The organism is Pseudomonas sp. TWR1-1-4, from assembly GCF_049897165.1.
In the GTDB taxonomy this organism is placed as follows: domain Bacteria; phylum Pseudomonadota; class Gammaproteobacteria; order Pseudomonadales; family Pseudomonadaceae; genus Aquipseudomonas; species Aquipseudomonas canadensis.
In genome coordinates, this window is record NZ_JAFCVS010000003.1 from 395,015 (window position 1) to 450,555 (window position 55,541).

The window sequence follows — 55,541 nt, forward strand, 5'->3', positions numbered from 1 at the left end:
CTGAAGGAAAATGGCGTGCAAGGCACTGGCCTTGAGCTGAACGTGACCAGCGATGAGTCCGTGGCTGCCGTATTGGCCGAGATCACCGCACAATTCGGTGCGCCGGCGATTCTGGTTAACAACGCCGGTATCACCCGCGATAACCTGATGATGCGCATGAAAGACGACGAGTGGTACGACGTGGTCGACACCAACTTGAACAGTCTGTTTCGCCTGTCCAAGGGCGTTTTGCGCGGCATGACCAAGGCGCGTTGGGGCCGAATTATCAATATTGGCTCCGTAGTGGGTGCCATGGGCAACGCAGGCCAAGTAAACTACGCCTCCGCCAAAGCCGGTCTGGAAGGTTTCAGCCGTGCCTTGGCACGTGAAGTCGGCTCGCGGTCGATTACGGTCAACTCGGTGGCCCCAGGGTTCATCGACACCGATATGACCCGCGAACTGCCGGAAGCACAGCGTGAAGCCTTGCTGACGCAGATTCCGCTGGGCCGTCTGGGCCAGGCTCAAGAGATCGCGAATGTGGTCACTTTCCTGGCATCCGACGGTGCGGCATACGTGACTGGGGCTACAATCCCGGTGAACGGCGGGATGTACATGAGTTAAATTGTGACGGATCGCTTCAAAAAAATGTCATACGAGCTGTCTAAAATCCGTTATAAAGCTGCAACTTAATTTATAGGCAGGTGGCCGACCGGGTACAGGGTGAAGCTTTCAGTTGAAAAGCTGAAATGGCTTTCTATACACTTACCCACTGGCCAGCTGCCTGAATTTGTCCATTAGGAGTTAAACAAGGTATGAGCACCATCGAAGAGCGCGTCAAGAAAATCGTCGCCGAGCAACTGGGCGTTAAAGAAGAAGAAGTGGTCAACACTGCTTCCTTCGTAGAAGACCTGGGTGCCGATTCCCTTGACACCGTTGAGCTGGTGATGGCTCTGGAAGAGGAATTCGAGACCGAAATCCCGGACGAAGAAGCTGAAAAAATCACTACTGTTCAAGCTGCTATCGACTACGTTACTAGCCACCAGGCGTAATAGTTTGTAGTCGTCGCTTGCTGTCAGGGAAAAACCGCACTGCTGTAACGGCGTGCGGTTTTTTCTTTAGCCCTGATGAAAAACAAGCGCTGAAGCAAAAGTGTCGTCATTAGAAAAAGGAGAGTGCTGTGTCGCGTAGACGCGTCGTAGTCACCGGTATGGGTATGTTGTCGCCACTGGGCACGGATGTGCCGAGCAGTTGGCAGGGCATTCTGGCTGGCCACAGTGGTATTGGTCTGATCGAACACACGGACCTTTCTGCCTATTCCACCCGTTTTGGCGGCTCGGTAAAGGGTTTCAATGTCGAGGAATATCTCTCGGTCAAAGAATCCCGCAAACTCGACCTGTTCATTCAATACGGCTTGGCAGCCGGTTTTCAGGCAGTGCGTAACGCTGGCCTGGAAGTCACCGACGCCAACCGTGATCGCATCGGCGTGGCCATGGGTTCGGGTATTGGCGGTTTGACCAATATCGAAGAAACCAGCCGCACGTTGCACGATTCCGGCCCCCGTCGAATTTCACCGTTCTTCGTTCCGGGCTCGATCATCAACATGATTTCCGGTTTCCTGTCGATCCACTTGGGCGCACAGGGGCCTAACTACGCTATCGCCACGGCGTGCACCACCGGCACGCACTGCATCGGCATGGCTGCACGCAACATCGCTTATGACGAAGCCGACGTGATGATCGCTGGTGGCGCCGAGATGGCGGCCTGCGGTCTCGGCATGGGCGGCTTCGGCGCGTCCCGTGCGCTGTCGACCCGCAACGACGAGCCGACCCGCGCCAGCCGTCCATGGGACAAAGGCCGTGACGGTTTCGTCCTGTCAGACGGTGCCGGTGCCCTGGTGCTGGAAGAGTTGGAACACGCCAAGGCGCGTGGCGCCACCATCTACGCCGAGCTGATCGGCTTCGGCATGAGCGGCGATGCTTACCACATGACTTCGCCACCGTCCGACGGTGCCGGTGCTGCGCGTTGCATCACCAACGCCTTGCGTGACGCGAAGGTCAATGCGGACCAGGTGCAGTACATCAACGCCCACGGCACGTCGACTCCGACTGGCGACTTGGCGGAAGCCGAAGCCATCAAGTCGGTGTTCGGCGAGCATGCCTACAAGCTGGCGGTCAGCTCCACCAAGTCCATGACCGGCCACTTGCTGGGTGCGGCGGGCGCGGTCGAAGCGATCTTCAGCGTCATGGCCATCAAGGACCAGGTCGCTCCGCCGACCATCAACCTGGATGAGCCGGACGAAGGCTGCGACCTGAACTTCGTGCCCCACGAAGCGCAACCGATGCCGATCGACGTGGTGATCTCCAACTCGTTCGGTTTTGGCGGCACCAACGGTTCCCTGGTGTTCCGCCGGTTCGCCGAGTGATGCACAGCTGGGTCGACGGTCAGCCAGCGGACAGCGTGCCCCTGAAAGATCGTGGCCTGGCGTATGGCGATGGGCTGTTCGAGACCATCGCCGTCAGAGCCGGGCAGCCGGTGCTGCTCGACCGTCACCTGCAACGCCTCGCTGAGGGTTGCAGGCGCCTCGCCTTGGTTGCGGATCATGGGTTGATTCGCAGCGAAGTGCTGGCCTATGCCGCCGCCCTCGGCGACGGTGTCCTCAAGTTGATCCTCACCCGTGGCGACAGCCTGCGCGGTTATGGCATCAACCCTGGCGCGCCGGTGCGCCGTATTTTGCAGGGCAATCCGCCCGCTACCTATCCTCACGCCCATGCAGTCGACGGCATCCGTCTGTTTGCGTGTGCGACCCGCTTGGCCGAGCAGCCGTTGCTGGCCGGTCTCAAGCACCTCAATCGCCTCGAACAGGTAATCGCCCGTGCCGAGTGGCAAGACGCCGAGCACGCTGAAGGCTTGATGCTGGATGTGTCCGGGCGTGTCATCGAGGGCGTGTTCAGCAACCTGTTCCTCGTGCGCAACGGCTTGTTACTAACCGCTGATCTGACCCGTTGCGGCGTCGCCGGCGTGATGCGTGCCGAGATTCTGGCCCAGGCAGATCGACTGGGCCTCCCGGTGGCCGTGGCCCACATCGATCTTGAGCAGTTGCAGCAGGCCGACGAAGTCTTCGTGTGCAACAGCGTTTATGGCATTTGGCCGGTGCGCGGTTGTGCTGGGATGAGCTGGCCGGTTGGGCCGCTCACCCGTAAACTGCAAGGCATTGTTCGCGCGCTATTGGAAATTTGAGTTGATACGAAAACTGGTTGTACTGCTGCTGATCGGTCTGTTCTCGGCGGCTTTGCTGTTGGGCTATGGCGCCTGGAAATACGACGCGGCCCTGAAGCAGCCCTTGAACGTGACTCAGGAGCAATTGCTCGACGTGCCGGCCGGGGCGACCCCCACCGGCACCTTCAATCGCCTGGAAGCCGAGGGTGTGCTGGATGGCGCCTTCTGGTTGCGCCTGTACTGGCGCTTCAACCTTGACGGCCAGCCTCTGCACAGCGGCGAATACCGCATGACCCCTGGCATGACGGCGCAAGGCCTGATAGGCCTGTGGCAGCGTGGCGAAGTGGTGCAATACAGCCTGACGCTAGTGGAAGGCTGGAACTTCCGTCAGGTGCGCTCGGCGTTGGCCAAGCATGAAAAGATCGTGCAGACCCTCGCAGGCCTTAGTGACAGCGAAGTCATGGACAAGCTCGGCCACCCCGGCGTGTTTCCCGAAGGGCGGTTCTTCCCCGATACCTATCGCTTTGTGCGTGGCATGACCGACGTCGAACTCCTGAAAAAAGCCTACAACCGCCTGGATGATGTCCTCGCCCAGGAGTGGAGCAAGCGCGCTCCCGATGCGCCGTACACCGACCCTTATCAAGCGCTGATCATGGCCTCCCTGGTGGAAAAAGAGACTGGCGTACCCGAAGAACGTGGGCAGATCGCCGGGGTATTTGTGCGTCGCCTGAAGATCGGCATGCTGTTGCAGACCGACCCAACAGTGATCTACGGCCTGGGCGAGCGCTACAACGGCAAGTTGACCCGCGCCCACCTCAAGGAAGCCAACCCTTACAACACCTATATGGTCGCCGGCCTGCCGCCGACGCCCATCGCCATGGTCGGCCGCGAGGCGATTCATGCCGCGCTGAACCCGGTGCCGGGCAGCAGCCTGTATTTCGTTGCCCGAGGTGATGGCAGCCATATTTTCTCTGATGATCTGGATGCGCATAATGCCGCCGTGCGGGAGTTCCAGCTCAAGCGCCGCGCCGATTATCGCTCCAGCCCGGCGCCAGTCGTGAAGCCAGCGGAAGATGCAACGCCGCCGGCCGATGTGCCCGTTGAAAAGCCGGCCGAGTCTGCGCCAGATGTTGAAGCGCCGCAAAACCCGCAATAATTCTGACTAAGGACTGCCTGTGACTGGCTTGTTTATAACCCTGGAAGGCCCCGAAGGCGCCGGCAAAAGCACCAACCGTGATTACCTGGCTGAGCGTCTGCGCAGCGAAGGCATTGAGGTGGTGTTGACCCGCGAGCCCGGCGGCACGCCACTGGCCGAGCGTATCCGCGAAGTGCTGCTGGCGCCGGGTGAAGAGCAGATGAACCCGGACACCGAGCTGCTGTTGGTGTTCGCCGCCCGTGCCCAGCACCTGGCCGAAGTGATTCGTCCGGCCCTGGCACGCGGTGCCGTGGTGATCTGCGACCGGTTCACCGATTCCACCTATGCCTACCAGGGCGGTGGTCGGGGCCTGTCCCTGGAACGCATCGCCACCCTGGAAACCTTCGTTCAAGGCAACCTGCGCCCTGACCTGACCCTGGTCTTCGACCTGCCGGTGGAAGTGGGCCTGGCTCGCGCCAGCGCCCGGGGTCGCCTGGATCGCTTCGAGCTGGAAGGTCAGGCCTTCTTTGACGCCGTACGCACCGCGTTCCTCAAGCGTGCCGCGGCCGAACCTGCACGCTACTACCTGCTGGACGCCGCCCAACCGCTGGCCCAGGTGCAGCACGCCATCGACGCGCTGTTGCCGACACTGCTGGAGCGCGCCCGTGGCTGAAGCCTATCCGTGGCAGGACAGCCTGTGGCAACAACTGGCCGGCCGCGCGCAGCACGCCCACGCCTACCTGTTGCATGGGCCGGTCGGGATCGGCAAGCGTGACCTGGCCGAGCGCCTCATGGCCAGCCTGCTGTGCCAGCGCCCGGTCAACCTGGAAGCCTGCGGCGAGTGCAAGTCGTGCCTGTTGCTCAAGGCCGGCAGTCACCCGGACAACTACCTGCTGGAGCCCGAGGAAGCCGACAAGGCGATCAAGGTCGACCAGGTGCGTGACCTCGTCAGCTTCGTGGTGCAGACCGCGCAGATGGGCGGGCGCAAGGTCGTGTTGATCGAGCCGGTGGAGGCGATGAACATCAACGCCGCCAACGCCTTGCTCAAGAGCCTGGAGGAGCCGTCCGGCGATACCGTGTTGCTGCTGGTGAGCCACCAGTCCAGCCGTCTGTTGCCGACCATCCGCAGCCGCTGTGTGCAGCAGGCATGCCCGCTGCCGAGCGAGGCCATGAGCCTCGAATGGCTCGCGCAGGCGTTGCCGGACTGCGGTCAGGACGAGCGGGTCGAACTACTGACCCTGGCGGCCGGTTCGCCATTGGCGGCGGTCAAGCTGCAAGCCCAGGGCGTGCGTGAGCAACGCGCGCTGGTGGTGGAAGGCGTGAAGAAACTCATCAAGCAGGAAGTGTCCGCCACTCAACTGGCCGAAAGCGCCTGGAAGGACATTCCCCTGCTGCTGCTGTTTGACTGGTTCTGCGACTGGTCGAGCCTGATCCTGCGCTACCAACTGACCCAGGATGAAAACGGCCTGGGCCTGCCGGACATGCGCAAAGTGGTGCAATACCTGGCGCAGAAAAGTGCCCAGGACAAGGTGCTGACGATCCAGGACTGGATCCTCGCGCAGCGCCAGAAGGTACTCGGCAAGGCCAACCTTAACCGCGTGCTGTTGCTTGAGGCGCTGCTGGTGCAGTGGGTTGGCTTGCTCGGCCGCCGTTAAATTCTGTGGCCGACAGGTGTATCGTCGGCCAGACACTTTTCGTGACTGAAGTTGTAGATCCCTATGCTCGTAGATTCCCATTGCCACCTCGATCGCCTTGACCTGACCCAGCACGGCGGTTCCCTTGATGCTGCCCTCGAAGCCGCGCGCCAGCGCGGAGTAGGGCACTTCCTGTGCATCGGCGTCAGCGCGGAAAACGCGGCCGACGTCAAAGCCCTGGCCGAGCGTTATGCCGATGTGGATTGCTCGGTGGGCATTCACCCGCTGGACCTGAAGCCTGGCGAAGCACCTGCCCTCGACTGGCTGCTGAATGAGCTCAATCACCCGCGCGTAGTGGCCATCGGCGAAACCGGCCTGGATTACCACTACGAGCCCGAAGCCGCCGAGTTGCAGCAGGCTTCGTTTCGCCTGCACCTGCAAGCCGCCCAGCAGACCGGCAAACCGGTGATCGTCCACACCCGTGGCGCCCGTGCCGACACCCTGACCCTGCTGCGCGAAGCCGCGCTGCCCCAAGCCGGCGTGTTGCATTGCTTCACCGAGGACTGGGACATGGCCAGGGCGGCCCTGGACCTGGGGTTCTACATTTCCCTGTCGGGCATCGTCACCTTCCGCAACGCCGACGCCCTGCGCGACGTTGCGCGCCAAGTGCCGGCCGACCGCTTGCTGGTGGAAACCGACTCACCGTACCTGGCGCCCATTCCTCATCGCGGCAAGCCGAACCTGCCGGAATACGTGCGTGATGTGGCGGATTACCTGGCAATGCTGCGTGGCGAGTCCTACGAGCGTTTTGCCGAGCAGACCACCGAGAACTTCAAGCGCCTGTTCCCGCTGGCTCACGTCGCCGGCTGACGCGGCCAAATCGCAGGCAAAAAAAACCCGGGTTCTGGGGGGTGAATCCGGGCTAAGACCATTAGGAGTAAAACAAGGGCACACGGTCCGTTGGTACCCAGGTCGGCGCTTCACTTGGGGGAGATGTCACGCCGACAGTTCAAGTATTGATCAGTATCCGATTCAGTCCAGTCGCGACTGGTCGTTTTTTAAACAGATTTGGAATACGAGCGCTTCGCTTGAGTTCTCATTGGGCAGGTGCACGGCGGCGGTTGTTGCGTATTATTTCTGACTGAGATCCATGAAAACGTTGGCGCGCTGAAAGTAAAGTGCGTTTGCGGTTCACATAGGCATTGCCCAGCGACCGTTCAGTCGGGATAATCCCTCGCACCGGGTAAATCGTATCGCCGCGTATCCGTGGCCGTGCGTAACCCTCCCTATTTTGACCTTTGCAGACCTCTTCCTCATGCACAAAGAACCCCGTAAGGTCCGTGAGTTTCGCCGCCGTGAGCAGGAAATTCTCGACACCGCCCTCAAGCTGTTCCTCGAACAGGGTGAAGACAGCGTCACCGTCGAGATGATCGCGGATGCCGTGGGTATCGGCAAAGGCACGATCTACAAGCACTTCAAGTCCAAGGCGGAAATCTACCTGCGCCTGATGCTCGACTACGAGCGCGACTTGAACGAGTTGCTGCATTCGGCCGACGTCGACAAGGACAAGGAAGCCCTGTCCCGCGCCTACTTCGAGTTCCGTATGCGCGACCCGCAGCGCTACCGCCTGTTCGACCGCCTGGAAGAGAAGGTGGTCAAGGGCCATCAGGTGCCGGAGATGGTCGAGGAGCTGCACAAGATCCGTGCTTCCAACTTCGAACGCCTGACCCTGCTGATCAAGGGCCGCATCAGTGAAGGCAAGCTGGAAGATGTGCCGCCGTACTTCCACTACTGCGCCGCCTGGGCCTTGGTGCACGGCGCCGTGGCGCTGTACCACTCGCCGTTCTGGAGCAATGTGCTGGAAGACCAGGAAGGTTTCTTCCAGTTCCTGATGGACATCGGCGTGCGCATGGGCAACAAGCGCAAGCACAGTACCGAGCATCCACCGCTGGAATCGCCTTCCACGTAATGATTTGCTGCCACGCGTAGTACCCCAGGAATATACTCAGGCAAGGACTCTTGCTAAAAGCTGATTTATCAGTCAGCTTTTAGCGCGCCCGAATCATCCTCTGCCGGAGTGATCCATGATCGTTGATCGTCAAGGCAGGCGTTTTCGCAATTTGCGGATCAGCCTGACCTCAGCCTGCAATTACGCGTGTACCTACTGCGTGCCGAATGGCAAGCGGCTGGTGGCTGCCCAGGACGAGCTCTCGGCCGAGGCCATGGCCCGTGGTGTGGAATACCTGATCGAAGCGGCGGGCATCGACCGCCTGCGCATCACCGGCGGCGAACCGCTGGTCAGCCCCAAGCTGGAAGCCTTCATGGGCGCCGTCGGGCAGATGGGCCTCAGTGACATCAGCCTGACCACCAATGGCCAACTGCTGGCGCGCAAACTGCCGCTGCTGGTGGACGCCGGGATCAAGCGCATCAACGTCTCCCTCGATACCCTGGATGCGGATGCCTTCCGCAGCATCGCGCGTGGCGGCGACTTGGCCACCGTGCTCGACGGCATGGACCAGGCCCGCGCTGCCGGAATCAAGATCAAGGTCAACATGGTGCCGTTGCGCGGCCAGAACCTCGACCAAGTGATGCCGCTGCTCGATTACTGCCTGGAGCGTGGTTATGAACTGCGCTTTATCGAGCTGATGCGCATGGGCCATCTGGCAAAGGACTCCAACGCGTTCCTGCAGCAGTTTGTCAGCCTGCAACAGCTGCTGGGTTTGATCGGTGAGCAGCATGAATACCTGCAAGCCAATGCGCCTGTGGATGCCACTGCCGTACGCTACGAAATCCCCGGTAAAGGCTTCTTTGGTGTGATTGCCAACGAAAGCGTGCCGTTCTGCCGGACCTGTTCGCGGTTGCGGTTGTCGTCCACCGGCTGGTTGCATGGCTGCCTGTCGTCGAGCAACCGTCATTATGTCGGTGACCTGCTGGACAAACCCCGCCATCAAGCGCTGCCAGCGCTGCAGGGCCTGTTGATGAAGGCCTTGGGCGACAAGCAGGAAGTTGCCTTCTCCGGCGGCGCGACCATCATGAAGATTATTGGCGGCTGACGCCGAGCTTGACGCTTGTAGCTGCTCCCCTGGCCCAGAACCTGCATCTCACGCCCATTCGCCGGTTTTCCGTCACCGGCTTCTGGAGGATTAGGATGCGTAGTCTGGTTTTGTTGCTGGCGTCGTTGACGCTGAGTGGTTGCATGACCGTCAGCGATATGGCCGAAGGCACCCGCTATCAGATGAGCGATGCCGGTTTGCTGGACCACAGCGATACCCGTCGCACCGCCTCGGTTCGCATACAGCCGGACTCTTTCGTGTTTATCGCCCAAGGTGCCTTTGTGCCGCCGGGCAGCGCTTATCCGCGTCCAAACGTGGTGGCCGAGGAAGCCTTCAACGGTTTCATCGAATATTTCCCCATGGTGCGTCGCGCCCGTCAACCGGAAGGTCTGGAGCAGGCAATGTCCGAAGCCCGTGCGGCCGGCGCTCACTACCTGCTGTACTGCCGTTTTGCCAAGGCGGATGACCGTATCGGCAATGCCGATGAGTGGGCCGACCAGGAAGCCCTCGACCGCGTCGGGTTGGACAGCGGGGTCATCCAGATCATGTTGATCGAGACCAGCACCCAGTATTTGATCGATACTGCACGTATTCGCAGTCGTGGTGGTTTACTGACGTTCCACGACAACAAGCCACAAGATCTGATTGCCCGTCCACTGCGCCAGTACGCCCGCAGCCTGCTGGGCATGAGTGATCAATAAGCACCAGGAGAGCCCCATGACCGATTCCGCCAAGGCTAACGATCTGTTGGCCCAACTGCCCAAGGGCAAGGGACCGGCGCCGGTACACCTGTGGAACCCGGACTTCTGCGGCAACATCGACATGCGCATCGCCCGCGACGGCACCTGGTTCTATCAGGGTACGCCGATCGGGCGCAAGCCAATGGTCAAGCTGTTCTCCAACATCATCCGCCGCGATGGCGATGACTACTTCCTGGTCACTCCCGTGGAAAAGGTCGGCATCAGCGTCGATGATGCGCCGTTCGTGGCGGTAACGCTGGAGGTCGAAGGGCAGGGCGAAGGCCAGGTTCTACGTTTTACCACCAACGTGGACGATCAGGTCGAAGCGGGCCTTGAACACCCCTTGCGGGTGGTGATCGACCCGGTCACCCAGGAACCTGCGCCCTATCTGCGGGTGCGCACCAACCTCGAAGCCCTGGTGCACCGCAACGCGTTCTACCAATTGGTGGAGTTGGCGGTGAGCCGTCCGATCAACGGTCAGAACTGGCTGGGCGTCTGGAGCGGCGGGGAGTTTTTCCGTATCGGCCTGGAGCCTTGAAGCCGGTTTTTTCATCTCCCTGAAATAATTCGCTTGCTGCAAACGGCCGCTTTCGGTTATCAATTTGTACATGATTAGACATGTTCGATTTGATAAGAAAAAACGCGTCGTCGACGAGCTCATCCGCCGTATCGAGGGTGGAGTGATGGCCGACGGTTTCCTGCTGCCGGGCGAGCACCAACTGGCCGAAGAGTTTGCAGTCAGCCGTGGCACTTTGCGCGAAGCTCTCGCCGAGCTGAAGCGACGCAACTACATCGCGACCCAGAGCGGCGTCGGCTCCATCGTCACGTTTGACGGTATGGTGCTCGACCAACGCAGCGGTTGGGCTCAGGCCCTGGCCGACACAGGCGCGCGGGTGAACACCGACATCCTGCGCCTGGAAGCGGTCACCCGCCCGGACCTGTTCAGCCGTTTCGGCACCGATCAGTTCATCGCCCTTGATCGCCGCCGCCGCACCACCGATGGCACGGCGGTGTCCCTGGAACGTTCGCTGATGCCTGCGTCTGGCGGCCTGGAGAGCCTGCCTAAAGTCGGCCTGATCGATGACTCCCTGACCATCACCCTGGCCGCCTACGGTTACGTCGGCGCCGAAGGGGACCAATGGATCGGCGCCGAACCCCTCAGCGATGAAGATGCAGAATTGCTCGGTCGCCCCGCAGGCACGGTGTTCCTCAAGGCGTCGCGTACCACCTATGACCGTCGCGAGCGCTTCATGGAGTACGTCGAAAGCTTGCTCGATCCACTGCACTTTCGCCTGCACCTCCAGTTTGGAAACTCGAAATGACCCCGCACAACCGCGCCCTCGGCGCCTTCTACGGCTTGGCCTTGGGCGATGCCCTGGGTATGCCGACCCAGTCCTTGAGCCGCGAGCAGGTCCGGGCGCGCTTCGGCGCCATCACTGGCCTGGAAGATGCCGACGCCGACCAGCCGATTGCGCCGAACATGCCCGCCGGCTCCATCACCGATGACACCGAGCAGGCGATCCTGGTGGGGGAATTGCTGGTGGAAGGGCAGGGCGTCATCGAACCGACGGTGCTCGCCCAGCGTTTGATCGATTGGGAAGCAGTGATGCGCGCCAAGGGCTCGCAGGATTTGCTCGGCCCCTCCACCAAGCGCGCGATCGACATGATCCTCGCCGGTCACACGCCGGAAGAGTCCGGCCGCTACGGCACCACCAACGGCGCTGCGATGCGCATCACCCCGGTGGGGATCGCCGCCGACGTCAGCGACGCGGCGCGGTTTATCCAGGCGGTGATCCAGGCCTGTCAGGTCACCCATAACACCACCCTGGGGATTTCCAGTGCGGCGGCGGTGGCTGCGGTGGTGTCGGCCGGCATCAACGGTGTGGACCTGGGCGAAGCACTGAACATAGGCACCCAGATTGCCCAGCAGGCTGAAGGCTATGGTCACTGGATTGCCGGCGGGCGTATTTCCACGCGCATCAGTTGGGCACGCACTTTGAGCGTCGGCAGTGGCGACAAGGCCCTGTTCGCCGACCTGCTGTATGAATTGATCGGTACTTCCGTCGCGTCCCAGGAGTCGGTGGTGGTGTCGTTTGCCCTGGCCCAGCAAGTGGCGGTGGGTGAGATGAGTGCGTTGGAGGCCTTGTGCCTGGCCGCCAGCCTTGGCGGTGATACAGACACGATTGCCGCCATTCTCGGCGCCATGCTGGGTGCGTGCCTGGGCATGCAGTGCTGGCCTGACGCGATGATCGAACAGGTCAAAGAGGTCAATGGCCTGGAGTTGCAGCCGCTGGTTCAAGAGCTGTTGAAAATGCGCTGAGTCAGGACGACCGGAAACACGATTCGCTTTGTACCCCTGCCACAACCACAACAATACAGGCACCAGGAGCACCCCCTCATGAGCAGCACCTCTTCCGGCCAAAGTGCCGGGCAATTGGAAACACGCGGCATCGAACCGGTCCCTGAAGGCGAGTGCAACGGGCACCCGCTGCAACTGTTCTGGGTGTGGTTCGCCGCCAACATCAGCATCCTCGGTTTGCCGCTCGGCGCCACGTTGGTGGCGTTTCGCGGCCTGGCGATCTGGCAGGCGATTATCGTGGCGATCCTCGGCGCTGCCGGTTCGTTCGCGGTGGTGGGCATCATCTCCATCGCCGGCCGCCGTGGGCGTGCGCCGAGCCTGACGCTGTCCCGCGCCATCTTCGGTGTGCGCGGCAATATCGGGCCGACGCTGGTGTCATTGATGTCACGCCTGGGTTGGGAGACCGTCAACACCACCACGGCCGCCTTTGTGCTGCTGTCGTTATGCTCGATCCTCTTTGGTTCGCCGGTCGAGGCGAAAAGTGCGCCGGTGCTGACCCTGATCTTCATCGCCATCTTCGTCTTGCTGACCCTGTCGGTTTCCGGCCTGGGCCATGCCACGTTGCTGGTGATCCAGAAGTGGGCCACGTATGTGTTTGGCGCCCTGAACATTCTGGTCGGCGGCTTCCTCTGCGCGACCATCGATTGGAGCGCGGTGTTCAACGCCACCCCGGCGCCGCTGAGCGCGATGATCATCGGCGTCGGCACCATGGCTGCCGGTACCGGTATTGGCTGGGCGAATGCCGGTGCCGACATGTCGCGCTATCAGCACCGCAGCGTCACCGCCGTGCGCCTGGTGGCATCGGCCGCGTTTGGCGCGGGTATTCCGCTGGTGTTGCTGATCACCCTTGGCGGCTTGTTGTCGGTGGGCAACAACGACCTGGCCTCGGCCACTGACCCGATCGTCGCGATCCGCGACATGCTGCCGACCTGGATGGCGGTGCCGTACCTGATCACCGCGTTTGGCGGGCTGCTGCTGTCCAACAACCTGTCGGTGTACTCGGCGGGCCTCACCACCCTGACCCTCGGCTTGAAGGTCAAGCGCGTGCATGCGGTGATCGTCGACATCGTGGCGATCTTTGCCGGCTCGATCTACTTCATGTTGATCGCCGACAGCTTCTACGGCCCGTTCATCACCTTCATCTCGTTGCTGGCCGTGCCGATCACGGCGTGGGTCGGCATCTTCGTGGTTGACCTGATCCACCGTCACTACTACAGCCCCAAGGACCTGCTGGACGTGAGCCCAAGCAGCGCCTACTGGTATCGCAGCGGTGTGGAGTGGCGTGCGTTCGGCGCCTGGGCGGTGGCGATTGCGCTGGGCTTCAGCTTCACCACCATCGGCACCACCGCCGAAAACATCTGGTTCGCCGGGCCTTTGTCCGACTCCTGGCTGGGCCACAACGGCCTCGGCTGGATCGTCACCTTCCTGGTGGCCGGCGGGATTTATGCAGTACTGGGTGGCGCGGCTGACCGTCGCCCGGCTTTGGTAGAGCGTCCTAATGTCTAGATTGCTGCACACCGGCCAGGTCATCGTCGACCTGGTGATGGCCCTCGATACCTTGCCCGCCACCGGCGGCGACGTGCTGGCGCAATCGGCCAGCTTTGAGGCCGGAGGAGGCTTCAATGTGATGGCGGCCGCGCGGCGCAATGGGTTGCCGGTGGTTTACCTCGGCCGTCATGGCAGTGGGCGCTTTGGTGACCTGGCGCGCGCGGCGATGCAGGCTGAAGGGGTGGAAATGGCCCAGACGGCCAGCACCGATAAAGACACCGGTTTGTGTGTATCGCTGACCGAGGCTACTACTGAGCGCACCTTCATTTCCCATATCGGCGCTGAAGGTGACTTGAGTGCCGATGACTTGGCGCGAATGGTCCCGCAAGCGGACGATTACGTGTATGTCAGCGGCTACAGCCTTTTATTGGAAGGCAAGGCGCAGGCCTTGCTCGATTGGCTGCTGGCGCTGCCGCGAGCGATCACCGTGGTGTTCGATCCGGGCCCGTTGGTCAAGGCGCCGGATTCGGCGCTGATGATGGCGTTGTTGCCGCGCATCGATATCTGGACCAGTAACGGCCCGGAAGCCCTGGCATTTACCGGAGCGGGTACGTTGGCGGATGCGCTGGTCGATCTCAATCGTCACCTGCCCGTTGATGCCTTGCTAGTGGTGCGGGATGGACCGAATGGTTGCTGGGTCAGCCGCAATGGCCAGGCGGAGCATGTGCCGGGTTTCAAGGTAAAAGCGGTGGACAGCAATGGAGCAGGGGATGCCCATGCGGGGGTGTTTATGGCTGGGTTGGCGGACGGCCTGACGCCGTCTCAAGCGGCACGTCGTGCAAATGCGGCAGCTGCGCTCGCCGTAACGCGCTGGGGCCCGGCGACCTCCCCAGGCACCGCCGAAGTGGATGCTTTATTAGCTGGCTGAACGCGGACAAAACTGTGGGAGCGGGCTTGCTCGCGAAAGCGCAGTGTCAGGTAAAAATCTGGCACTGATACTCCGCCTTCGCGAACAAACCCGCTCCCACATCGTTGGGTTTTGCATTTAGGCTGCTAGTTAGTCTCAGATTCCAACTTACGCGCCTCATCCACACCCGACGCCGTCAGCTTGATCGGCAGATTCAACGCATACTCGCCGGCAGCGTCAGTGGTCACATGCCCATCCTTGATCAACCCACGGTCCTGCAGGAAAGCCAAGACACTGGCCACCTCTTTTTCGCCGCGGTAGTTATCCAGCACCTCCTTGCCCAGGCCTTGCGGATGGGCGTGCAGCAGGCGGGTGAGGACTTCTTTTTCAAGGTTTCTATCGACGTTCATGCGTACCTCTTCACTGGGAAATGATCGGGTGTTCGTCTTGCGTTCGATGGGTCAAGGCGCAGGTTGTTTCGGCGCACCTGGGACGTTGGAGTCATCGCCCTTGTTGATGTTGGGCTGGTTGATCGCCGGGCCCATTTTGCCGTTACCGACGGCAGCAGGCGCTTGACGCTGGGTATCGTTGCCTTGGGTGCGCGGGTCAGCGCCGGGCTCAATGACCGCTCCACCATTGGTGTCCATGCCAGTACCCATGGATTTCTGCGACTCGGTGGTGGCATCCGGCGTTGGATCGGTTGGCCCGGTGGTCGAGCTGGCGGCAAAGGCGCTCAGCGACGCAGCAGACAACAGGCCTGTGAGGGCGAGGGCAGCAAACTTGGAATTTTTCATGAGGGTGTCTCCATATGATTAATGTCCTTACCCTCTATTGGTCAGCCCGGCTTTGGCGTTCGTGCCTTGATGGCGACGAACGGTCTTAGCTCACCTGTAAGATTTTGTGTGCCGAGGCCCGCCGCCAGATCAGTCTCGCGAGGCTGATCAACCAATTGAGCAACGCCACTGCGGTCACACTCAGCAGCAGCGATTGCAGGCCATACTCGACGATGATCCGCCCCGCCAGCATCGGGAACCCGAACACCCCGACGAAGTACCCGAGGCTGAACAGCAGCAACGCTTGGGACGTGGTGCCAGCGGGGGCTTCATTCGCCACCAGCCCGTTGATCACCGAGTACGTCAGCCCATAACCCACGCCCAGGGTGATGGCGGCGAGCAGGTAGCTGAAGGTCCCCGATACCGTGAAGCCAAACATCAACACCGACACCAGCATCAGCCCCGACAGTACGCACGCCGAGCGATAGGCATCACGCTTGACGACAAGCCCGGCAATCAACAAGCGGCTGGTAATCGCCGCGCTCAGGAAACCCACGAAAAACAGCGAATAGTCCAGGGAATGCGCCGCTGCGTAGCTGGTCTGGAATGAGGACAACCCGCCGAACACACAACCGCCCAGGCCGACCATGATGATCGCGAACACGGCCCTCGATGACAGCACCTGGCGGGTGGCACGCCAGGAAATTTTTGCCACAACCGCGTCTTGTTTGAGATGGGCACCCAGTCGCCAGAACATCACCACGCCCACCAGGCTGGCGAAGGCGGCGATGTAAAACGCGCTGGTCAGCGGCAGCTCCAATGCGCTCGCCGCACGCCCGAGCAAGGGGCCGGCCCCGATCCCGCTCATCATGCTGCCGGACAATAACGCAAAGTACTTGGCCCGCTGCTGCGGTTCTACCAGCATGGCCACGATGATCGGTCCCAAGGTATAGAACACCCCCCAACCGAGCCCCAGGGCCAGGCCAAACCCCATCAAGCCCAGGCCGAAACCTGGCATCAGGGCAAAACCCAGGCATGCCACCACCAACAGCAGGCCCAATCCCGCAATCGCCCGCGCCGCGCCCAGCACATCAGCCAAATGCCCGGAGACCAACACCGCCACAAAGGTGCTGAGCATCGCCATGGAGATCACACTGCCTGCATCGTGCTCGTTACCGCCGCGCGTATGAATCAGCAACGACAACAGAAAGGTCGAGCCGTAAGACAGCGACAACAGAAAACTGGCAAGGCAAAACAGGGCGAACAACGGCGTGCTCACCGCAGACTTGGAATGCATAAGATGGCCTGGAAGTCATTGGAGTTATGCCGGACTTTTTACCATGCACCGCTTTGCCGATTGTTGCGTGGTTGGTGGTGCCAGCGTTAGCCGTGGACGGAGTAAGGGGGGTGCAGTGAAATTGCACTGCAATCCGTCACGAAAGCGTCTTAGTATGTGTGCTTTGAAATTGCCAAGGCTCGCCCATGACCATCGAGATTCGCCCCGCCGTGCCCAGCGATGCTGCGCAGATCCTGACGTTTATTACCGAGCTGGCCGAGTACGAGAAGGCCCGGCACGAAGTGATCGCCAGTGTGGTGGACATCGAGCGTAGCCTGTTCAGCGAAGGCGCCACCGCCCATGGCCTGATCTGCCTGCGCGACGGCTTGCCGATTGGCTTTGCGGTGTTCTTTTTCAGCTATTCCACCTGGCTGGGCAGCAATTGCCTGTACCTGGAAGACCTCTACATCAACCCGGAACAACGCGGCGGCGGGGCGGGCAAGAAGCTGCTGCGCCACCTGGCGAAGATCGCCTTTGACAACGGTTGCGGGCGCTTTGAGTGGAGCGTGCTGGACTGGAACGAACCGGCGATTGCCTTCTACAAATCCATTGGCGCCCAGCCGCAGGAAGAGTGGGTGCGCTATCGCATGGAAGGCGATGCGCTGCGCGATTTCGCCCTGGGCTGAAGCGCTCCTTTCAAAAACACTGAAGATCAAAATGTGGGAGCGGGCTTGCTCGCGAATGCGGTGGATCAGTCAACTCATATATGGCTGACACACCGTATTCGCGAGCAAGCCCGCTCCCACATTCGATTTTGTTCGCCTTGAAGACCATGATTTGCTCACTATATGGGATGCAAATTTATATATTGAGATATTTCAAATGATAGGTTTATAGTCGGCTGCATCAGCACTCACTACCAAAAATAAAACAGGTGAAGCGATGCAGGCACAACCGTTGTCACTCCCCGCCGTGCCCGAGCCAACCTATGGCGAACGGCTCAAAGGCAAAGTGGTGATCATCACCGGTGCCGCCCAAGGCATTGGCGAGGCAATCGTCGCGTGTTTTCAGGCCCAGCAGGCGCGCTTGATCATTGCGGATATCCAGGGCGAAAAAGTCGAGAAGGTCGCCGCCCACTGGCGCGAACGCGGCGCCGACATCTATGCACAAGCCGTCGACATCACGTCCAAAGATCAATGGCAGGCGCTGGTCAACCTGGCTATCGAGCGCTTTGGCCGCGTGGATGTGCTGGTCAACTGCGCCGGCGTCAACGTGTTCCGCGACCCGCTGGAGATGACCGACGAAGACTGGCGCCGCTGCTTCGCCATCGACCTCGACGGCGCCTGGTTCGGCTGCCGCACGGTGTTGCCGCACATGATCGAGCAGGGCATTGGCAACATCATCAATATTGCCTCCACCCATTCCAGCCACATCATTCCCGGCTGCTTCCCGTATCCCGTGGCCAAGCACGGCCTGCTCGGACTGACCCGCGCCCTCGGCATCGAATACGCGCCCAAAGGCATCCGCGTGAATGCCATCGCGCCGGGTTACATCGAAACCCAGCTCAACGTCGACTACTGGAACGGTTTTCCCGACCCCCACGCCGAGCGCCAGCGCGCCTTCGACCTGCACCCGCCCAAGCGCATTGGCCAGCCGGTCGAGGTAGCGATGACGGCACTGTTCCTGGCGACCGACGAGGCGCCCTTTATCAATGCAACCTGCCTGATGATCGATGGCGGGCGGTCTGTGATGTACCACGACTAAACCGTTTTCCAATAACAAGAACGAGGTGGTTCATGCTCAAGAAGACACTCGGCACCCTGGCCCTCGCGGTCGCGTTCAGCGGTGTTGTATCCGCCGAAGAAGTAAAAATCGGCTTCCTGGTCAAGCAGGCCGAAGAACCCTGGTTCCAGACCGAATGGGCCTTCGCTGAAAAAGCCGGCAAGGAGCAGGGCTTCACCGTGATCAAGATCGCTGTGCCCGATGGTGAGAAAACCCTGTCGGCCATCGACACCCTGGCCGCCAACGGCGCCAAGGGCTTCGTCATCTGCCCGCCGGATGTGTCCCTCGGCCCGGCAATCATGGCCAAGGCCAAGCTCAATAACCTTAAGGTGCTGGCGGTGGACGACCGTTTTGTCGACGCCAAGGGCAAGCCCATGGAAGACGTGCCTTACGTCGGCCTGGATGCCTACAAGATCGGCCAGAAACAAGGCGAAGCCATGGCCGCCGAAGCCAAGCATCGCAACTGGGATTGGAAGGAAACCTACGCCGTCATCAACACCTTCGACGAACTTGAAACCGGCAAGAAGCGCACCGACGGTTCGGTAGAAGGGCTCAAGGCTGCCGGCCTGCCAGCAGACCATATCCTGTTCAGTGCGCAGAAAACCCTCGACGTGCCCGGCAGCATGGACGCCACCAACTCGGCCCTGGTGAAACTGCCCAGCGCTGCGAAAAACCTGATCATCGGCGGCATGAACGACAGCACCGTACTAGGCGGCGTGCGCGCCACCGAAAGCGCCGGTTTCAAGGCGGTCAACGTGATCGGCGTCGGCATCAACGGTACCGATGCGATTGAAGAACTGAAGAAAACCGACACCGGTTTTTACGGCTCGATGCTGCTAAGCCCTGACGCCTCCGGCTACAAAACCGCCAGCGCCATGTTCGAATGGGTCACCAAAGGCACCGAGCCTGCCAAGTTCACCGCGTTGGACAACGTGACCCTGATCACCCGCGCCAACTTCAAGGAAGAGCTGAGCAAAATCGGGCTGTGGAAATGACCGGCGCGGCCCTGCGATTCAATGGCATCGGCAAGGAGTTTCCCGGTGTGAAAGCCCTGGCGCAAATCAGCTTTGAAGCGCGGCCGCGCGAGGTGCATGCGTTGATGGGTGAAAACGGCGCGGGCAAGTCGACGCTGCTGAAGATTCTCGGCGGCGCCTACCTGCCGAGCAGCGGAACACTGCAGATCGGCGAGCAGACCATGGACTTCAAGTCCGCCGCCGACAGCATTGCCAGCGGCGTGGCGGTGATCCACCAGGAACTGCACCTGGTGCCGGAAATGACCGTCGCCGAAAACCTGTTCCTCGGGCATTTGCCGACGCGCTTCGGGGTGGTCAACCGCAGTCAATTGCGCAAGCAAGCGTTGGCGTGTCTCAAAGGCCTGGCCGATGAAATCGATCCGGACGAAAAGCTCGGACGCCTGTCCCTCGGCCAGCGCCAACTGGTGGAAATCGCCAAGGCGTTGTCCCGTGGCGCCCATGTGATTGCCTTCGACGAACCCACCAGCAGCTTGTCGGCGCGGGAGATCGACCGCTTGATGGCGATCATCACCCGCCTGCGCGATGAGGGCAAAGTCGTGCTCTATGTGTCGCACCGTATGGAAGAGGTGTTCCGCATCTGCAACGCGGTGACGGTGTTCAAGGACGGCCGTTATGTGCGCACTTTCGACGATATGAACGCGCTGACCCACGACCAGTTGGTGACGTGCATGGTCGGTCGCGATATCCAGGACATCTACGATTACCGGCCACGGGAACAGGGCGACGTGGCGCTTAAGGTCGAGGGTTTGCTCGGACCAGGCCTGCGTGAGCCGGTCAGTCTGCAGGTGCACAAGGGCGAGATTCTTGGCCTGTTCGGATTGGTCGGGGCAGGGCGCACGGAGCTGTTTCGGCTGCTGAGCGGTTTGACTCGCTGCACCGCCGGTAGCCTTGAACTCTGCGGGCAAACATTGCAGTTGCGTTCACCCCGCGACGCGATTGCTGCCGGCGTCTTGCTGTGCCCGGAAGACCGCAAGAAGGAGGGGATCATTCCGCTGTCCAGTGTGGCCGAGAACATCAATATCAGCGCGCGCGGTGCCCACTCAACCTTTGGCTGGCTGTTGCGCGACGGCTGGGAAACCACCAACGCCGACCGGCAGATCAAGGCGATGAAGGTCAAGACGCCCAACGCCGAACAGAAAATCATGTACCTCTCCGGCGGCAACCAGCAGAAGGCCATTCTCGGTCGCTGGCTGTCGATGCCGATGAAGGTGCTGCTGTTGGACGAGCCGACCCGTGGTATCGACATCGGCGCCAAGTCGGAGATCTACCAGATCATCCACAACCTCGCCGCCAGCGGTATTGCGGTGATCGTGGTGTCCAGCGATCTGATGGAAGTGATGGGCATCAGCGACCGCATCCTGGTGATGAGCGAAGGCGCCCTGACCGGTGAACTCACCCGCGACCAGGCGGACGAAGCACGGCTGTTGCAACTGGCTCTCCCGCGTTCGCGGGCTTGAAGAATTCGAGGTGAATGATGTCTGAGGTAAAAACTGCAAAGGGCTTCTGGCCGGGTTTCAACCAGCGCAAGTTCCTCGATGACTGGGTGATGTTGCTCGCCGCGTTGAGCATCTTTGTGCTCAGTGCGTTGTTTATCGATAACTTCCTTTCGCCGCTGAACATGCGCGGGTTGGGCCTGGCGATTTCTACCGTGGGTATTGCGGCGTGCACCATGCTGTTCTGCCTGGCGTCGGGGCACTTCGACTTGTCGGTGGGCTCGGTGATTGCCTGTGCCGGTGTGGTCGCGGGCATTGTGATCCGCGACACCGACAGCGTGGTGCTCGGCGTGTCCGCTGCGTTGGCCATGGGCCTGGTGGTGGGACTGATCAACGGCATTGTCATCGCCAAGCTGCGTATCAACGCATTGATCGCGACCTTGGCGACCATGCAGATCGTGCGTGGACTGGCGTACATCTTTTCCAACGGCAAGGCCGTCGGCGTGATGGACGAAGGTTTCTTCGTGTTCGGCAACGGCCAACTGATGGGCGTGCCGGTGCCGATCATCATCACCGTGCTGTGCTTTGTGTTCTTTGGCTGGCTGCTCAACTACACCACCTACGGGCGCAACACCATGGCCATCGGCGGTAACCAGGAAGCGGCGTTGCTGGCCGGGGTGAATGTTGATCGCACCAAGATCATCATCTTTGCCGTGCACGGCCTGATTGGAGCGTTGGCCGGGGTGATTCTGGCGTCGCGCATGACCTCGGGCCAGCCGATGATTGGCCAGGGGTTTGAGCTGACCGTGATCTCGGCGTGCGTGCTGGGCGGGGTGTCGTTGAGCGGCGGCATCGGCATGATCCGTCACGTGATTGCCGGGGTGCTGATTTTGGCGATCATCGAGAATGCGATGAACCTGAAGAACATCGACACCTTCTACCAGTATGTGATCCGGGGTTCGATCCTGCTCCTTGCGGTCATCATCGACCGCATGAAACAACGCTAGCAAGAACATCGCCTAACCCCTGTGGGAGCGGGCTTGCTCGCGAAGGCGGTGGTTCAGTAAGAACATCTTTGACTGACACACAGCATTCGCGAGCAAGCCCGCTCCCACATTTGGATCTCCACTGTATTGAGGTCCGTGATTTGCCATAATGGCGCCGTTTTCGTACTTCCCAATAGGCCCGATATGCAGGAAAACGCCCACACTCCCGTCAAAGACGCCGCCCCCACCGGCACCCAGACCCTGCTGCGTGGCCTGGGCGTGGTGCAGGCGGTGGCGGCCGGTGCGCGGGATCTGAAAGAGATCGCCAAGCGCATCGGTACCACCCGCAGCACCACCCACCGTCTGGCCAGTTGCTTGGTGGAAGAGCGTTACCTGCGCGTGGTGCCGCAGGTCGGTTACCTGTTGGGGCCGAAGTTGATCGAGCTGGGTTTTCAGGCACGCGAAGAGCTGCCGCTGGTGACCTTGGCCATTCCGTATCTGGATGAGTTGTCGGCGCTGACCGGCGACACCATCCACCTGGCCATCCGTGAATACGACGACGTGCTGTACCTGCACAAGAACCCCGGCCGCAATGGCCCGGAAATGCGCTCACGGGTCGGCCATCGCATGCCGCTGGCACGCACCGGGATCGGCAAGGCATTGCTGCTGGATGACACGGTCGCAGAGTGGCAACGACTGTACGAAGCCAGCCTGCCAGCCGGTGGGAAAAGCCTGCAGTGGCCGCAGCACCCGGAGCAATCCTGGGCGCAGTTCGAGCAGCGCATGCATGAATACGTGGTGGGCGGTTATGCGTTCGACCTGGAAGACAACGAACCATCGATCCGTTGCGTGGCGGCACCGGTTCGCGATGCCAGCCGGCGCATTGTCGCCGGTATCAGCATCGCCAGTACCGTGCCCTACATGCCGCTGGAGAAAATGGCCGAGCTGATTCCTGTGGTCAAACAGGTCGCAGCCCGGCTGTCGGCGGAGTTGGGCGCGAAGGCCTGATCAGGCCTTCAGGGTCGCCATGTCGATGACAAAGCGGTACTTCACGTCGCCGGCGATCATGCGGCTATAGGCTTCGTTGATATTGCGGATGTCGAGCATTTCGATGTCGCAGGTGATGCCGTGCTCGGCGCAGAAATCCAGGACTTCCTGGGTTTCGGCAATGCCACCGATCAGGGAACCGGCCAGTACCTTACGGCCCAGCACCAGCTTGGCGGCGTTGACGGGCGGGTCCACCGGCTCGATCAGGCCGACCAGGATGTGCACGCCGTCAAAGCGCAGCACGTCGAGGTAGGGGTTCAGGTCGTGTTGCACCGGAATGGTGTCCAGCAGGAAGTCAAAGTGCCCGGCGGCGGCTTTCATCTGGGCTTCGTCGGTGGACACGATCACATGATCGGCGCCCTGGCGACGGCCTTCTTCGGCCTTGCTTGCCGAGCGCGTGAACAAGGTCACTTCCGCGCCCATGGCCTTGGCAAACTTGATGCCCATATGGCCCAGGCCGCCCATGCCGAGCACGCCGACTTTATCGCCGGCCTTCACGCCGTAGTGCTTGAGCGGCGAGTAGGTGGTGATGCCGGCACACAGGATCGGCGCGGCGCTGGCCAGGTCGAGCTTGGCCGGGATCTTCACCACGAAATGTTCGCTGACCACGATGCTGTCGGAGTAACCGCCCATGGTGTTGCTGCCGTCAACGCGGTCCGGGGTGGCGTAGGTCATGGTCGGGCCTTCGAGGCAGTATTGCTCCAGGTTCGATTGGCAGGCGTCGCAGTGACGGCACGAATCGACCATGCAGCCCACGCCGACCAGATCACCGATTTTGTGCGCGGTGACGTTGGCGCCAACGGCGGTGACTTTGCCGACGATCTCGTGGCCGGGCATCAGCGGGTACACGGCGATGCCCCACTCGTTGCGTGCCTGGTGGATGTCGGAGTGGCACACGCCGCAGTACAGGATCTCGATCGCCACGTCATCGGCGCGTGGGCTGCGGCGCTGGAACGACATGGGGGCGAGGGGAGTGGTGGCCGACTGGGCGGCGTAACCGATGGCGGTGTACATGGGGAGACCTCGCAAAAGCAATGACAGGTGAGGTGGCGCATTCTCCGCGCCGGGTCCTGATGCGGCCATGGCGATTGCTCCGAGTCTCATGCCTATTCGTCCGGGAGTGCCCCGTGTTTGGATCCTTGTGACGCGAGACCTGCGATGATGCTCTCATCCCCTTTTCGCGAAGTTTTTTGCCATGTTGCTCACCCGCCATCTCGATGCCAACGCCACGCTGGTTGCCTTGATTGAAGGGCTCACGCCCTGCGACGGTTTCTCGCCGACGAACTTGCCTGGCGTGCAGGTGCTGCGCGCCAGTTGCGACGTGGCGCGTGGGCCGCAGATCTACGAGCCAAGCCTGATGTTCGTGGCCCAGGGCAGCAAAGTTGCCTACCTCGGCCCGCGTACGCTGGAGTATGGCGCCGGGCATTACCTGATCCAGGCGATGCCGGTGCCGTTCGAGTGCGAGACGTTTGCCATGGCGTCCGATGCGCCGTTGTACGGCGTCACGGTGGGCATTGACCGCGTGGTGCTGGGTGAACTGGTCATGGCCATGGGCATTCAGGCCGGACCGCCACCGACCGCACAGACGCTGGAGTCGATGAGCTCGGTGATGCTCGATGACGCAATGCGCGGCGCTGTCGAGCGACTATTGCAATGCCTGCACGATCCGCTGGAAAGCCGGATCATGGGCCCGGCGCGGGTCAGGGAAGTGTTGTTCACCGCGTTGCGTGGCCCGCAGGCGGATGTGTTGCGGGCGCTGGTGGAACAACAGGGGCAGTTTTCGCGGATCGCCACGTCGCTGAATCACCTGCATGCCCATTACGCCGAGCCGCTGAATATCGAGACGCTGGCGGGGTATGCGCACATGAGTGCGTCGACGTTTCATGAGCATTTCAAACGCTGCACGTTGTTGTCGCCGGTGCAGTACCTGAAGCGTCTGCGCTTGCTCAAGGCCCAGCAACTGCTGCTGGTGGAGGGCATGGGCGTAGCGCAGGCGGCGCATAACGTGGGTTATCAGAGTACGTCGCAGTTCAGTCGGGAATATAAGCGCTATTTCCTGCGCAATCCCGGTGAAGAACGCGCCGCATAATTCCACCAGGCACAACACCGTAAATGTGGGAGCGGGCTTGCTCGCGAATACGGTGGGTCAGCTAACACATTCCTCAACTGACAGGCCGCCTTCGCGAGCAAGCCCGCTCCCACATTTGACCGAGGTGACTGGCTTTTTTCGGGCCACAAAAAAGGCTCCCATTTGGGAGCCTTTTTTTATTCAAGCAGCGGGCTTACATATTCGGGTAAGTCGGCCCGCCCGCGCCTTCCGGTGTGACCCAGGTGATGTTCTGCGAAGGGTCCTTGATGTCACAGGTCTTGCAGTGCACGCAGTTCTGGGCGTTGATCTGGAAGCGCTTCTCGCCGTCTTCTTTGGTGATCACTTCATACACACCGGCCGGGCAGTAGCGCTGCGCCGGTTCATCGTAGAGCGGCAGGTTGGTGCCGATCGGGATGCTCGGGTCCTTGAGCTTCAAGTGGCACGGTTGCTCTTCTTCGTGGTTGGTACCGGAGATGAACACCGAGCTCAACTTGTCGAAGCTCAGCTTGCCGTCGGGTTTCGGGTAGTCGATTTTCTTGCTGTCTTTCGCCAGCTTGAGGCAGGCGTAATCCGGCTTGGTGTCGTGCAGGGTGAACGGCATCTTGCCGCCCAGGATGTTTTGGTCGAACCAGTTGAAGCCCGCGCCAAGGATCGGACCGAACTTGTGCATCGCCGGGCCGAAGTTGCGGCTGGCGAACAGTTCTTCGTAGAGCCAGCTGGACTTGAAGCTGTCGACGTAAGCGGTCAGTTCATCACCGCCCTCGGATTCGGCGAACAGGCGGTCGGCCACGGCGTCGGCGGCGAGCATGCCGGACTTCATCGCGGTATGGCTGCCCTTGATCTTGGCGAAGTTCAGGGTGCCGAGGTCGCAACCGATCAGCGCGCCGCCCTTGAAGACCATCTTCGGCAGCGAGTTCAGGCCGCCTTTGCAGATGGCGCGTGCGCCGTAGCTGATGCGCTTGCCGCCTTCCAGGTATTGGGCCAGCACCGGGTGGTGCTTGAGGCGCTGGAACTCATCGAACGGCGACAGGAAGGTGTTGCTGTAGGACAGGTCGACGATCAAACCGACCACCACCTGGTTGTTTTCCAGGTGATAGAGGAACGAGCCGCCGGTGTTTTCGGCGCTCATGATGTCCAGCGGCCAACCAGCAGTGTGGACGACCAGGCCTGGTTGGTGCTTGGCCGGGTCGATTTCCCAGATTTCCTTCAGGCCGATGCCGTAATGCTGGGCGTCGGCGTCGCTGTCCAGGTTGAAACGCTGGATCAGTTGCTTGCCGATGTGGCCACGGCAACCTTCGGCGAACAGCGTGTACTTACCGCGCAGTTCCATGCCGGGGGTGTAGACGCCTTCTTTCGGGTTGCCTTCACGGTCGACGCCGAGGTCGCCGGTGATGATCCCGCGCACCACGCCGTTTTCGTCGAACAACGCTTCCTGTGCGGCGAAGCCTGGGTAGACTTCCACGCCCAGGTTCTCGGCCTGCTGGGCCAGCCAGCGGCACAGGTTGCCCAGGGAGATGATGTAGTTGCCTTCGTTGTGCATGGTCTTGGGCACAAAGAAGTCAGGCACCTTGGTGGAGGCTTCGGGGCTGCGCAGTACATAGATGTCATCGCGCACCACCGGAGTGTTGAGCGGGGCGCCGAGTTCTTTCCAGTCCGGGAACAGTTCGTTCAGGGCGCGTGGTTCGAACACGGCACCGGAGAGGATATGCGCGCCGACTTCGGAGCCTTTCTCGACCACGCAGACGCTGATTTCCTTACCGGCTTCGGCGGCCTTCTGCTTCAGTCGGCAGGCGGCAGACAGTCCCGCCGGGCCAGCGCCGACGATGACCACGTCGAATTCCATGTATTCGCGTTCCACAGGCTATCTCCTACTCAAGGCTCAACAGGCTTTTTTTTCTAATGGGTGGAGGTTCGGTGTTGTCTTGCGGCAACGGCAAGACCCACCTTTCTCTCTAGGTGGCGCATTATATCTACACCACTGCTAGCGTCCAATACAAACGTTTGTTTGAATTGCCCGCAGGCTAGGTAAATCAAAGTGGTGCGGCTTATGACTGGCTATTTTGCCGTATTGACCAGAATAGGTGTTCCGGTCAATATACGGTCGGTTTTGCGCTAACCGTAGGCAGACTGCAGGTTTCAAGAGCACGTCCAAAAGCGAGACAGGTGGCGCGCGTCCAGACAATGGCGCGCAGTTTACACGCTGCGATAAAGAATGACCTCTCAGTCACCCCTGACGAACGGTCATCATTTCCCGTGAGCAAGGTCGCCGCCTGCGTTTTTGGAGGTGCCCTTGTGTGCCGATGAGCATCAACCGCCAGGTTCGCCTAGGCGACTTTCTTTTCACCGGAGAGTAACGAGGAATCCATGAAGGTTCTTGTAGCTGTCAAACGCGTTGTCGATTACAACGTGAAAGTTCGCGTCAAGGCGGACAATTCCGGCGTCGACCTTGCTAACGTCAAGATGTCGATGAACCCTTTCTGCGAAATCGCTGTGGAAGAAGCCGTCCGCCTGAAAGAGAAAGGCGTGGCAACTGAAATCGTCGTGGTTTCCATCGGCCCTACCACTGCTCAAGAGCAGCTGCGTACCGCCCTGGCACTGGGTGCCGACCGCGCCATCCTGGTCGAGTCCGCTGAAGAGCTGACCTCCCTGGCCGTGGCCAAGCTGCTCAAAGCCGTTGTCGACAAGGAACAGCCTCAGCTGGTGATCCTCGGCAAACAGGCCATCGACAGCGACAACAACCAGACCGGCCAGATGCTGGCTGCACTGACCGGTTACGGCCAGGGCACCTTCGCTTCCAAAGTCGAAGTGAGCGGCGACAGCGTAGCTGTAACCCGTGAAATCGACGGCGGCGCGCAGACCGTTTCCCTGAAGCTGCCGGCCATCGTCACCACCGACCTGCGTTTGAACGAGCCGCGCTACGCGTCCCTGCCAAACATCATGAAAGCCAAGAAGAAGCCGCTTGAGTCGGTTACTCCTGAAGCTTTGGGCGTTTCCACCGCCTCCACCAACAAGACCGTCAAGGTTGAAGCACCGGCTGCACGCAGCGCGGGCATCAAGGTCAAGTCGGTGGCCGAACTGGTCGAGAAACTGAAAAACGAAGCGAAGGTGATCTGATCATGACTATCCTCGTAATCGCCGAACACGATAACAAGGTGCTGGCCCCGGCCACCCTGAACACCGTGGCTGCCGCCGCTAAAATCGGTGGCGACATTCACGTACTGGTTGCCGGCCAGGGCGCTGGCGCCGTGGCTGAAGCCGCTGCGAAAATCGCGGGCGTGAGCAAAGTCCTGAACGCTGACAATGCCGCCTACGCGCATCAGTTGCCAGAAAACGTTGCGCCGCTGGTAGCTGAGTTGGGCGCTGGCTACAGCCACATCCTGGCTGCTGCTACCTCCAACGGCAAAAACATCCTGCCACGCGTTGCCGCGCAGCTGGACGTTGACCAGATCTCCGAGATCATTTCGGTTGAAAGCGCCGACACCTTCAAGCGCCCAATCTACGCCGGTAACGCCATCGCTACCGTACAGTCCAACGCTTCGGTCAAAGTCATCACCGTGCGTGCTACCGGTTTCGACCCGGTTGCCGCCGAAGGTGGTTCGGCTGCCGTTGAAGCCGTTGCGGCTGCCCACGACGCTGGCACTTCCAGCTTCGTAGGCGAAGAGCTGGCCAAGTCGGATCGTCCTGAGCTGACCGCTGCCAAGATCGTCGTTTCCGGCGGCCGTGGCATGCAGAACGGTGACAACTTCAAGCACCTGTACGCCCTGGCCGACAAGCTGGGCGCTGCGGTCGGCGCTTCCCGCGCGGCCGTTGACGCAGGTTTCGTACCCAACGACATGCAGGTCGGCCAGACCGGCAAGATCGTTGCGCCACAGCTGTACATCGCCGTCGGTATCTCCGGCGCGATCCAGCACTTGGCCGGTATGAAAGATTCCAAAGTGATCGTTGCGATCAACAAGGACGAAGAAGCGCCGATCTTCCAGGTGGCTGATTACGGCCTGGTGGCGGACTTGTTCGAAGCCGTCCCTGAGTTGGAGAAGCTGGTCTAATCCAGTCGCTTCACTTATAAAGAGCCCGGTCCTTGTGACCGGGCTTTTTTTTGACTTGGAGACACACGCCATGGAATTGCGCCCTTGGGCGGTACTGCTGGGCCTCACATTGCTGCCGACGCTGTCGCTGGCCGCCGGCAAATGCGATCGCCTGGTGATCACCGGCAGCCCGGACGCACCGCCGTTGCTCTGGCGCGACCCGCAAGACCCCACGCACCTGATCGGCGCCACCGCCGATGTATTGCAACAAGTGGGCAAGGACCTCGGCTTGAAAGTCGACCTGCTCTACGGTGGCAAACGCTCCCTGGCCCTGGAGGAAGTGCGCAGCGGGCGCATGGATATCCTCGCCGACGCGCCGCTGAACCTGGGCGAGCTGGAAACCCTCGACTACATCCATCCGGCGCTGGTGCAGCTCGACTATCTGGTGTGGACGCGCAAGGACTCGGCGCTGGCCTATGCCACGCCCGCTGACCTGCACGGGCACAAAGGCGCAGTGTCGGAACGTGCGCGTTTGAGCACGGCCTTCGAAACCTTCGCCGGTGAGCAACTGAGCCTGCAACGCCTGCCGTCGCTGACGCCAGCGTTCCAGAAACTGCTGCTGGGTGAAGTGGACTACGTGCTCGCCGGGCGTTATTCCGGTATCGCCATGGCGCAGACCTTGGGCATGAGCAACGACTTGGTTGCCCGTGATATTCCCATCGACCAGCCGGGCCTGTACCTGGCGATTTCCCACAACTCGGCCTGCAATGATCCGTGGCTGCGCGGACAGCTGGCCAAAAAGATGACAGAATTGCCCGCGTCCGGTGTGGCGCAAGCTGCGTTGCAGAGCAATCTGGAGCGCTGGAAAGCGCAATTGCAGCAACCCGTCGGCACCCCAACAAAGTAGGGATTTTCAGTGACTCTTCGACCTCTTTTCGCGGCCCTCGCCGTTGTCGCTCTGGCGGGATGTGCAGCCGATCCTGCGCCGAATGAACAAATGCGCCTCACCCAGCAAGCCTTGGAGCAAGCCAGTGCCGTGGGGGCCAACGCGGATGAATCGCCTGAATTGAAACTGGCTGAAGCCAAGTTCGCCCGGGCCAAGTCGAGCATGGCCGACCAATCCTACAAAAACGCACGTATGCGTTTCGAGCAAGCCGAACTGGATGCACGCCTGGCCGAAGCCCAAGTGCTGACCCGCAAGAGCCAGGAACAGTTGAACGTGCTCAACGCCCGCATCACCCGTCTGCGCAAGCAGTTGCAGTTGGGAGAAGCCCAATGAGCCCGATGATCCGCGGTTTGAGCTGTGCGGTACTGTTGGGCACCGCCGTGTTGGGCGGTTGCGCCACCCATCCCGACAGCGAGCAGGCCTTGCAGCAGGCAAGTAACGACTTCCAGCAAGTCAAGGAAGACGCCAACGTGCTGCGTTTTGCGCCCAAGGACGTGATCCGCGCCGGTGAATCCCTGGCGCGCGCCGATCGCTTGTCCAGCTACTGGGGCAGCGGTGCCGATGTAGTGCATTACGCCTACCTGAGCCAACGCTACAGCGCCATCGCCCGCGAACATACCGAACAGGCGCTCAACCAAGAGCGGGGTGTAAAGCTCGAACTGGAGCGCCAGCGCCTGCAATTGGCCCTGCGTGAAAACAAGCTGATCAGCGTGCAGCAGCAGGGCAAATGGCTTGAAGAACAGATCGCCAGCCTGGCTACTACCCAAACCGACCGTGGCCTGGTGATGACCCTGGGCGATGTGCTGTTCGATACCGGTGAAGCAGAGCTGAAAAACTCGGCCAACCGCACGGTGCTGAAAATCGTACAGTTCCTGCAACTCAACCCCAAGCGCGTGGTGCGCATCGAGGGGTATGCCGACAATACCGGCGGCGAGCGCGAAAACCTCAAACTGTCGCGTGACCGCGCACAGTCGGTGGCGGATGTGCTGGTTGACCTGGGCATCGACGAAAAACGCATCCAGGTCGAGGGGTATGGCGACCAGTACCCGGTGGAGGCCAATGCGTCCGAGCGGGGCAGGGCGCAGAACCGACGCGTGGAAATTGTGTTCTCCGACGAAAAAGGCCAATTGGGCGCCGCTCGTTAAGCAACTGACACAGATCAACCTGTAGGCGCTGGCTTGCCGGCGATAGCATCGCCTCGGTTTACTTGATAGACCGAGTTGCCTGCATCGCTGGCAAGCCAGCTCCTACAGGTGGCGTAAGCCGGTCAATGATCGGTTTTTTTTATGCGCCTTAGCATTACAGTTTTTACTGTCACTCCCGCCCGCGCTCGACTATTGTGGCAACTGTCCCCGTACACTTCTAAACTGTGCCGGTATGTTTCACACAAAAATAAAATACCCGTGAAATCGAGTGCTGCGTCATGACCAATCTGTTGCTTTACCAACGTATCGCCCAGCAACTGGCTGAGGATATCCGGCGCGGTGTCTATCAACCCGGCGAGCGCGTGCCTTCGGTGCGCAAGATGAGCTCGCAGTTGAACGTGAGCCACGCCACGGTGTTGCAGGCTTACGCCAACCTGGAAGACCAGGGGCTGATTCGGGCGCGGCCGCAGTCCGGCTATTACGTGCACCAGACGCCAGCACTCACCGCGCCGACGCCGGACATCGCCCGGGTCGAACGCCCGGGCCTGGTCACCCGCAGCAGTATCATCCAGCAGGTATTGGGCGAGTCCCGCCGCGAAGGGGTGTTCCCGCTGGGCGCCGCCGTGCCGAGCGTGGATTACCTGCCGGTACGCGCGCTGCACCAGCAGTTGGCCAAGGTCACGCGCTTCCAGAGCCCACGGGCATTCAGCTACATGTTCAGCCCCGGTTTCGAACCGCTGCGTCGCCAGGTGGCGATCCGCATGCGTGATGCAGGCGTGGTGGTGGACCCTTCCGAAGTGGTGATCACCCACGGTTGCGTCGATGCCTTGCAAATGTCGCTGCGCGTACTGACGCGGCCTGGCGACTTGATTGCCGCTGAATCACCGACCTATTACGGCTTGCTGCAATTGGCCGACCTGTTGGGCCTCAAAGTCATTGAGATCCCCAGCGACCCGTCCACCGGCATGAGCCTGGAAGCCCTGCAACTGGCGGCCAACCAATGGTCGATCAAGGCGCTGGTGCTGACCACGCGGTTGAGTAACCCGCTGGGCGGTACCATGCCCGAAGAACGGCAGAAACAGTTGCTGCGCCTGGCGTCGGACTTCGATATCCAGATTGTCGAGGACGATATCTACGGCGAGCTGATGTTCGAACTAGGCCGCACCAAGGCCCTGAAGGCCTATGATCGTCTGGATCGGGTGATCTATTGCTCCAGCTTTTCCAAGACGCTGTCTCCCGGCGTGCGCATCGGTTGGATGATTGCCGGCAAGTACCAGCAGGAGATCCAGCGCTTGCAGATGTTCAGCACCCACTCCGCGTGCAGCGTCACGCAGATGGGCGTCGCTGCCTACCTGGAAAACGGCGGTTACGACCGGCACCTGCGTTACATCCGCCAGGAGTACCGCAAGAACCTCAGCGCCTTCCAACTGGCCGTGCAGCAATATTTCCCGGAAGGCACCCAGATGACGCGTCCGACCGGCGGCTTCATCCTGTGGGTCAGTTTGCCCGGCCGGGTCAATACCCAGGAACTGCACGTACGTGCACTGCAACAGGGCATCAGCATCGCGCCTGGGCTGATCTTCAGTAACACCGAGCAGTTCAACCACTGTATTCGCCTCAACTGCGGCACGCCGTGGAACCGCGAGGCAGAGCGGGCGCTGATGACGTTGGGGATGCTGGCGAGTCAGCTCTGCCAGGAAACCGCCGCCGGACTGTGACGCTCAGATAGGGGACAAATCCTATAGCAAGCTAATCACCGCGCTTGTCATGCCGCGCACAACAAGCGAGCATATGGCCCTCTGCCGTTAAAGCTGTAGGCAATATGACTTCGATTTTTCGTGCGGTTTTGGTGATTGGCCTGTTAAGCCTGTGCAACGTCGGCACAGCGCTGGCGGCGGCACCTGTGAGCGAAACCAAGCCGGTCGCCGGTACCGAGCAGACTACCCCCGCAAAAAAACCGGCCCCCGTAAAAAAAGCGCCAGCGGTGAAGAAACCCACTGCTGCCGCCAAAAAACGTGCGGCCAGTAAGTCCAAGGCGTCGCGCGAAGTGACGCAGACACAATTGCCACCGGCGCAGTTGGACCTGTCGTTGCCGTCGGACATGGTCAGGCACTTGCAGCCCATCGGCACCATGCCCAAGCCCAAGAGTGTGCCCCTGCTGCCGCCGATGTTTGGCGAGAAACCCACCGACAACAGTGCCTTCCAGATCAACGGCCGCCTGCTCAGCAATGAAATGAAGCTGCAATTGCGCAACGAAGAACGGCGTGAGGTGGAAGGTGCAGCGTTGGATTTCGAGTTCAAGCAGTAAACTTTTCCCACAAAGGTGACGTGGACCGCCGACCATGTGTCGGAGACTGGTCAGTCACTTTTGTTTTCTGCGAAAAACCCCTGTTAGACCATTTTAAAACGGCTGTTTTAGGGCGTACTCTAGCCCGGCCATCCACATTGAGTCGTCGAGGACCTGCTGGTCATGAATTGCCGTGAAGGCTGTGGCGCGTGCTGCATCGCCCCCTCCATCAGTTCGCCTTTACCCGGAATGCCACAGGGCAAACCGGCAGGCGTTCGCTGTGTGCACCTATCGGTCGAACTGTTATGTCAGATTTTCGGTCAGCCGGAGCGACCGGCGGTGTGCAGTGATTTCAAGGCGGATCTCGAGGTCTGCGGCACCGACCAGGCCGATGCAATCCGTTTGATCGGCTGGTGGGAGCAGATGACGGCGGCTTGATGGGCTTTACTATCGGAACTTCAACAATAAGGAATACAACAATGGGTTCGCTGAAACGAATGGCTGTGTTGTGCGGTTTTACGGTGTTGTTTGCTGCCACTGCCCAGGCTGAAGATTGGCAAGTCGCCAAGGACGAAGACGGTATCAAAGTGTCCCTGAGCGAGATTGCCGGCTCCAAATACAAGGCGTATCGCGGTGTGACCGTGATCAAGGCGCCGTTGGCAAAAATCGTCGCCCTCCAGGAAGACGTAGCCGGTGCCTGTGCCTGGATCCACGAGTGCAAATCCCAGAAGCTGGTCGACAAGAAAGGCGACGAGAGTTGGACCTACACCCAATTCAAGGCCCCGTTCCCCGTGACGGATCGTGATTCCTACCTGCATATCACCACCACCAAGGCGGCCGACGGCACGCTGACCCGTAAGCTGGAAGGCGTGCCGACTTACAAGCCTGAAGAAAAAGGCTACGTACGTGTCGCCCAGGTCGACGGCTTCTGGAAACTGGTGCCTAAGGGCGACAACCAAACCGAAGTTACCTACCAGGTGCACACCGAGCCAGGCGGCAGCGTGCCCTCGTGGCTGGCCAACAAGTTCGTGGTGGATGCGCCGTTCAACACCTTGAAAGCCTTGAAAGAACACGCTGAAAAGTAAGCGCAACTGATCAGGTGTCTCCTACCTTGGGTGGAACGTTTTCCGAGCCCCCAAGGTCCAGATAGAGGTAAGCCCACACATGGGTTTTATCGAGGAGGCACCGATGCAAAAGTGGCAGATTACCTTCGTTGATGATCACGGCGTGCAGTCCGTCGAGCAGTTCACCTGCGATCAGAAGCCCAGCCTCGAAGATGCGGCACACATGATTCGCAACAAGCTGGTGCCCGTCGCCGCCGAGTTGGACCTCAATGACCTTGAGGGCCGCAAGCCCGAACCTACGGTCAAGATCCTCAAAGACCAGAACAGTATCCAGATCCTCGACATCTCTCCCGCCGCCTGAACATTCCCTGTACACCCTTAAAGCACCTCTGGTGGAGGTGATAGCTTCGCGCTACTCTGCAAGTGAGATCAGCGAATGAATCGCTAGTTCTGGTCTTGTCAGCTACATGCTTGTTTTCCAGCGGTGATGTTGTTGCCGTAGTCCCCACGCCAGTAGGGCGTGGGCTTCGGGAAGCACGGAAAGTCTATCCATCAATTCGAGGAGCACTTTTCATGAGCACAGCCTATCAAGAAGACATCAGCACCAACGTTCTGCGCCGCATGAAAGAGGGCGGCTTCGACTTCTCGCGTTTCCACCCCATCGAGTTCTACGCCATTTTCCCGGATGAGGAACGTGCGCGCAGGGCGGCGGGTGAGTTTCGTGGGGAATCCCTGAATGCCCAGGTCAGTGCGCGCGACGATGGCGCCTGGTACCTGGAGCTGAGCAAAATCATGTCCGCCACCTACGATGGCATTGGAGACTTTGAGCAAGACTTCGGGGCGGTGGTCGAGCCGCTGGGCGGGATCATCGAGGGATGGGGCGTGAAGCAGGAGGTGCGTGGGTTACCCATGTAGCAGCTTGAAGTATGAGAAACGCAGCGTATCGGCTGACCTTTGGGTCGGCCGATTTTGTTTGTGCTGTAGGAAAATTCTCGGAACTTGCGCGCTATTTTTACGCACCAAAAAAAAACCACCCAAGAGGGTGGCTTAAAGGGAAGAGCGGTTCGCTGAAGGCAGTTCAGCAGATGGGGCGATTATCCGTAGCTTGGGCCGGGCAGTGAAATCAACTCTGACTATGCTGTTGATAGTCAAAGCCCGCATTGCGATGAAGCGTCGGGCGGTGCACCGGGCATTCTGCGCACCAGGACGGTGCGGCTGGATTCTGGTTGTAATTCAACTCACTGATTCTTAAGTGTTTATGCCGCTGGCACGGGCCTTGCGATGGTTCTAGCGCCCGGGTGACAAGGAGTTCGGCATGATCCGCACTTATTACGATGAAATGTACGATGGGGCAGGCCAGGTCCGGCCTCATTACCGCGAGTTCGCCCGCTGGTTGGCCGACACCCCAGATGATCTGCTGGCCCAGCGCCGGCGCGAAGCCGATTTGCTGTTTCATCGTGCCGGGATCACCTTCACGCTTTACGGGGACGAGCAAGGCACCGAACGGTTGATTCCCTTCGATACCATCCCGCGCAGCATCCCCGCCAGCGAATGGCGGATTGTCGAGCGCGGCTGTATCCAACGGGTCAAGGCGCTGAACATGTTTCTCGCTGACCTGTATCACGAACAGCGCATCATCAAGGCCGGAATCATTCCCGCCGAACAGGTGCTGGCGAACGAGCAATACCAGTTGGCGATGCAGGGCCTGGACTTGCACCGTGACTTGTACTCCCACATCTCCGGCGTCGACCTCGTACGCGACGGTGACGGCACTTACTACGTGCTGGAGGACAACCTGCGTACACCGAGCGGCGTCAGCTACATGCTCGAAGACCGCAAGATGATGATGCGCCTGTTCCCCGAACTGTTCGCTGCCCAGCGCATCGCGCCTATCGACCATTACCCCAATTTGCTGCTCGACACGCTGAAAAGCTCAAGCCCCCTGGATAACCCCAGCGTGGTCGTGCTGACCCCCGGGCGCTTCAACAGCGCGTTCTTCGAACATGCCTTTCTCGCTCGAGAAATGGGCGTGGAACTGGTGGAAGGCGCCGATCTGTTCGTGCGTGATGACCGCGTCTTCATGCGCACCACCGACGGGCCCAAGGCCGTGGATGTGATCTACCGTCGCCTGGATGACGCGTTCCTCGATCCGTTGGCCTTCAACCCGGACTCCATGCTCGGCGTGCCCGGCCTGCTCGCAGCCTATCGCTCCGGCAATGTGGTGCTGGCCAATGCCATCGGCACCGGCGTGGCGGATGACAAGTCGGTGTACCCCTTCGTCACCGAGATGATCCGTTTTTACCTGGATGAAGAGCCTATCCTGAAGAATGTTCCGACCTTCCAGTGCCGTAAGCCCGACGAACTGTCCCACGTGCTGGCCAATCTGCCCGACCTGGTGGTGAAGGAAACCCAGGGTTCGGGCGGCTACGGCATGCTGGTCGGCCCCGCGTCCACAGCGGCGGAAATCGAAGCCTTCCGTGCGCGTATCAAGGCCAAGCCCCACGCCTATATCGCCCAGCCAACCCTGTGTTTATCCACCTGCCCGACCTTTGTCGAAAACGGCATTGCGCCACGTCATATCGACCTGCGCCCGTTCGTGTTGTCCGGCAAGGAAACCCGTGTGGTCCCCGGTGGCCTGACCCGTGTGGCATTGCGCGAAGGCTCGCTGGTGGTCAACTCGTCCCAGGGTGGCGGCACCAAAGACACCTGGGTGGTCGAGGACTGATGCCATGTTGAGTAGAACTGCCTCGGATTTGTACTGGATGTCGCGCTACCTGGAACGTGCGGAAAACCTCGCACGCATGCTCGATGTCAGCTATTCGCTGTCGCTGATGCCGCAGGACGGGCGCGGTGATGGCCTGCATGAACTGGCCATGCCGCTGTTGATCACCGGCACCCTGGAGGATTACCACGAACGCCACGGCGAACTGCACGCCGAGCGCCTGTTGCACTTTTTTGCCCTGGATGCGGCCAACCCGGCCAGCATCTACAGCTGTCTGGGCGCGGCGCGGGCCAGCGCCCATGCGGTGCGTGGGCGAATTACCGCCGACATGTGGGAAAACATCAACGCGACCTGGCTGGATATTCGCGACATCGCCCAGCAGGGCTTGAGCCGCTATGGCATGAGCCGTTTCTGCGAGTGGGTAAAAGAGCGTTCCCATCTGTTTCGCGGCGCCACCTACGGCACCATCATGCGTAACGATGCGTTTCGCTTCATTCGCCTGGGCACCTTTATCGAACGTGCCGACAACACCCTGCGCCTGCTGGACGCCCGCTATGAGATGGCGGGCGACCGCGCCGAAGCCGTCACCGATGGCACGGCCCACGCCTACTATCAATGGAGCGCCTTGTTGCGCGCGTTGTCGTCGTTCGAGGCCTACACCGAGATCTACCGCGATGCCCCCGGTGCCCGGCAAGTGGCGGAATTGTTGCTGCTGCGTGCCGATGTGCCGCGCTCGCTGCGTGCCTGCAGCGAAGAGATCGACCAGATCCTCGCCAGCCTACCCGGCCTCAATGGTCGGCCGGCCCAGCGCCTGGCCGCCGAGATGGACGCGCGCCTGCGCTTCACCGCCATCGATGAAATCCTGGAGGAAGGCCTGCACGCCTGGCTGACCGACTTTATCCCCTTGGTCCGCCAGTTGGGCGACGCCATCTACAGTTCCTACCTGGAGGCGGCATGAGACTCTCCATCAGCCACGAAACTACCTACCACTACGAAGACCAAGTGCGTGCCAGCATCCAGTACCTGCGCCTGACGCCCCACGACAGCGAACGCCAGCACGTACTTAGCTGGCAGCTCGACCTGCCGCGCCCGGTGCGGGCGCAGGTGGACCCATTCGGCAACATCCTGCATGTGCTGACTCTGGACGAACCCCACGATGCCATCATCATCGGCGCCCGTGGTCAGGTGGATATCGACGAGTTACGCGAGGCCGAACATGAGCACCAATCCGCATTCCCGTTTCTGCGTTGCACCCGCCTGACCGAACCCGATGAAGCCTTGCGCAGCTTTGCCGACCAGCAGTGCCATCAACGTCGTGATCGCACCGCGTTGATCGACCTGATGCACGCACTCAACCAGGCGATGGTCTACACGCCTGGCGCCACCGAAGTCGACACCTGCGCCGCCCAGGCCTTCGCTGGCCGCGCAGGCGTTTGCCAGGACCACACGCATGCGTTCCTGGCGTGTGCACGCAGCCTGGGGATTCCGGCGCGGTATGTGTCGGGGTATTTGTACTCGGAGGACAGCACGCACCTGGCCAGCCACGCCTGGGCCGAGGCCTGGCTGGAGGACGCCTGGTACAGCTTTGATGTGACCAACCAACTGGCCCGCCCGGAGCGGCATTTGAAGTTGGCGGTGGGGCTGGATTACCTCGACGCCTGCCCGGTACGCGGCATGCGCCGTGGCGGCGGGCATGAGCAGATGCATGCCAAGGTGTTCGTGGCGCCGACGCCGGTGATTTCCGTCCAGCAGCAATAATTCACCACTGATCAACTGTAGGAGCCGGCTGCGTCAGGCTCAGGGTTGTTGCTTGCGCCCGGCCATATGCTTCAAATACCCCACCAACAAATCCAGCTCACCGTCCGGCAACACACTGGCAGCAAACGCCGGCATCTTCGCCTGCGGCCAATGCCGCAAGCTCTGCGGGTCGCGAATATAGCGCTTGAGGAAATCACCGCCAAAATACTCAGTGGGGTTATACGGAATGTTCAAATCCGGCCCCACCTGCGCATCGCCGGCGCCATTTAGGCGATGGCAAGCCAGGCAGTTTTTCTGGAACAGCACAAAGCCCTGGTTGATCGGGTCATTGGCTGCCAGTTTTGGATCGGGCAACAAAGCCGGAAAGCGCTCCGCGACCGTCTTCAACTGTTTGATCCCGGAGATCTGGAACGGCCACTGCTCCGGGCTGATGCGCCCGGCTTGCGGGTCAGTCCACACCAGGTAGAACGGCCCGGCACTGGGTTTGCCTTCCGCCAGTGCAGGCCATGGCTGGGCAGGATCTTCCACCGCCAGCCAGGCGCGTGCACCGTGGGTCTCCAGCAGCGGCGCAGCCGTGAGTTCGGCGGCGAAACCATCCAACGCAACGGCTTGCAGATGGCTTTCAGGTTTCAGTCCCGTTAGGAGTGCGGCCAAGGGCACTGCGCGATAACTCATGGTGCGTTTGTAGGAAACGTCATCGACGATCTGCACCGTTTGCGCCTGTGGATGCTTGAGCAGGTCAGCGGTCTGCCACGTCTTGCGGGTGTGGTCGAGTTCGATGGTCAATTGTGCTGCCGAAACGGGAAGCGCGATCAGCAAGGCGAAGAGGGCGAAGATCGGTTTCAAAAGGGAGGCCCGGTGGAAAGTGGCAATGACGCTCACGATACCGGAAATCGGCGCGCAAAAAGGCAGCCCCTGCAGGACCGCTATGCGCAATGTCCCGGCAGGTGCTGCCAAAAGCTGCAAACCCGGTGCTGTGAAGGCACGGAATGTGGGCGTTGAGGGATCACCCAATGACCTTGGTCAAATTGGGCAAGATCAGAATCAGTGTGGTGGCGAACAGAATGAGTCCCGCCTGACGTACTTTCGAATGTTTGAACATGGCTGACTGCCTTTTGTTGTTATTCCTGAGCGTCAAATGCGTGCCGGTTTTATTTCAGTATGGCGAGATGACGTGTCGCTTTTCTTACAGCCGCTCCAGCAAAACCCGGCAGCGACTTCCTACTGATTCAACCTTAGAGCCCTCGTTCTTCTTGGCTTAGACTCATTTCATATCAACTAATAAGCAATTCAGCTTAAAAAGGCATGAGGCATATCGCCATCTTGGCGCCAATGCCTTGGCTAGACAGCTAAAACGATTAACCCGGCAATTAACTTAGGACACTACCGTTCGTCCGAGCGAGGGGGTCAAAAGCAATGAGCGCATCCGTCATTGAAACCGTGTCAATCGGGCCTAAGGTAGAGGCACACATGCACAGCGGTTCGAGGACGTCATGACCCAAGCTTTGATCTTTGATGCGATACGCACGCCCCGTGGCAAAGGCAAGGCCGACGGTGCCTTGCACAGCGTCAAGCCGGTGAACCTGGTGGCCGGCCTGCTCACCGCGCTGGCCCGACGCAGCGACCTCGACACCCACCAGGTGGACGACATCGTGCTCGGCTGCGTGACCCCGATCGGCGATCAGGGCGCCGACATCGCCAAGACTGCCGCCCTGGCTGCGGACTGGGACATCAGCGTCGCCGGTGTGCAGATCAACCGCTTTTGCGCGTCGGGCCTGGAAGCCGTCAACCTGGGCGCAATGAAAGTGCGCTCCGGCTTCGAAGACCTGGTGGTGGTTGGTGGCGTCGAGTCCATGTCGCGCGTGCCCATGGGCAGTGACGGCGGCGCCTGGGTGCTCGACCCGCAGACCAATATGCACAGCCACTTCACTCCTCAGGGCATCGGCGCGGACCTGATTGCGACCCTGGAAGGTTTTACCCGTGAAGACGTCGACACTTTCGCCCTACATTCCCAACAGAAAGCGGCTAGGGCGCGTGCGGAAGGTTCCTTCAATAAATCGTTGATAGCGGTGCAGGACCAGAACGGTATTGTGCTGCTGGACCATGACGAATTCATCCGGGGCGATTCGACCCTGGAAGGCCTGGGCAAGCTCAAGCCCAGCTTTGAAATGATGGGGCAGATGGGCTTCGACGCCACCGCGTTGCGGGTCTACAGCCATGTGGAGCGCATCCACCATGTGCACACGCCGGGCAACAGCTCCGGCATCGTCGATGGCGCCGCGTTGATGCTGATCGGCTCCGAGGCCAAGGGCCGCGAACTGGGCCTGCAACCCCGCGCGCGTATCGTCGCCACGGCGGTCACCAGTACCGATCCGACCATTATGCTCACCGGCCCCGCGCCCGCTACGCGCAAGGCTCTGGTCAAGGCCGGGTTGCGCGTCGAAGACATCGACCTGTTCGAGGTCAACGAAGCCTTTGCTTCGGTGGTACTCAAGTTCATCAAGGACATGCGCATCGACGCGGCGCGGGTCAACGTGAATGGTGGCTCCATCGCCATGGGCCACCCACTGGGTGCCACCGGTTGCGCCATCCTCGGCACCTTGCTCGACGAGCTGGAAGTGCGCCAGCAGCGCTACGGCCTGGCCACCCTGTGTGTCGGCGGTGGCATGGGCATCGCCACCATTATCGAACGCCTCTGAGCCCAAGGAATTTGTCATGACCCAAGCTATTCGTTACGAAAAAGGCCAGGACGGCGTCGTGGTGCTGACCCTCGATATGCCCGGCCAGAGCGCCAACACCATGAACGGCGCGTACCGTGAGGCCATGGCGGCTACGGTGGAGCGCCTGGAGGCGGAAAAAGACAGCTTTGCCGGGGTGGTGATTACCTCGGCCAAAAAGACATTTTTTGCCGGCGGCGACCTCAATGAACTGATCGCGGTCGACAAGGCCCATGCCAAGGATTTCTACGACGGCGTGCTAGTACTGAAAGCGCAACTACGCCGGCTGGAAACCCTCGGCAAACCGGTAGTGGCCGCCATCAATGGCGCGGCTTTGGGGGGCGGCTGGGAGATTTGCCTGGCATGCCATTACCGCGTGGCGCTGGACGACAAATCGGTGCAGCTTGGCTTGCCGGAAGTCACTTTGGGCCTGCTGCCGGGTGGCGGCGGGGTGGTGCGCATGGTGCGCATGCTCGGGTTGGAAAAGGCCTTGCCGTATCTGCTCGAAGGCAAGAAGGTCCGGCCGCAACAGGCGCTGCAAGCCGGGCTGGTGCATGAGCTGGCGGCGGATCGCGATGAACTGCTGGCCAAGTCCCGCGCCTGGATCCTGGCCAATCCGGACGCCAAGCAACCGTGGGACAACAAGGCCTACCAGATTCCCGGTGGTACACCATCGAGCCCGAAAGTTGCGCAGATGCTGGCGATTGCGCCTTCGATTTTGCGCAGTAAAACCCAGGGCTGTTTCCCCGCTCCGGAGAAAATCCTCTGCGCCGCCGTCGAAGGCGCCCAAGTGGATTTCGACACCGCACACCTGATCGAAACGCGCTATTTCACCGAGCTGGTGACGGGGCAAGTGGCGAAGAACATGATCGGCACGTTCTGGTTCCAGCTCAATGAGATCAACGCAGGCAGTTCTCGGCCGCAAGGTTTTGCGCCCAACGTTACCCGCAAAGTCGGCGTGCTCGGTGCCGGGATGATGGGCGCAGGCATCGCTTACGTCAGCGCCAGCGCGGGAATTGAGGTGGTGCTCAAGGACATCAATCTTGCGGCCGCCGAGAAGGGCAAGGCGCATTCGGCGGCGTTGCTGGACAAGAAAGTCAGCCGTGGGCAACTGACCGCCGAAGAGCGGGAAACCACCTTGGCGCGGATTCTTCCTACGGCCAGCGATGACGACCTGGCCGGTTGCGACCTGATCATCGAAGCGGTGTTCGAAGATCGCGAACTCAAGGCCAAGGTCTCAGCCGCCGCGCAACACGTGGTCGGCACCGACGCCGTGATCGCCTCCAACACCTCCACCTTGCCCATCAGTGGGCTGGCCACGGCGGTGCCGGATCAAGCCAAGTTCATCGGCCTGCATTTTTTCAGCCCGGTGGACAAGATGCCTCTGGTGGAAATCATCAAGGGTTCCCACACCAACGACGAAACGCTGGCCCGTGGTTTCGACTTCGTGCTGCAAATCAAGAAAACCCCGATCGTGGTCAATGACAGTCGTGGGTTTTTCACCTCAAGGGTGTTTGGCACCTTCACCAACGAAGGTATTGCCATGTTGGGCGAAGGCGTGGCGGCGCCGATGATCGAGACCGAAGCGCGCAAAGCCGGCATGCCGGTGGGGCCGCTGGCGGTGTCGGATGAAGTTTCCCTCAGCCTGATGAGTCATATAAGGCAGCAGACGGCCAAGGATCTGCAGGCCGAAGGCAAGGCCGTGCCGACACACCCGGCAACGGCGGTGATCGATCTGTTGGTCAACGAATACAAACGCGTGGGCAAGGCGGCGGGGGGCGGTTTTTATGAATATCCCAACGGTGGACAGAAATACCTTTGGCCAGAGCTGAAAAGCCGCTTTGAACGGCCCGACCAACGCATCTCGCCACAGGATGTGCGCGACCGCTTGCTGTTTATCCAGGCCATCGAGACCGTGCGTTGCGTGGAGGAGGGTGTGTTGATGTCTACGGCGGACGCGAACGTGGGCTCGATCTTTGGCATTGGTTTCGCGGCCTGGAGCGGCGGTGCGTTGCAGTTCATCAACCAGTACGGTTTGAACGACTTCATCGCCCGCGCTCGTTACCTGGCCGAGCAATATGGCGAACGTTTCACGCCACCGGCATTGTTGCTGGAGAAAGCGGCGCAAGGTGACGTGTTCCGGTGAAGCAGGAGGGGCTTGCCTTGAAGGGGTATTTCAAGGCAGGCTCTGGGGTGTGCATTATTCCCATCACCGTGTCAGGTATTTTTTATGTCGCTACGCGTCTGTATCCTGGAAACCGATATCCTGCGTCCAGGCTTGATCGATCAATACCAAGGGTACGGGCAGATGTTCAAGCGCCTGTTCGCCAAGCAGCCCATTCCCGCCGAGTTTGTCGTGTACAACGTGGTGAATGGCGAATACCCGTCTGACGATGAAGTGTTCGATGCCTACCTGGTGACCGGCAGCAAGGCCGATTCCTTTGGAACGGACCCTTGGATCCAGACCCTCAAGACCTACCTGCTCGAACGTTATGAGCGCGGCGACAAGCTGCTCGGCATCTGCTTCGGTCACCAACTGCTGGCACTGTTGCTCGGCGGCAAGACTGAACGCGCCGGCCAGGGCTGGGGCATGGGCATCCACGACTATAAGCTGGATGCCAAGACGCCGTGGATGAGCCCGGAAGTGGAAGAGCTGACGCTGTTGATCAGCCACCAGGACCAGGTGACCACGCTGCCGGAGAACGCCACGGTGATTGCATCCAGCGCGTTCTGCCCGTTTGCGGCGTACCACATCGGCGACCAGGTGCTGTGCTTCCAGGGCCACCCGGAATTTATCCACGACTATTCCCGCGAGTTGCTGGAGATCCTTCAGACAACCTTGGGCGAAAAGGTCTACACCAACGGCGTCGCCAGCCTGGAGCGTGACCACCACGGTGCAACCGTGGCGGAATGGATGATGCGTTTTGTGGCACACAAGCCCGAGGCCCGGGTTTAAAGCCAACCCGAACGTTTGAAGCTCGCCCACAAACCCGTGCAGCCTGCCGCAATAAACCCGAGCACCGCAAAATAGCCGTAGTGCCATTGCAGCTCGGGCATGTTCTGGAAGTTCATCCCGTAGATCCCCGCCACCGCGGTGGGGAAGGCGAGTATCGCTGCCCACGCGGCGAACTTGCGCTGGACTACGCTCTGGCGCGAAGCCTCCAGTAACACACCGATCTCGATGGTCTGGCTGGCGATATCGCGCAGGGTAGTAAGGTCTTCCATCTGCCGCGTCACGTGAATCTGCACGTCGCGGAAATACGGGCGCATGTTCTTGTCGATAAACGGAAAGCTGAGCTTCTGCAGCTCCTGGCTGATCTCCACCATCGGCGCCACGTAGCGCTTGAGCCGCAGCACGTCGCGGCGCAGGCCGTGGATCTTCTGGATATCGCGCTCGCTCAACGAACTGCACAGCACATTGCGCTCCAGCTCATCGATCTCGGCATGGATCGCTTCGCTCACCGGCTGGTAGTTCTCGGTGACGAAATCCAGCAGCGCATAAAGTACGAAATCTTCCCCATGCTCCAGCAACAGCGGCCGCGCCTCACAGCGCTGGCGCACAAAACCGTAGGACGCCGAGTGACCGTTGCGGGCGGTAATGATGTAGCCGTTGCCGGCAAAGATATGCGTCTCGATAAACTCCAGCTTGCCGTTCTCGCGCACCGGTGAGTAAGTGACGATAAACAGTGCGTCGCCGAAGGTTTCCAGTTTGGGGCGGCTGTGTTTTTCCAGGGCGTCTTCAATGGCCAATTCATGCAGGTTGAACTGGCGTTGCAGGTTGGCCAACTCTTGGGCATCGGGTTCTTCCAGGCCGATCCACACAAAGTGGTCGGGTTTGGCGGCCCAGGCCGCGCCTTCATCAAGGGTGATATCCGTGACTTTCTTACCGGCGCTGTAGACGGCGGCCGCAACAACTCTACCCATGGTGCTGATCGCTTCTTATTGGGAGGACAGGTGTTGGGCAGCTTAGCCTGAATGGCGTTCCGTCGTAGCGGCAAGCTTTTTTGTGGTGAGCGAGCTTGCTCGCGCTGGGTGCGAAGCGTCCCCAGAATGTTCAGACAGCTCGCAACTCGCGGTCCATCTGCGCGATGCATTCATCCATCTGCACATGACACGCCTGCATCAACGCCGGGATGTCATCCGAAGTCAGGCCAGTCGTAGGAATCGGCGGCAACGACCGTATGAGCACATCCCCACTGTTCCAGCGATTGAGCTGCATGTGTGTCACGTAATTACTGACACACACCTGCACGATCGGCACACCGGCCGCAATCGCCATATGGAACGCGCCTTTCTTGAACGGCAGCAAGCCCTTGCCCAGGTTGCGCGTGCCCTCCGGAAACACCCAGATCGACGTGTCTTCATGCTGCAAAGTGTGAGTCGTGGTGAGCATCGCGCGGCGAGCCTTGTGCGCATTGCCTCGGTCTATCAGCACATTGCCCGCCAGCCAGAACAACTGACCGAACAGCGGCACCCACTTCAGGCTTTTCTTGGCGATGCACACGGTGCGGTAGGGCACCACGTTGCCGAACACAAACAGGTCATAATTGGACTGGTGGTTGGCGATGATCACACAGGTACCAGGCTTGTTGCGCAGCGAGTCCACATCGACTTTCACGTTCAGGCGCAGAATCCACATGGCCGGTAGCGCATAGAGGCGAGCACATAGGCGACTGTTGTCCGGATTGAACGGTCGACACACACCGACGAGCACGCCCAGCACACCGGCGAGCATAAAGTGCAGGCCCATCAACAACATACGCAGCAGAAAAAGCATCGACACGGCCCATCGGGAAAAAAGGTGGCGCAGTGTACGGTTGTGCACTGTATTCGGCAATTACCCCTGTAGAGGTAGGAGATAGCCGATGTTTAAGAGCATGTTTCAACATCTATCGACACGGGCAGGCTAGAGCGGCTAAAGATGATTCGGATTTATTTGTAAGAAAAAGCCCGACTCAAGGTCGGGCTCTGACATATCAGGGGTAGGACTTAGCTAAGGATATGCCCTTGGTCCTGGATGATTGCATCGTCCAATGCCTCCAGAAGCTCTTTACGCACCTTCAACTTGGTGTGTTTGTGCGCATTCATGTTCAGCTTCTTCAACTGACGTGCCGCCTCCAGCGCAGCCGCATGCAATTCCTCCGGTGCCACCACCTTATCGAGGAAACCGGCTTGTAACGCGCCCTGCGGGTCAAACATCTCGGCATTGATCACCGAACGATGGAAGGCCGACTTCCGCAAACGATCCCGCGCCAGCTCGATACCGGCGTAGTGCATGGTCATGCCGATTGCCACCTCGTTCAGGCCAATGCTGAACGGGCCTTCCACCCCAATCCGATAATCCGCCGACAACAGCAGGAACGCACCCTTGGCCACCGCATGCCCAGGGCACGCCACAATCACCGGGAACGGGTGCGACAACAGACGACGCGCCAAGGTCGAACCGGACGTCACCAGGCCGATCGCCTCTTTAGGACCGGCGGTCATCACCTTCAAATCATAACCACCCGACAGAATCCCCGGCGTGCCGGTGATCACCACCACCGCCCGGTCCTTCTCGGCCTGATCCAGCGCTTCATTAAAGGCACTGACCACCGCCGGAGAAATGGCATTTACCTTGCCGTTGCTCAAGGTCAGGGTCGCGATACCGTCTTCGAGGTGGTAGGCAATCAACTCACTCATGACGCGGTTCCTTGTAGGAATTGTTATAGAAGGCTTTTAAATAGCAGTGCATGCGCAGACGTTACCCACCACGCCTGCCCCGGTAAAGCGCTGTGACTGACTGCCCAGTCAGACTTTTCCCGCACACAGGCGTTTGGAAAGGCTAGGGCAGGGCGCAATCGCCGCCCCAGACGCATCCTGCCGATGCCTGAGAATGGCACAATCACCGCCCCTTGCCGGGAGCGGATCGGCATAACCGGCTAACCGCATGAAAATTCTGAAAAAAACCTTTGCCATCAGAAAGGCTTTCGACTACATTAGCGCGCCTCGACAGACTGAACTGGTTTGACGAGATACGGTGAAGTGTCCGAGTGGCTTAAGGAGCACGCCTGGAAAGTGTGTATACAAGAAATTGTATCGAGAGTTCGAATCTCTCCTTCACCGCCAAATTCGATGTAAACAAAACCCCTGGTTTCGAGAGAAACCAGGGGTTTTGTAGTTTCTGGGTTTCGAAAATCTTACCTTTATCGAATCACGCGCTTGGCATATCTATGCGTTGCCCTATGACATCTAGCAAATCGCACCCACCGCGCAGCGGTATCGAGCGCAGCAAGGCAAAGTCTCTGGAGTACAACCGCATCGCTACTTATTTCACTGCGAAGCGCAAGGTTCTCAAGCACCTGCGTCACGGCACGAAGTCGATAGGTCGCGGCGTCGAGGAAGATTTCAAGCGGGACGGTTGTGTCGACGAAAAAGGTTAGGAATGATGCTGTCGTTGCTGGTGGGCCATGTATTGATTCATGACTGACTCCATTAATACAAAGATAAAAACGACGAAGCTTTCATAGGCCGCAATCAACTGGGGCGGTCGTCCGAAATAATGTTGTTTACATTCCATCTTGTCATCGAGTCGCCAAACTCGGTCGCCATATGAGCGACCGCTGGACAATAGGCGGAGTGAATTTGGATCGGGTGTGTGGTGCTTCTCAATAGGCCGTAGGAATCGGCCCAATTCAAAGGCCACAGCCTTAAGGCGCCTCTTCCGTATTCAACAAGGGCCCCACCGACCCAAAGGGATAGCTGCCCATTCCAATCCGCAATGGCGTTATCGGGCTCGCTGCTGCACCCATCAGCAGTACATTGTCTATGACAATGGTTTCCCCTGGCTTGCGGTTATCGGCTGCGACGATAAGGTAGTAAGTCCCGCTGCTTTTCACCGTGCCCTTCAAGACTTGGCTGATAACCCCCACGATGCCCGTCGCCTTGCCAAAGCCTTCAGCCTGCACGTTGCCTTGGGCGTCCATCAAGATCAAATAAGGGTTCAGGGCGTATTTGCTGAACCCCAGGCACGAGTTGACGCACCAAGAGTTAACGTCGATATGGAAAGGTTTGTCCTTTATCAAGGCGACGCTGAACAATCGGTAGTTCGACGGCACTCCGTTGATCAGGATACGCGGTTCCGCGGCAGTGATTTTCCACTGAGGCGGCCGCCATCCCGGGTCGATCGGCATGGGCACCGCCTGCGTATTGTGCATGGCCTCGGAGGGAGTTAGTGCTAACGGCGTGGTGCTATTTTTGACGTGTTCTTCAAACAGTATTTTCGGGTTGCTTGAACAGGCGGTGATCAATAAACAGCCCAGCGCTAAAAACAGAATCCGCATCAGTACTTCCCTGTAGTCGACTTTTTCGAGGTGGCAAGACTACCACCCCGCGCTTCAGGCCTGCGCGTACACCCAAGCCGTCGACCCCGAAGCCACGGCTTCTTTGGGTTATGCGGACACCCGTCTCCCTCGGCTTGAAGTGAGTTGTTCGCCATTCCTTTTACTCTGCAGCGCTGTAATGGCAAAGGGCTTACAACAACGCTGGAGAAGATTTCCAAGCTTTGTTAAGGTCGCCGCCTTTCCAATAAAGCCATTCAGAGGGATCTAAATGCACCCGGTACTTCGCAAGACATTTGGCGGGCTTTCTGCTCAGTACTACATCCGCAACTTCCTGTTCGGGCTGATTTTTCCCGTGCTGATCTATACCGCGCTAACCCATTCGAAAACCGGTGTGTTCACACTGGGCGCGCTGTTCTATTGCGTGGTCAATAGCCTGCTTTATCCCTACGCGCGTTTCGTTTACGAAAGCATCATGGATTACATTTTTGGCAACAACGTGTTCTTTGTGAATGCCATTCTGATGCTGACCGTCAAGGTGTTCACCATGGCGATCTGCTGGACCATGGCGATTTTCATTGCGCCTATCGGGCTGGCGTATCTGTACTTCCACCATAGCCGTGCGGCGAACCGAGCCTGATTCGATGCTGCGTAGTGCATAGACTGTGGCGCTGGAGCTTGTCGCAGCGTCCCGTTGGGCCGCGAAGCGGCCATGAAGATGGGACTGCTGCGCAGTCCAGCGGGAGCAAGCTCCCTCGCCACAGGTACTGTGTGTTTGGAAGTGGTCAGATATGCAGCCAAGCGAGGCTCCCTAGTATCACTGCTGCGCCGCCTGCGGTGTACGACATCCGCTTCAACCACTCCCGCCGCGTCAGCAAGGTAATCGCTGCCAACGAGATCGCGATCTGGATCGCGGTCATTGCCTGGGCCCAGCGATGATGCTGATGCAGCGCCTGTTCCGATTTTTCATCCCATTCCTTTGATGTGGCTTCAAGCTTCTCGGCCTGCTTGCGCACATCTTCCTTCTGGTTCTTGTAGCGCTCGATTTCTTCCTTGTAATGCACCGCGTCCACACCGGGAATGTGAGTGGCCAGTTCCGCGAGGTTTTGCCGGCTGGACTTGGCCTGGTAGTAGTTCCATTGGTTGGCCGCTTCGGTCTTGAAGATGGCGGCGTTGTTCTTGTCCATCGCCGCTTCGCTTTCGGTCGAGCCGGCCTGGTAGCTGAGCATCGCGCCGAGGGTGGCCATGAGGGCGGTCATCACGGCGATACGGCTGGCGAAATTATCGCCGCGGCCGTGGGCATGCTCGGTGGTGTGTTCGATGTGTTTTTCGTGAGGGCTGGGGACTTCGAAGGCTTCGGACATGGGAGCGTCTGTGAAGGGAATGAGGGAGTTTGATTCTTTACCAGTGAAGCTGTCTCAAACCTGTACATAACGCCGGATCAACCACCCGTATACGGCGATGTTGATCACCAGCACCAACGCGCCCAGGCCCAACTGGATCTGCGGAGTCAGGCCGGCGGGGTAGATCAGCGTGAGAATGTAATGCTCGATAAATCCACCGCCATAGCCGTCCTGCCCGGCGAGGTGACGAAACAGGTTCTCCCAGCGGGTCAGTGGGCAGGGCAGGTGGAACACTTCGACCGCCACGCCCCATGCCGCGGCGGGCAGATGCAGCCAGATCGCCGGGCGCCATTTCAGCGCAAGCAACCCGCCGAACAGGACAAAGAGGATGAAGCTCAAGTGAAATAGCACGAGGCTGTCGGCAGCTAGGCTGTAAAGCATTGCGGGTACTTTGAAAGGTGAGGTTCACAGTCTAAAGGGTTGCTTGCTGACAAGTGTGACCGTTATTGTGCTGAATCCTTTTAGTCCTTCCCCCCAAGGATCTGTTTTGATGAACGCACCGCGTAGAGTCGGCCCAATCAAGGCTGTGATATTCGATATGGACGGGCTGTTGCTGGACACTGAAGGCATCTACACCGAAGTCACACAGATCATCGCCGAACGCTACGGCCGCACCTACGATTGGAGCATCAAGCAGCACATCATCGGGCGCGGCGCCCAGGATTTGGCTGACTACGTGGTGAAGGCGCTGGATCTTCCAATCACGCCCGCCGAATTCCTGACGATCCGTGAACCGCTGATGAGCGAGCGCTTCCCAAAAGCCTTGGGCATGCCCGGCGCCGAAGCCTTGGTGCGGCATTTGAAGGCACATCACATCCCGATTGCCGTGGGCACCAGTTCGTCGCGCAATTCGTTTGGCCACAAGACCACCTTGCATCGCGAATGGTTTGGCCTGTTCGACACCATCGTCACCGCTGACGACCCGGAAGTCGGCGCCGCCAAGCCCGCGCCGGACATCTTCCTCACCGCCGCCCGTCGCCTGGGCGTTGCACCGGAGGATTGCCTGGTATTCGAAGACTCACCCTTCGGCGTCACTGCTGCCAAAGCTGCCCATATGACTGCCATCGCCGTACCGGATGAAGCCATGGCCGACAGCAAATACCACCATGCCGACCAGATCATCCGCAAGCTCGCGGACTTTGACCTGGCGGCCTACGGTCTGCCACCTCGACCTTGACTGATCGCGGTTAAAAATGTGGGAGGGGGCAAGCCCCCTCCCACATTTGATTTGCGGTGTTCAGGAAGCCCTAGGCGCTGAAGCCACCATCAATGGTCAGGCTTGCACCGGTGATGTAGCCTGCTTCCGGCCCTGCGAGGTAAGCCACAAAGCTGGCAATTTCCTCGACATGCCCATACCGACCCACCGCCATCAAGCCAATCAAACTCTCGGCAAAATCGCTGTTCGCCGGGTTCATATCGGTATCCACCGGCCCAGGCTGCACATTGTTGATGGTGATACCCCGTGGCCCCAAATCCCGCGCCAAACCTTTGGTCAACCCCACCAGCGCTGCCTTGCTCATTGCATACGGGCCACCGCCACCAAACGGCATGCGCTCGGCATTGGTGCTGCCGATATTGATCACCCGACCCCCTTCACCCATATGCTTGGCCGCTTCCTGGGTGGCGATAAACACGCTGCGTACGTTGATCGCCAGGGTCTGGTCAAAATCTTCCAGCTTGAAGTCTTCCAGCGGCGCGATGGCCAGCACACCGGCGTTGTTCACCAGAATGTCCAGGCGGCCAAAGGCTTCGACCGTCGCGTTGACCGCGTTGCGGATGGCGCCGGCATCGGCACTGTCGGCGTGGATCGCCAGGGCTTTGCCGCCTTCGCTGGTCACGCTGTTCTGCAATTCTTCAGCCTTGGCAGCCGAGCTGACGTAGGTAAAAGCGACTGCTGCACCCTGCGCCGCGAGGCGTTTGACGATAGCGGCGCCGATGCCGCGAGAACCGCCTTGAATCAAGGCGACTTTGCCGCTGAGGTTCTGTGTGGTCATGTCGATCTCCTAGCTGTTCAAGGCGGGATGCCTTGTTGTTGGAGCCGAGTATCGACCTCGCCAGCCCCTCCCGGTAGACCGTGATTGCTATAGTCTGTGTAAACCAAAAGTTTAGAGTGGGGCGATATGGAAAGCTTTGGCAGTATCGAATGCTTTGTGCGCAGCGCCGAAGGTGGCAGCTTTGCCGAGGCGGCCCGGCACCTGAGCTTGACCCCTGCAGCCGTCGGCAAAAGTGTTGCCAAGCTGGAGGCGCGCCTGGGTGTGCGCTTGTTCCAGCGCAGCACTCGGCGCCTGACGCTGACCGAGGCTGGCAAACTGTTTCTCGACGAAGTCAGTGGCAGCCTCACCACCATCCAGAACGCCGTGGCCAACCTGGCCAGTGCCGAAGGACGACCAGTGGGCACGCTCAAGGTCAGCATGGGTACGGTGTTTGGTAATCGGTATGTGGTGCCGCTGCTGGGGACGTTCATGCAGCGGTTTCCGGATATCAGCCCGGACTGGCATTTCGATAACCGCCAGGTCGACTTGATCGGGCAGGGCTTCGATGCCGCCATTGGTGGTGGTTTCGAGCTGCCCCAGGGCGTGGTGGCGCGCAAGTTGACGCCGGCTCATCGTGTGCTGGTGGCGTCACCGGGCTACTTGGCGCAACGCGCTTCGGTATCAACCCCAGAGGACTTGGCGCGTTGCACCGGGATTCTCATCCGCTCACCGCAAACCGGCCGCATCCGCTCCTGGCAATTGACCAGCACCGAGCGTGAACACCGCCCGCTGGTGCTCAAACCAGGCATGACCATGAGCGACTCCGAAGCGGCCTGCTGCGCCAGCGCCCAGGGCCTGGGCATCGCTTTGGTAAGCATGCCCATGGCCGTGCCGTTCCTGGACAGCGGCGCGGTGGTGCGGGTGCTGCCCGACTGGTACGTCGACGACGGTAACATCTCCATTTACTACGCCGAACACAAACTGCTGCCCGGCAAGACCCGCGCATTTGTGGATTTCATCATTGAGCAGTTTGCCGAGCAGCAGTTGGGGCAGCGATTCAGTGCCATTTGATTGCACGCTCACACCGCATCGCGGCCATCGCGGGCAAGCCAGCTCCCACCTTGGAATGCATTCCCCTGTGGGAGCTGGCTTGCCTGCGATGGCCACTCCTCGGTCTACCGTCCGAACTGGCCCGGCCAACCGATGACTTTTTTCGCCCTCGGCGTCGCATAAGTCCTGATCTTCGACGTCGACAACCCCAACCGCACCAGTGACTCTGCGATAGTCACCGCAGCGGTCACACCGTCCACCACCGGCACACCGGTGCGCTGGCGAATCTGCTCATCCAGCCCGGCCATGCCACCACAGCCCAGGCAGATCACCTCAGCCTTGTCCTCGCTGATGGCCAATTCCGCCTGACGCACGATGGCCTCCATCGCCGCCAACGGATTTTCTTCCAACTCCAGCACTGCCATGCCGCTGGCCCGCACCGAGGCGCAACGCTGGTACAAACCCGCCAGTTTCAGGCGGTCTTCAATCAGCGGCACGGTACGATCCAAGGTAGTCACCACCGAATAGGCATGGCCCAGGAACATAGCCGTGCTGGCGGCCGCTTCGGTAATGTCCACCACCGGCACGTTCAGCAGTTCCTGCAAGCCTTCGCGGCCGTGCTCGCCGTAGCCGGCCTGGATCACCGCGTCGAATGGCTGGTCGTAGGCCATCACCCGGTCCATCACCGCGATGGCCGCCAGGTAGCTTTCAAAGTTGCCTTCCACCGACTCCGCGCCGAAGTAGGGCGTGAGCCCGACAATCTCAGTGCCGGGCGCAGCCACCGCCCGTGCCTGCTGGGCGATGGTTTCAGTGATGGATTCGGTGGTGTTGACGTTGACCACGAGGATACGCATGGAATGTCCTTGATTAATGACTGACGTTATCGACTGCAATGCTTTCGCCGCTGACATCGGCGTAGAACGGCTGACGCTTGGCGATCAGCAGGTACAGCACCCCTGCAATACCGGCGCCAAACATCCAGGAAAACGGAGACACGCTGGCGAAACCGGGCAGCAGCGCCAGGAGAATGGCAATCACGGCTGCGGGAATGAAGGCCGCTACTGCGCGTAAATTGACCCCACGGCTGTAGTAATAAACGCCATTCGGGTCTTCGCTATACAGCTGCAATACGTCCACCCGGCTTTTACGGATCAACCAGTAATCCACCATGATCACCCCATACAGCGGCCCCAGCAGGGCGCCCAGGCCGGAAAGGAAATAGACGATCACCAACGGGCTGTTGTAGAGGTTCCACGGCAGAATCAGCACCGCCACGGTGGCGCTGATCAACCCGGCGCGACGGAAGTTCAGGTACTTGGGCGCCAGGTTGCTCAGCACAAAGGCCGGTGCGACGAAGTTGGCCATGATGTTCACTGCCACGGTGACGATCAGGAACGCCAGGCAACCGAGCACCAGGAAAAAGGTGCTGGGAATCGCCGCGATGATTTCAGTGGGGCTTTCGATCACCCGGCCATTGAGCTGGAATTGCCCGCCACACAGCAGCACAGTGATCACGGCAAACACCAGGATATTCACCGGCAGGCCCCAGAAGTTGCCGACTTGGATGGTCTTGCGGCACGGCGAAGAGCGGGCGAAGTCGCAGAAATTGAGGATCAGCGTGCCGTAGATCGCCAGCCACAGCGCGCCACCGGCAAAGATATTGCGCCACATCTCGCCACCGCGCAGCGGTTCGCGGATCGACCAGGCGATGTTACCGCCGGTCTGGAAATACATCCAACCGGCCAACGACGCTACCGTCAGCAGAATCACCGGCCCGGCGAAGCCTTCGTAGCGGCGCACCATCTCCATGCCGTAGGCCAGGATCACCAATTGCACCAACCAGATCGCCACGAAACAGGCCCAGCCGAGCGACGACAGGCCCAGGATCGAGTTGTGGTCGTAGTCGGCAAAACCCGGATGAATTGCCGTTAAAAGCACTCGGAAAACTACCGAAGCCAGGTAGGTCTGGATACCGAACCAGGCAATCGCAATCACCGCGCGAATCAACGCCGGAATCTGCGCGCCATGAATGCCGAAGCTGATACGGCTGATCACCGGAAAGGGCACGCCGGTCTTCTGCCCCATGTACCCCGACAGGTTCATGAAGAAGTACACCAGCGCCGCGCCGATACCGAGTGACAACAGGATCTGCCAGCCACCCAAGCCCAAGGCATACAAGCCAATGGCGAAGGAATAGTTGG

58 protein-coding genes, 1 tRNA gene and 1 pseudogene (2 of these 60 running past the window's edge) are annotated in these 55,541 nt (G+C 60.1%); 44 read left to right on the forward strand and 16 right to left on the reverse strand.

The features are described from left to right. The 16 genes from fabG to ACP7C6_RS10290 form a co-directional block, all read left to right on the forward strand. Positions 1-600: the 3' portion of a 3-oxoacyl-ACP reductase FabG gene (gene fabG / locus ACP7C6_RS10215; protein ID WP_005790544.1), read on the forward strand. The gene continues 144 nt to the left of window position 1, outside the view; only the last 600 of its 744 coding nucleotides appear in the window; the start codon falls outside the window, past its left edge; the stop codon is at positions 598-600. Between the two features lie 191 nt (positions 601-791). Next, the gene (acpP, locus tag ACP7C6_RS10220; protein ID WP_003175607.1) at positions 792-1,028 is read left to right on the forward strand and encodes an acyl carrier protein; all 237 of its coding nucleotides are present in this window, start codon (positions 792-794) and stop codon (positions 1,026-1,028) included. A 128-nt stretch (positions 1,029-1,156) separates the two neighbouring features. Beyond that, positions 1,157-2,401 carry a beta-ketoacyl-ACP synthase II gene (gene fabF / locus ACP7C6_RS10225; RefSeq protein ID WP_068935423.1) on the forward strand — a complete coding sequence of 415 codons (1,245 nt, stop codon included), beginning with the start codon at positions 1,157-1,159 and terminating at the stop codon, positions 2,399-2,401. Next, a complete protein-coding gene (pabC, locus tag ACP7C6_RS10230) occupies positions 2,401-3,216 on the forward strand; it encodes an aminodeoxychorismate lyase (RefSeq protein ID WP_122726450.1) in 816 nt (271 codons plus the stop codon). Before fabF ends, pabC begins: the two co-directional genes overlap by 1 nt. Position 3,217: 1 nt before the next feature. Beyond that, the gene (gene mltG, locus ACP7C6_RS10235; RefSeq protein ID WP_236318271.1) at positions 3,218-4,351 is read left to right on the forward strand and encodes an endolytic transglycosylase MltG; all 1,134 of its coding nucleotides are present in this window, start codon (positions 3,218-3,220) and stop codon (positions 4,349-4,351) included. Between the two features lie 19 nt (positions 4,352-4,370). After that, positions 4,371-5,003: a dTMP kinase gene (gene tmk / locus ACP7C6_RS10240; RefSeq protein ID WP_028617575.1), complete on the forward strand. Its 633-nt coding sequence runs from the start codon at positions 4,371-4,373 to the stop codon at positions 5,001-5,003. Further along, on the forward strand, positions 4,996-5,985 hold the full coding sequence (locus ACP7C6_RS10245; RefSeq protein WP_028617574.1) for a DNA polymerase III subunit delta': 990 nt from the start codon (positions 4,996-4,998) through the stop codon (positions 5,983-5,985). The genes tmk and ACP7C6_RS10245 overlap by 8 nt, the downstream gene beginning before the upstream one ends. A gap of 63 nt (positions 5,986-6,048) precedes the next feature. After that, positions 6,049-6,834, forward strand: coding sequence for a TatD family hydrolase (locus ACP7C6_RS10250; RefSeq protein ID WP_122687230.1), 786 nt, complete (start codon positions 6,049-6,051; stop codon positions 6,832-6,834). 445 nt (positions 6,835-7,279) lie between these two features. Beyond that, positions 7,280-7,933 carry a TetR/AcrR family transcriptional regulator gene (locus ACP7C6_RS10255; RefSeq protein WP_028617572.1) on the forward strand — a complete coding sequence of 218 codons (654 nt, stop codon included), beginning with the start codon at positions 7,280-7,282 and terminating at the stop codon, positions 7,931-7,933. A 115-nt stretch (positions 7,934-8,048) separates the two neighbouring features. Continuing rightward, positions 8,049-9,017, forward strand: coding sequence for a GTP 3',8-cyclase MoaA (locus ACP7C6_RS10260; RefSeq protein ID WP_028617571.1), 969 nt, complete (start codon positions 8,049-8,051; stop codon positions 9,015-9,017). Positions 9,018-9,112: 95 nt separating this feature from the next. Then, on the forward strand, positions 9,113-9,718 hold the full coding sequence (locus ACP7C6_RS10265) for a DUF4823 domain-containing protein (RefSeq protein WP_016979738.1): 606 nt from the start codon (positions 9,113-9,115) through the stop codon (positions 9,716-9,718). A 16-nt stretch (positions 9,719-9,734) separates the two neighbouring features. Further along, complete coding sequence (locus ACP7C6_RS10270; RefSeq protein ID WP_028617570.1) at positions 9,735-10,295, forward strand: DUF1285 domain-containing protein; 561 nt, start codon at positions 9,735-9,737, stop codon at positions 10,293-10,295. Positions 10,296-10,365: 70 nt separating this feature from the next. After that, on the forward strand, positions 10,366-11,079 hold the full coding sequence (locus tag ACP7C6_RS10275; protein WP_050587884.1) for a GntR family transcriptional regulator: 714 nt from the start codon (positions 10,366-10,368) through the stop codon (positions 11,077-11,079). Then, entirely contained in the window at positions 11,076-12,077 is a 1,002-nt protein-coding gene (locus tag ACP7C6_RS10280; protein ID WP_426108668.1) for an ADP-ribosylglycohydrolase family protein, read from the forward strand. Before ACP7C6_RS10275 ends, ACP7C6_RS10280 begins: the two co-directional genes overlap by 4 nt. A 78-nt stretch (positions 12,078-12,155) precedes the next feature. Beyond that, entirely contained in the window at positions 12,156-13,622 is a 1,467-nt protein-coding gene (locus tag ACP7C6_RS10285) for a purine-cytosine permease family protein (protein ID WP_068935409.1), read from the forward strand. Next, a complete protein-coding gene (locus ACP7C6_RS10290; RefSeq protein WP_426108669.1) occupies positions 13,615-14,532 on the forward strand; it encodes a PfkB family carbohydrate kinase in 918 nt (305 codons plus the stop codon). Before ACP7C6_RS10285 ends, ACP7C6_RS10290 begins: the two co-directional genes overlap by 8 nt. A 125-nt stretch (positions 14,533-14,657) precedes the next feature. Here ACP7C6_RS10290 and ACP7C6_RS10295 read toward each other — a convergent pair whose 3' ends face one another. From ACP7C6_RS10295 to ACP7C6_RS10305, 3 genes are all read right to left on the reverse strand, one after another. Further along, entirely contained in the window at positions 14,658-14,921 is a 264-nt protein-coding gene (locus tag ACP7C6_RS10295) for a hypothetical protein (RefSeq protein WP_025854162.1), read from the reverse strand. Between the two features lie 51 nt (positions 14,922-14,972). Then, entirely contained in the window at positions 14,973-15,305 is a 333-nt protein-coding gene (locus ACP7C6_RS10300) for a hypothetical protein (protein WP_028617564.1), read from the reverse strand. Positions 15,306-15,390: 85 nt separating this feature from the next. After that, positions 15,391-16,581 (reverse strand): MFS transporter, encoded by a 1,191-nt coding sequence (locus tag ACP7C6_RS10305; RefSeq protein ID WP_068935405.1) that lies wholly within the window; start codon positions 16,579-16,581, stop codon positions 15,391-15,393. Positions 16,582-16,766: 185 nt separating this feature from the next. Between ACP7C6_RS10305 and ACP7C6_RS10310 the strand changes: the two genes are divergently transcribed. The 6 genes from ACP7C6_RS10310 (at position 16,767) to ACP7C6_RS10335 (ending at position 22,803) form a co-directional block, all read left to right on the forward strand. Further along, complete coding sequence (locus ACP7C6_RS10310; protein WP_010208407.1) at positions 16,767-17,246, forward strand: GNAT family N-acetyltransferase; 480 nt, start codon at positions 16,767-16,769, stop codon at positions 17,244-17,246. Positions 17,247-17,502: 256 nt separating this feature from the next. Then, positions 17,503-18,324: an SDR family oxidoreductase gene (locus ACP7C6_RS10315; protein WP_122687233.1), complete on the forward strand. Its 822-nt coding sequence runs from the start codon at positions 17,503-17,505 to the stop codon at positions 18,322-18,324. 32 nt (positions 18,325-18,356) lie between these two features. Next, positions 18,357-19,337 carry a substrate-binding domain-containing protein gene (locus ACP7C6_RS10320; RefSeq protein WP_311893394.1) on the forward strand — a complete coding sequence of 327 codons (981 nt, stop codon included), beginning with the start codon at positions 18,357-18,359 and terminating at the stop codon, positions 19,335-19,337. Beyond that, complete coding sequence (araG, locus tag ACP7C6_RS10325; RefSeq protein WP_028617560.1) at positions 19,334-20,833, forward strand: L-arabinose ABC transporter ATP-binding protein AraG; 1,500 nt, start codon at positions 19,334-19,336, stop codon at positions 20,831-20,833. Before ACP7C6_RS10320 ends, araG begins: the two co-directional genes overlap by 4 nt. Positions 20,834-20,850: 17 nt before the next feature. Continuing rightward, entirely contained in the window at positions 20,851-21,816 is a 966-nt protein-coding gene (gene araH, locus ACP7C6_RS10330; RefSeq protein WP_028617559.1) for an L-arabinose ABC transporter permease AraH, read from the forward strand. 183 nt (positions 21,817-21,999) lie between these two features. Then, positions 22,000-22,803, forward strand: a complete 804-nt coding sequence (locus tag ACP7C6_RS10335; RefSeq protein WP_068935403.1) for an IclR family transcriptional regulator — start codon at positions 22,000-22,002, stop codon at positions 22,801-22,803. Here the strand turns inward: ACP7C6_RS10335 and ACP7C6_RS10340 are convergent, their stop codons facing one another. After that, positions 22,804-23,856 (reverse strand): NAD(P)-dependent alcohol dehydrogenase, encoded by a 1,053-nt coding sequence (locus ACP7C6_RS10340; RefSeq protein ID WP_068935401.1) that lies wholly within the window; start codon positions 23,854-23,856, stop codon positions 22,804-22,806. Between the two features lie 181 nt (positions 23,857-24,037). Here ACP7C6_RS10340 and ACP7C6_RS10345 point away from each other — a divergent pair, with 181 nt between their 5' ends. Beyond that, positions 24,038-24,931 carry an AraC family transcriptional regulator gene (locus ACP7C6_RS10345; protein WP_028617556.1) on the forward strand — a complete coding sequence of 298 codons (894 nt, stop codon included), beginning with the start codon at positions 24,038-24,040 and terminating at the stop codon, positions 24,929-24,931. Between the two features lie 193 nt (positions 24,932-25,124). On the opposite strand, the gene ACP7C6_RS10350 is transcribed toward ACP7C6_RS10345, so the two are convergent. Further along, complete coding sequence (locus tag ACP7C6_RS10350) at positions 25,125-26,789, reverse strand: 4Fe-4S dicluster domain-containing protein (RefSeq protein ID WP_177004622.1); 1,665 nt, start codon at positions 26,787-26,789, stop codon at positions 25,125-25,127. 506 nt (positions 26,790-27,295) lie between these two features. Here ACP7C6_RS10350 and ACP7C6_RS10355 point away from each other — a divergent pair. The 14 genes from ACP7C6_RS10355 to ACP7C6_RS10420 all read left to right on the forward strand — a co-directional run bounded on the left by ACP7C6_RS10355 (position 27,296) and on the right by ACP7C6_RS10420 (position 38,878). Continuing rightward, positions 27,296-28,045 (forward strand): electron transfer flavoprotein subunit beta/FixA family protein, encoded by a 750-nt coding sequence (locus tag ACP7C6_RS10355; protein WP_028617555.1) that lies wholly within the window; start codon positions 27,296-27,298, stop codon positions 28,043-28,045. Between the two features lie 2 nt (positions 28,046-28,047). Then, positions 28,048-28,977 carry an electron transfer flavoprotein subunit alpha/FixB family protein gene (locus ACP7C6_RS10360; protein WP_028617554.1) on the forward strand — a complete coding sequence of 310 codons (930 nt, stop codon included), beginning with the start codon at positions 28,048-28,050 and terminating at the stop codon, positions 28,975-28,977. A 70-nt stretch (positions 28,978-29,047) separates the two neighbouring features. Next, on the forward strand, positions 29,048-29,863 hold the full coding sequence (locus ACP7C6_RS10365; protein WP_426108670.1) for a substrate-binding periplasmic protein: 816 nt from the start codon (positions 29,048-29,050) through the stop codon (positions 29,861-29,863). 9 nt (positions 29,864-29,872) lie between these two features. Next, entirely contained in the window at positions 29,873-30,235 is a 363-nt protein-coding gene (locus ACP7C6_RS10370) for a DUF4398 domain-containing protein (RefSeq protein ID WP_016980006.1), read from the forward strand. Next, positions 30,232-31,047 (forward strand): OmpA family protein, encoded by an 816-nt coding sequence (locus ACP7C6_RS10375; protein WP_028617552.1) that lies wholly within the window; start codon positions 30,232-30,234, stop codon positions 31,045-31,047. Before ACP7C6_RS10370 ends, ACP7C6_RS10375 begins: the two co-directional genes overlap by 4 nt. Before the next feature lie 278 nt (positions 31,048-31,325). Next, positions 31,326-32,765, forward strand: coding sequence for a PLP-dependent aminotransferase family protein (locus tag ACP7C6_RS10380; protein WP_015885400.1), 1,440 nt, complete (start codon positions 31,326-31,328; stop codon positions 32,763-32,765). A gap of 104 nt (positions 32,766-32,869) precedes the next feature. After that, positions 32,870-33,355, forward strand: a complete 486-nt coding sequence (locus ACP7C6_RS10385) for a translation initiation factor 2 (RefSeq protein ID WP_122687238.1) — start codon at positions 32,870-32,872, stop codon at positions 33,353-33,355. Positions 33,356-33,517: 162 nt separating this feature from the next. Continuing rightward, a complete protein-coding gene (locus ACP7C6_RS10390; protein WP_016979374.1) occupies positions 33,518-33,772 on the forward strand; it encodes a YkgJ family cysteine cluster protein in 255 nt (84 codons plus the stop codon). A 41-nt stretch (positions 33,773-33,813) separates the two neighbouring features. After that, the gene (locus ACP7C6_RS10395) at positions 33,814-34,419 is read left to right on the forward strand and encodes an START domain-containing protein (protein ID WP_028617550.1); all 606 of its coding nucleotides are present in this window, start codon (positions 33,814-33,816) and stop codon (positions 34,417-34,419) included. Between the two features lie 103 nt (positions 34,420-34,522). Continuing rightward, entirely contained in the window at positions 34,523-34,759 is a 237-nt protein-coding gene (locus tag ACP7C6_RS10400) for a hypothetical protein (RefSeq protein WP_015885396.1), read from the forward strand. A 212-nt stretch (positions 34,760-34,971) separates the two neighbouring features. Continuing rightward, a complete protein-coding gene (locus tag ACP7C6_RS10405; protein ID WP_010208429.1) occupies positions 34,972-35,313 on the forward strand; it encodes a ribonuclease E inhibitor RraB in 342 nt (113 codons plus the stop codon). Between the two features lie 400 nt (positions 35,314-35,713). After that, positions 35,714-37,123, forward strand: a complete 1,410-nt coding sequence (locus ACP7C6_RS10410; protein ID WP_028617549.1) for a circularly permuted type 2 ATP-grasp protein — start codon at positions 35,714-35,716, stop codon at positions 37,121-37,123. A 4-nt stretch (positions 37,124-37,127) separates the two neighbouring features. Next, positions 37,128-38,078 (forward strand): alpha-E domain-containing protein, encoded by a 951-nt coding sequence (locus ACP7C6_RS10415; RefSeq protein ID WP_016979378.1) that lies wholly within the window; start codon positions 37,128-37,130, stop codon positions 38,076-38,078. Next, positions 38,075-38,878 (forward strand): transglutaminase family protein, encoded by an 804-nt coding sequence (locus ACP7C6_RS10420; RefSeq protein WP_028617548.1) that lies wholly within the window; start codon positions 38,075-38,077, stop codon positions 38,876-38,878. Before ACP7C6_RS10415 ends, ACP7C6_RS10420 begins: the two co-directional genes overlap by 4 nt. Before the next feature lie 39 nt (positions 38,879-38,917). Here the strand turns inward: ACP7C6_RS10420 and ACP7C6_RS10425 are convergent, their stop codons facing one another. Beyond that, complete coding sequence (locus tag ACP7C6_RS10425; RefSeq protein ID WP_426108671.1) at positions 38,918-39,724, reverse strand: c-type cytochrome; 807 nt, start codon at positions 39,722-39,724, stop codon at positions 38,918-38,920. Positions 39,725-40,371: 647 nt separating this feature from the next. Here ACP7C6_RS10425 and ACP7C6_RS10430 point away from each other — a divergent pair. The 3 genes from ACP7C6_RS10430 (at position 40,372) to ACP7C6_RS10440 (ending at position 44,551) form a co-directional block, all read left to right on the forward strand. Next, complete coding sequence (locus tag ACP7C6_RS10430; RefSeq protein WP_028617546.1) at positions 40,372-41,577, forward strand: acetyl-CoA C-acetyltransferase; 1,206 nt, start codon at positions 40,372-40,374, stop codon at positions 41,575-41,577. A gap of 16 nt (positions 41,578-41,593) precedes the next feature. Beyond that, positions 41,594-43,741 (forward strand): 3-hydroxyacyl-CoA dehydrogenase NAD-binding domain-containing protein, encoded by a 2,148-nt coding sequence (locus ACP7C6_RS10435; protein WP_426108672.1) that lies wholly within the window; start codon positions 41,594-41,596, stop codon positions 43,739-43,741. An 84-nt stretch (positions 43,742-43,825) separates the two neighbouring features. Next, positions 43,826-44,551, forward strand: a complete 726-nt coding sequence (locus tag ACP7C6_RS10440; RefSeq protein WP_028617544.1) for an amidotransferase — start codon at positions 43,826-43,828, stop codon at positions 44,549-44,551. Here the strand turns inward: ACP7C6_RS10440 and ACP7C6_RS10445 are convergent. The 3 genes from ACP7C6_RS10445 to ACP7C6_RS10455 all read right to left on the reverse strand — a co-directional run bounded on the left by ACP7C6_RS10445 (position 44,548) and on the right by ACP7C6_RS10455 (position 47,277). Beyond that, positions 44,548-45,519 (reverse strand): magnesium and cobalt transport protein CorA, encoded by a 972-nt coding sequence (locus ACP7C6_RS10445; protein ID WP_028617543.1) that lies wholly within the window; start codon positions 45,517-45,519, stop codon positions 44,548-44,550. The two genes, ACP7C6_RS10440 and ACP7C6_RS10445, sit on opposite strands and share 4 nt — an antisense overlap. Positions 45,520-45,649: 130 nt before the next feature. After that, a complete protein-coding gene (locus tag ACP7C6_RS10450; protein ID WP_353632252.1) occupies positions 45,650-46,372 on the reverse strand; it encodes a lysophospholipid acyltransferase family protein in 723 nt (240 codons plus the stop codon). A gap of 212 nt (positions 46,373-46,584) precedes the next feature. After that, a complete protein-coding gene (locus ACP7C6_RS10455) occupies positions 46,585-47,277 on the reverse strand; it encodes a crotonase/enoyl-CoA hydratase family protein (RefSeq protein WP_028617541.1) in 693 nt (230 codons plus the stop codon). Between the two features lie 336 nt (positions 47,278-47,613). On the opposite strand from ACP7C6_RS10455, the gene ACP7C6_RS10460 reads away from it, so the two are divergent. Further along, positions 47,614-47,703: transfer RNA gene (locus tag ACP7C6_RS10460), tRNA-Ser, on the forward strand. An 85-nt stretch (positions 47,704-47,788) separates the two neighbouring features. Here ACP7C6_RS10460 and ACP7C6_RS10465 read toward each other — a convergent pair. Then, positions 47,789-48,058: pseudogene (locus ACP7C6_RS10465) on the reverse strand (short-chain dehydrogenase). Positions 48,059-48,284: 226 nt separating this feature from the next. Continuing rightward, on the reverse strand, positions 48,285-48,917 hold the full coding sequence (locus ACP7C6_RS10470; protein ID WP_236318253.1) for a hypothetical protein: 633 nt from the start codon (positions 48,915-48,917) through the stop codon (positions 48,285-48,287). Between the two features lie 268 nt (positions 48,918-49,185). Between ACP7C6_RS10470 and ACP7C6_RS10475 the strand changes: the two genes are divergently transcribed. After that, a complete protein-coding gene (locus tag ACP7C6_RS10475; protein ID WP_028617538.1) occupies positions 49,186-49,554 on the forward strand; it encodes a hypothetical protein in 369 nt (122 codons plus the stop codon). Positions 49,555-49,699: 145 nt separating this feature from the next. On the opposite strand, the gene ACP7C6_RS10480 is transcribed toward ACP7C6_RS10475, so the two are convergent. Beyond that, on the reverse strand, positions 49,700-50,278 hold the full coding sequence (locus ACP7C6_RS10480; RefSeq protein WP_028617537.1) for a DUF4337 domain-containing protein: 579 nt from the start codon (positions 50,276-50,278) through the stop codon (positions 49,700-49,702). Between the two features lie 54 nt (positions 50,279-50,332). Further along, on the reverse strand, positions 50,333-50,698 hold the full coding sequence (locus ACP7C6_RS10485) for a DUF2784 domain-containing protein (RefSeq protein WP_426108673.1): 366 nt from the start codon (positions 50,696-50,698) through the stop codon (positions 50,333-50,335). A 109-nt stretch (positions 50,699-50,807) separates the two neighbouring features. Here ACP7C6_RS10485 and ACP7C6_RS10490 point away from each other — a divergent pair, with 109 nt between their 5' ends. Then, positions 50,808-51,494: an HAD-IA family hydrolase gene (locus ACP7C6_RS10490; protein ID WP_323987221.1), complete on the forward strand. Its 687-nt coding sequence runs from the start codon at positions 50,808-50,810 to the stop codon at positions 51,492-51,494. A gap of 70 nt (positions 51,495-51,564) precedes the next feature. On the opposite strand, the gene ACP7C6_RS10495 is transcribed toward ACP7C6_RS10490, so the two are convergent. Next, positions 51,565-52,311: a 3-oxoacyl-ACP reductase family protein gene (locus ACP7C6_RS10495; protein WP_311893388.1), complete on the reverse strand. Its 747-nt coding sequence runs from the start codon at positions 52,309-52,311 to the stop codon at positions 51,565-51,567. 126 nt (positions 52,312-52,437) lie between these two features. Between ACP7C6_RS10495 and ACP7C6_RS10500 the strand changes: the two genes are divergently transcribed. After that, a complete protein-coding gene (locus tag ACP7C6_RS10500) occupies positions 52,438-53,361 on the forward strand; it encodes a LysR family transcriptional regulator (protein WP_028617534.1) in 924 nt (307 codons plus the stop codon). Positions 53,362-53,465: 104 nt separating this feature from the next. Here the strand turns inward: ACP7C6_RS10500 and ACP7C6_RS10505 are convergent, their stop codons facing one another. Further along, positions 53,466-54,194, reverse strand: coding sequence for an aspartate/glutamate racemase family protein (locus tag ACP7C6_RS10505; protein ID WP_068935389.1), 729 nt, complete (start codon positions 54,192-54,194; stop codon positions 53,466-53,468). A 13-nt stretch (positions 54,195-54,207) separates the two neighbouring features. Then, positions 54,208-55,541, reverse strand: the 3' portion of a protein-coding gene (locus ACP7C6_RS10510) for an NCS1 family nucleobase:cation symporter-1 (protein WP_028617532.1). Its footprint extends 193 nt past the window's final position; the window shows 1,334 of its 1,527 coding nt (coding positions 194-1,527); its start codon lies beyond the right edge, outside the window; it ends in the stop codon at positions 54,208-54,210.

Coding starts and splice junctions, on each gene's coding strand:
- acpP (WP_003175607.1), top strand. CDS start 792: ATGAGCACCATCGAAGAGCGCGTCAAGAAAATCGTCGCCGAGCAACTG.
- pabC (WP_122726450.1), top strand. CDS start 2,401: ATGCACAGCTGGGTCGACGGTCAGCCAGCGGACAGCGTGCCCCTGAAA.
- ACP7C6_RS10250 (WP_122687230.1), top strand. CDS start 6,049: ATGCTCGTAGATTCCCATTGCCACCTCGATCGCCTTGACCTGACCCAG.
- ACP7C6_RS10255 (WP_028617572.1), top strand. CDS start 7,280: ATGCACAAAGAACCCCGTAAGGTCCGTGAGTTTCGCCGCCGTGAGCAG.
- ACP7C6_RS10260 (WP_028617571.1), top strand. CDS start 8,049: ATGATCGTTGATCGTCAAGGCAGGCGTTTTCGCAATTTGCGGATCAGC.
- ACP7C6_RS10265 (WP_016979738.1), top strand. CDS start 9,113: ATGCGTAGTCTGGTTTTGTTGCTGGCGTCGTTGACGCTGAGTGGTTGC.
- ACP7C6_RS10270 (WP_028617570.1), top strand. CDS start 9,735: ATGACCGATTCCGCCAAGGCTAACGATCTGTTGGCCCAACTGCCCAAG.
- ACP7C6_RS10275 (WP_050587884.1), top strand. CDS start 10,366: ATGATTAGACATGTTCGATTTGATAAGAAAAAACGCGTCGTCGACGAG.
- ACP7C6_RS10280 (WP_426108668.1), top strand. CDS start 11,076: ATGACCCCGCACAACCGCGCCCTCGGCGCCTTCTACGGCTTGGCCTTG.
- ACP7C6_RS10285 (WP_068935409.1), top strand. CDS start 12,156: ATGAGCAGCACCTCTTCCGGCCAAAGTGCCGGGCAATTGGAAACACGC.
- ACP7C6_RS10290 (WP_426108669.1), top strand. CDS start 13,615: ATGTCTAGATTGCTGCACACCGGCCAGGTCATCGTCGACCTGGTGATG.
- ACP7C6_RS10295 (WP_025854162.1), bottom strand. CDS start 14,921: ATGAACGTCGATAGAAACCTTGAAAAAGAAGTCCTCACCCGCCTGCTG.
- ACP7C6_RS10300 (WP_028617564.1), bottom strand. CDS start 15,305: ATGAAAAATTCCAAGTTTGCTGCCCTCGCCCTCACAGGCCTGTTGTCT.
- ACP7C6_RS10305 (WP_068935405.1), bottom strand. CDS start 16,581: ATGCATTCCAAGTCTGCGGTGAGCACGCCGTTGTTCGCCCTGTTTTGC.
- ACP7C6_RS10310 (WP_010208407.1), top strand. CDS start 16,767: ATGACCATCGAGATTCGCCCCGCCGTGCCCAGCGATGCTGCGCAGATC.
- ACP7C6_RS10315 (WP_122687233.1), top strand. CDS start 17,503: ATGCAGGCACAACCGTTGTCACTCCCCGCCGTGCCCGAGCCAACCTAT.
- ACP7C6_RS10320 (WP_311893394.1), top strand. CDS start 18,357: ATGCTCAAGAAGACACTCGGCACCCTGGCCCTCGCGGTCGCGTTCAGC.
- araG (WP_028617560.1), top strand. CDS start 19,334: ATGACCGGCGCGGCCCTGCGATTCAATGGCATCGGCAAGGAGTTTCCC.
- araH (WP_028617559.1), top strand. CDS start 20,851: ATGTCTGAGGTAAAAACTGCAAAGGGCTTCTGGCCGGGTTTCAACCAG.
- ACP7C6_RS10335 (WP_068935403.1), top strand. CDS start 22,000: ATGCAGGAAAACGCCCACACTCCCGTCAAAGACGCCGCCCCCACCGGC.
- ACP7C6_RS10340 (WP_068935401.1), bottom strand. CDS start 23,856: ATGTACACCGCCATCGGTTACGCCGCCCAGTCGGCCACCACTCCCCTC.
- ACP7C6_RS10345 (WP_028617556.1), top strand. CDS start 24,038: ATGTTGCTCACCCGCCATCTCGATGCCAACGCCACGCTGGTTGCCTTG.
- ACP7C6_RS10355 (WP_028617555.1), top strand. CDS start 27,296: ATGAAGGTTCTTGTAGCTGTCAAACGCGTTGTCGATTACAACGTGAAA.
- ACP7C6_RS10360 (WP_028617554.1), top strand. CDS start 28,048: ATGACTATCCTCGTAATCGCCGAACACGATAACAAGGTGCTGGCCCCG.
- ACP7C6_RS10365 (WP_426108670.1), top strand. CDS start 29,048: ATGGAATTGCGCCCTTGGGCGGTACTGCTGGGCCTCACATTGCTGCCG.
- ACP7C6_RS10375 (WP_028617552.1), top strand. CDS start 30,232: ATGAGCCCGATGATCCGCGGTTTGAGCTGTGCGGTACTGTTGGGCACC.
- ACP7C6_RS10380 (WP_015885400.1), top strand. CDS start 31,326: ATGACCAATCTGTTGCTTTACCAACGTATCGCCCAGCAACTGGCTGAG.
- ACP7C6_RS10385 (WP_122687238.1), top strand. CDS start 32,870: ATGACTTCGATTTTTCGTGCGGTTTTGGTGATTGGCCTGTTAAGCCTG.
- ACP7C6_RS10390 (WP_016979374.1), top strand. CDS start 33,518: ATGAATTGCCGTGAAGGCTGTGGCGCGTGCTGCATCGCCCCCTCCATC.
- ACP7C6_RS10395 (WP_028617550.1), top strand. CDS start 33,814: ATGGGTTCGCTGAAACGAATGGCTGTGTTGTGCGGTTTTACGGTGTTG.
- ACP7C6_RS10400 (WP_015885396.1), top strand. CDS start 34,523: ATGCAAAAGTGGCAGATTACCTTCGTTGATGATCACGGCGTGCAGTCC.
- ACP7C6_RS10405 (WP_010208429.1), top strand. CDS start 34,972: ATGAGCACAGCCTATCAAGAAGACATCAGCACCAACGTTCTGCGCCGC.
- ACP7C6_RS10410 (WP_028617549.1), top strand. CDS start 35,714: ATGATCCGCACTTATTACGATGAAATGTACGATGGGGCAGGCCAGGTC.
- ACP7C6_RS10415 (WP_016979378.1), top strand. CDS start 37,128: ATGTTGAGTAGAACTGCCTCGGATTTGTACTGGATGTCGCGCTACCTG.
- ACP7C6_RS10420 (WP_028617548.1), top strand. CDS start 38,075: ATGAGACTCTCCATCAGCCACGAAACTACCTACCACTACGAAGACCAA.
- ACP7C6_RS10430 (WP_028617546.1), top strand. CDS start 40,372: ATGACCCAAGCTTTGATCTTTGATGCGATACGCACGCCCCGTGGCAAA.
- ACP7C6_RS10435 (WP_426108672.1), top strand. CDS start 41,594: ATGACCCAAGCTATTCGTTACGAAAAAGGCCAGGACGGCGTCGTGGTG.
- ACP7C6_RS10440 (WP_028617544.1), top strand. CDS start 43,826: ATGTCGCTACGCGTCTGTATCCTGGAAACCGATATCCTGCGTCCAGGC.
- ACP7C6_RS10445 (WP_028617543.1), bottom strand. CDS start 45,519: ATGGGTAGAGTTGTTGCGGCCGCCGTCTACAGCGCCGGTAAGAAAGTC.
- ACP7C6_RS10450 (WP_353632252.1), bottom strand. CDS start 46,372: ATGCTTTTTCTGCTGCGTATGTTGTTGATGGGCCTGCACTTTATGCTC.
- ACP7C6_RS10455 (WP_028617541.1), bottom strand. CDS start 47,277: ATGAGTGAGTTGATTGCCTACCACCTCGAAGACGGTATCGCGACCCTG.
- ACP7C6_RS10470 (WP_236318253.1), bottom strand. CDS start 48,917: ATGCGGATTCTGTTTTTAGCGCTGGGCTGTTTATTGATCACCGCCTGT.
- ACP7C6_RS10475 (WP_028617538.1), top strand. CDS start 49,186: ATGCACCCGGTACTTCGCAAGACATTTGGCGGGCTTTCTGCTCAGTAC.
- ACP7C6_RS10480 (WP_028617537.1), bottom strand. CDS start 50,278: ATGTCCGAAGCCTTCGAAGTCCCCAGCCCTCACGAAAAACACATCGAA.
- ACP7C6_RS10485 (WP_426108673.1), bottom strand. CDS start 50,698: ATGCTTTACAGCCTAGCTGCCGACAGCCTCGTGCTATTTCACTTGAGC.
- ACP7C6_RS10490 (WP_323987221.1), top strand. CDS start 50,808: ATGAACGCACCGCGTAGAGTCGGCCCAATCAAGGCTGTGATATTCGAT.
- ACP7C6_RS10495 (WP_311893388.1), bottom strand. CDS start 52,311: ATGACCACACAGAACCTCAGCGGCAAAGTCGCCTTGATTCAAGGCGGT.
- ACP7C6_RS10500 (WP_028617534.1), top strand. CDS start 52,438: ATGGAAAGCTTTGGCAGTATCGAATGCTTTGTGCGCAGCGCCGAAGGT.
- ACP7C6_RS10505 (WP_068935389.1), bottom strand. CDS start 54,194: ATGCGTATCCTCGTGGTCAACGTCAACACCACCGAATCCATCACTGAA.